General features: G+C 31.4%; 44 protein-coding genes and 2 rRNA genes. 18 read left to right on the top strand and 28 right to left on the bottom strand.

Features of this window, described 5'->3' with window-relative positions:
- The first annotated feature begins 720 nt into the window (after positions 1-720).
- Positions 721-4,542: a type ISP restriction/modification enzyme gene (locus VK164_RS01270; RefSeq protein ID WP_324207631.1), complete on the top strand. Its 3,822-nt coding sequence runs from the start codon at positions 721-723 to the stop codon at positions 4,540-4,542.
- Positions 4,543-4,616: 74 nt separating this feature from the next.
- On the opposite strand, the gene VK164_RS01265 is transcribed toward VK164_RS01270, so the two are convergent.
- Both VK164_RS01265 and VK164_RS01260 read right to left on the bottom strand, forming a co-directional pair.
- Positions 4,617-4,979, bottom strand: coding sequence for a response regulator (locus tag VK164_RS01265; RefSeq protein WP_324207630.1), 363 nt, complete (start codon positions 4,977-4,979; stop codon positions 4,617-4,619).
- Positions 4,980-4,994: 15 nt separating this feature from the next.
- Positions 4,995-8,528: a PAS domain S-box protein gene (locus VK164_RS01260; RefSeq protein ID WP_324207629.1), complete on the bottom strand. Its 3,534-nt coding sequence runs from the start codon at positions 8,526-8,528 to the stop codon at positions 4,995-4,997.
- 347 nt (positions 8,529-8,875) lie between these two features.
- Between VK164_RS01260 and VK164_RS01255 the strand changes: the two genes are divergently transcribed.
- Positions 8,876-10,492, top strand: coding sequence for a M1 family metallopeptidase (locus tag VK164_RS01255; RefSeq protein ID WP_324207628.1), 1,617 nt, complete (start codon positions 8,876-8,878; stop codon positions 10,490-10,492).
- Positions 10,493-10,567: 75 nt separating this feature from the next.
- Complete coding sequence (locus tag VK164_RS01250; protein WP_324207627.1) at positions 10,568-10,990, top strand: DoxX family protein; 423 nt, start codon at positions 10,568-10,570, stop codon at positions 10,988-10,990.
- Positions 10,991-10,997: 7 nt separating this feature from the next.
- Here VK164_RS01250 and VK164_RS01245 read toward each other — a convergent pair whose 3' ends face one another.
- Together VK164_RS01245 and VK164_RS01240 are read right to left on the bottom strand one after the other, a co-directional pair.
- The gene (locus VK164_RS01245; protein WP_324207626.1) at positions 10,998-12,050 is read right to left on the bottom strand and encodes an AMP-binding protein; all 1,053 of its coding nucleotides are present in this window, start codon (positions 12,048-12,050) and stop codon (positions 10,998-11,000) included.
- A 9-nt stretch (positions 12,051-12,059) separates the two neighbouring features.
- Positions 12,060-13,016, bottom strand: a complete 957-nt coding sequence (locus VK164_RS01240) for a CPBP family intramembrane glutamic endopeptidase (protein ID WP_324207625.1) — start codon at positions 13,014-13,016, stop codon at positions 12,060-12,062.
- 45 nt (positions 13,017-13,061) lie between these two features.
- On the opposite strand from VK164_RS01240, the gene arsC reads away from it, so the two are divergent.
- Together arsC and VK164_RS01230 are read left to right on the top strand one after the other, a co-directional pair.
- Positions 13,062-13,403 (top strand): arsenate reductase (glutaredoxin), encoded by a 342-nt coding sequence (gene arsC, locus VK164_RS01235; protein WP_324207624.1) that lies wholly within the window; start codon positions 13,062-13,064, stop codon positions 13,401-13,403.
- 74 nt (positions 13,404-13,477) lie between these two features.
- Complete coding sequence (locus VK164_RS01230) at positions 13,478-15,931, top strand: outer membrane beta-barrel family protein (RefSeq protein WP_324207623.1); 2,454 nt, start codon at positions 13,478-13,480, stop codon at positions 15,929-15,931.
- Between the two features lie 69 nt (positions 15,932-16,000).
- Here the strand turns inward: VK164_RS01230 and VK164_RS01225 are convergent, their stop codons facing one another.
- Positions 16,001-16,171, bottom strand: coding sequence for a hypothetical protein (locus VK164_RS01225; RefSeq protein WP_324207622.1), 171 nt, complete (start codon positions 16,169-16,171; stop codon positions 16,001-16,003).
- A 95-nt stretch (positions 16,172-16,266) separates the two neighbouring features.
- On the bottom strand, positions 16,267-17,337 hold the full coding sequence (corA, locus tag VK164_RS01220) for a magnesium/cobalt transporter CorA (protein ID WP_324207621.1): 1,071 nt from the start codon (positions 17,335-17,337) through the stop codon (positions 16,267-16,269).
- A gap of 71 nt (positions 17,338-17,408) precedes the next feature.
- Here corA and hutI point away from each other — a divergent pair, with 71 nt between their 5' ends.
- Entirely contained in the window at positions 17,409-18,644 is a 1,236-nt protein-coding gene (gene hutI / locus VK164_RS01215) for an imidazolonepropionase (RefSeq protein WP_324207620.1), read from the top strand.
- 1 nt (position 18,645) lies between these two features.
- Positions 18,646-19,023, top strand: a complete 378-nt coding sequence (crcB, locus tag VK164_RS01210; protein ID WP_324207619.1) for a fluoride efflux transporter CrcB — start codon at positions 18,646-18,648, stop codon at positions 19,021-19,023.
- A 65-nt stretch (positions 19,024-19,088) separates the two neighbouring features.
- Here the strand turns inward: crcB and VK164_RS01205 are convergent, their stop codons facing one another.
- On the bottom strand, positions 19,089-19,967 hold the full coding sequence (locus VK164_RS01205; protein ID WP_166237559.1) for a hypothetical protein: 879 nt from the start codon (positions 19,965-19,967) through the stop codon (positions 19,089-19,091).
- A 120-nt stretch (positions 19,968-20,087) separates the two neighbouring features.
- Between VK164_RS01205 and VK164_RS01200 the strand changes: the two genes are divergently transcribed.
- Both VK164_RS01200 and VK164_RS01195 read left to right on the top strand, forming a co-directional pair.
- A complete protein-coding gene (locus VK164_RS01200) occupies positions 20,088-21,119 on the top strand; it encodes a formimidoylglutamase (RefSeq protein WP_324207618.1) in 1,032 nt (343 codons plus the stop codon).
- A 79-nt stretch (positions 21,120-21,198) separates the two neighbouring features.
- Positions 21,199-22,452 (top strand): DEAD/DEAH box helicase, encoded by a 1,254-nt coding sequence (locus VK164_RS01195; protein WP_324207617.1) that lies wholly within the window; start codon positions 21,199-21,201, stop codon positions 22,450-22,452.
- 31 nt (positions 22,453-22,483) lie between these two features.
- Here VK164_RS01195 and VK164_RS01190 read toward each other — a convergent pair whose 3' ends face one another.
- Both VK164_RS01190 and gyrA read right to left on the bottom strand, forming a co-directional pair.
- A complete protein-coding gene (locus tag VK164_RS01190; RefSeq protein WP_324207616.1) occupies positions 22,484-23,788 on the bottom strand; it encodes a tetratricopeptide repeat protein in 1,305 nt (434 codons plus the stop codon).
- Positions 23,789-23,845: 57 nt separating this feature from the next.
- Entirely contained in the window at positions 23,846-26,395 is a 2,550-nt protein-coding gene (gyrA, locus tag VK164_RS01185) for a DNA gyrase subunit A (protein WP_324207615.1), read from the bottom strand.
- Between the two features lie 255 nt (positions 26,396-26,650).
- Here gyrA and VK164_RS01180 point away from each other — a divergent pair, with 255 nt between their 5' ends.
- The 6 genes from VK164_RS01180 to VK164_RS01155 all read left to right on the top strand — a co-directional run bounded on the left by VK164_RS01180 (position 26,651) and on the right by VK164_RS01155 (position 32,327).
- Positions 26,651-29,200: an ATP-dependent Clp protease ATP-binding subunit gene (locus VK164_RS01180; protein WP_324207614.1), complete on the top strand. Its 2,550-nt coding sequence runs from the start codon at positions 26,651-26,653 to the stop codon at positions 29,198-29,200.
- Positions 29,201-29,280: 80 nt separating this feature from the next.
- A complete protein-coding gene (rimK, locus tag VK164_RS01175; protein ID WP_324207613.1) occupies positions 29,281-30,648 on the top strand; it encodes a 30S ribosomal protein S6--L-glutamate ligase in 1,368 nt (455 codons plus the stop codon).
- 33 nt (positions 30,649-30,681) lie between these two features.
- A complete protein-coding gene (locus VK164_RS01170; RefSeq protein ID WP_324207612.1) occupies positions 30,682-30,864 on the top strand; it encodes a GldL-related protein in 183 nt (60 codons plus the stop codon).
- Positions 30,861-31,376 carry a DUF421 domain-containing protein gene (locus tag VK164_RS01165; protein ID WP_324207611.1) on the top strand — a complete coding sequence of 172 codons (516 nt, stop codon included), beginning with the start codon at positions 30,861-30,863 and terminating at the stop codon, positions 31,374-31,376. The genes VK164_RS01170 and VK164_RS01165 overlap by 4 nt, the downstream gene beginning before the upstream one ends.
- Before the next feature lie 4 nt (positions 31,377-31,380).
- Positions 31,381-31,962, top strand: a complete 582-nt coding sequence (locus VK164_RS01160) for a TMEM175 family protein (RefSeq protein ID WP_324207610.1) — start codon at positions 31,381-31,383, stop codon at positions 31,960-31,962.
- Positions 31,963-31,964: 2 nt separating this feature from the next.
- Positions 31,965-32,327 (top strand): DUF1304 domain-containing protein, encoded by a 363-nt coding sequence (locus VK164_RS01155; protein WP_324207609.1) that lies wholly within the window; start codon positions 31,965-31,967, stop codon positions 32,325-32,327.
- A 51-nt stretch (positions 32,328-32,378) separates the two neighbouring features.
- Here the strand turns inward: VK164_RS01155 and VK164_RS01150 are convergent, their stop codons facing one another.
- Positions 32,379-33,419, bottom strand: coding sequence for a cysteine synthase family protein (locus VK164_RS01150; protein WP_324207608.1), 1,041 nt, complete (start codon positions 33,417-33,419; stop codon positions 32,379-32,381).
- 73 nt (positions 33,420-33,492) lie between these two features.
- The gene (locus VK164_RS01145; protein WP_324207607.1) at positions 33,493-35,553 is read right to left on the bottom strand and encodes a S9 family peptidase; all 2,061 of its coding nucleotides are present in this window, start codon (positions 35,551-35,553) and stop codon (positions 33,493-33,495) included.
- A 139-nt stretch (positions 35,554-35,692) separates the two neighbouring features.
- Here VK164_RS01145 and VK164_RS01140 point away from each other — a divergent pair, with 139 nt between their 5' ends.
- Positions 35,693-36,016 (top strand): YbaB/EbfC family nucleoid-associated protein, encoded by a 324-nt coding sequence (locus tag VK164_RS01140; RefSeq protein WP_324207606.1) that lies wholly within the window; start codon positions 35,693-35,695, stop codon positions 36,014-36,016.
- On the opposite strand, the gene VK164_RS01135 is transcribed toward VK164_RS01140, so the two are convergent.
- A complete protein-coding gene (locus VK164_RS01135; RefSeq protein WP_324207605.1) occupies positions 36,009-36,782 on the bottom strand; it encodes a sulfite exporter TauE/SafE family protein in 774 nt (257 codons plus the stop codon). The two genes, VK164_RS01140 and VK164_RS01135, sit on opposite strands and share 8 nt — an antisense overlap.
- A 68-nt stretch (positions 36,783-36,850) precedes the next feature.
- Positions 36,851-37,876: a GntG family PLP-dependent aldolase gene (locus VK164_RS01130; protein ID WP_324207604.1), complete on the bottom strand. Its 1,026-nt coding sequence runs from the start codon at positions 37,874-37,876 to the stop codon at positions 36,851-36,853.
- Positions 37,877-37,923: 47 nt separating this feature from the next.
- Between VK164_RS01130 and prfB the strand changes: the two genes are divergently transcribed.
- A protein-coding gene (gene prfB / locus VK164_RS01125; RefSeq protein WP_324207603.1) for a peptide chain release factor 2 occupies positions 37,924-39,019 on the top strand; the annotation gives its coding sequence in 2 pieces (ribosomal slippage) (positions 37,924-37,986 and positions 37,988-39,019; 1,095 coding nt in all).
- Between the two features lie 28 nt (positions 39,020-39,047).
- Here the strand turns inward: prfB and arsB are convergent.
- The 13 genes from arsB to VK164_RS01060 all read right to left on the bottom strand — a co-directional run bounded on the left by arsB (position 39,048) and on the right by VK164_RS01060 (position 52,243).
- A complete protein-coding gene (arsB, locus tag VK164_RS01120) occupies positions 39,048-40,079 on the bottom strand; it encodes an ACR3 family arsenite efflux transporter (protein ID WP_324207602.1) in 1,032 nt (343 codons plus the stop codon).
- Between the two features lie 4 nt (positions 40,080-40,083).
- Positions 40,084-40,692 carry a protein-tyrosine-phosphatase gene (locus tag VK164_RS01115; protein WP_324207601.1) on the bottom strand — a complete coding sequence of 203 codons (609 nt, stop codon included), beginning with the start codon at positions 40,690-40,692 and terminating at the stop codon, positions 40,084-40,086.
- Between the two features lies 1 nt (position 40,693).
- Positions 40,694-41,311, bottom strand: coding sequence for a class I SAM-dependent methyltransferase (locus VK164_RS01110; RefSeq protein ID WP_324207600.1), 618 nt, complete (start codon positions 41,309-41,311; stop codon positions 40,694-40,696).
- 1 nt (position 41,312) lies between these two features.
- Positions 41,313-41,789 (bottom strand): DUF6428 family protein, encoded by a 477-nt coding sequence (locus VK164_RS01105; RefSeq protein ID WP_324207599.1) that lies wholly within the window; start codon positions 41,787-41,789, stop codon positions 41,313-41,315.
- Between the two features lie 36 nt (positions 41,790-41,825).
- Positions 41,826-42,149 (bottom strand): metalloregulator ArsR/SmtB family transcription factor, encoded by a 324-nt coding sequence (locus VK164_RS01100; protein ID WP_324207598.1) that lies wholly within the window; start codon positions 42,147-42,149, stop codon positions 41,826-41,828.
- Between the two features lie 103 nt (positions 42,150-42,252).
- Positions 42,253-44,019, bottom strand: coding sequence for a 30S ribosomal protein S1 (gene rpsA, locus VK164_RS01095; protein WP_324207597.1), 1,767 nt, complete (start codon positions 44,017-44,019; stop codon positions 42,253-42,255).
- Between the two features lie 221 nt (positions 44,020-44,240).
- Positions 44,241-44,924, bottom strand: a complete 684-nt coding sequence (gene cmk, locus VK164_RS01090; protein ID WP_324207596.1) for a (d)CMP kinase — start codon at positions 44,922-44,924, stop codon at positions 44,241-44,243.
- 21 nt (positions 44,925-44,945) lie between these two features.
- Positions 44,946-45,227, bottom strand: a complete 282-nt coding sequence (locus VK164_RS01085; RefSeq protein ID WP_324207595.1) for a hypothetical protein — start codon at positions 45,225-45,227, stop codon at positions 44,946-44,948.
- A gap of 33 nt (positions 45,228-45,260) precedes the next feature.
- Positions 45,261-46,280 (bottom strand): type IX secretion system protein PorQ, encoded by a 1,020-nt coding sequence (gene porQ, locus VK164_RS01080; protein ID WP_324207594.1) that lies wholly within the window; start codon positions 46,278-46,280, stop codon positions 45,261-45,263.
- Between the two features lie 122 nt (positions 46,281-46,402).
- On the bottom strand, positions 46,403-48,865 hold the full coding sequence (gene lon / locus VK164_RS01075; RefSeq protein WP_324207593.1) for an endopeptidase La: 2,463 nt from the start codon (positions 48,863-48,865) through the stop codon (positions 46,403-46,405).
- A 192-nt stretch (positions 48,866-49,057) separates the two neighbouring features.
- Positions 49,058-50,038 carry a DUF6252 family protein gene (locus VK164_RS01070; RefSeq protein ID WP_324207592.1) on the bottom strand — a complete coding sequence of 327 codons (981 nt, stop codon included), beginning with the start codon at positions 50,036-50,038 and terminating at the stop codon, positions 49,058-49,060.
- A 41-nt stretch (positions 50,039-50,079) separates the two neighbouring features.
- A complete protein-coding gene (locus tag VK164_RS01065; protein WP_324207591.1) occupies positions 50,080-51,369 on the bottom strand; it encodes an MFS transporter in 1,290 nt (429 codons plus the stop codon).
- 55 nt (positions 51,370-51,424) lie between these two features.
- Positions 51,425-52,243 carry a M48 family metallopeptidase gene (locus VK164_RS01060; RefSeq protein WP_324207590.1) on the bottom strand — a complete coding sequence of 273 codons (819 nt, stop codon included), beginning with the start codon at positions 52,241-52,243 and terminating at the stop codon, positions 51,425-51,427.
- A 166-nt stretch (positions 52,244-52,409) separates the two neighbouring features.
- On the opposite strand from VK164_RS01060, the gene VK164_RS01055 reads away from it, so the two are divergent.
- Positions 52,410-53,270 carry an alpha/beta hydrolase gene (locus VK164_RS01055; protein WP_324207589.1) on the top strand — a complete coding sequence of 287 codons (861 nt, stop codon included), beginning with the start codon at positions 52,410-52,412 and terminating at the stop codon, positions 53,268-53,270.
- A 94-nt stretch (positions 53,271-53,364) separates the two neighbouring features.
- Here VK164_RS01055 and rrf read toward each other — a convergent pair.
- Both rrf and VK164_RS01045 read right to left on the bottom strand, forming a co-directional pair.
- Positions 53,365-53,474, bottom strand: a 5S ribosomal RNA gene (gene rrf, locus VK164_RS01050).
- Positions 53,475-53,654: 180 nt separating this feature from the next.
- A 23S ribosomal RNA gene (locus VK164_RS01045) occupies positions 53,655-54,070 on the bottom strand; the annotation flags it as partial.

The following is a 54,070-nucleotide window of genomic DNA, read 5'->3' as shown; positions in this document are numbered from 1 at the left end:
AAAAGATTGCGTTCTTTATTGAATGACTTGTCATTCAGAAAAGCGAGCTAGAACCCCGATCTTTGAGCGTAATTATGTAGTAAGACCTCGAGTATTCCAGTGCTCGGGGTCTTTTTTTTGTTATAATTATAACAATTTCATACGGACGAACCGTTTGCTTTGTCCTGACAAAACATTTCCTTCGTCGGGATGTTCCTATTATTTCATCAGGACAAAATTTTCAACACTAATTTTGATTGCTTTTTTTGATTTCTTTCTAAAAAATAAAAAAAATGGTCAAAAAATATCTTTCAATCCATTCGCATCAAAAACTTTTTATCGAATTTTTTATTCTTTTCATCGAATTTTTTCTTCTCAAAAGGCATAAAAAAAGCTCAAAAAAACTGGCTAGAACCCCGATTTTTGAGCGTAATTTTGTAATAAGACCTCGAGTAGTTCCAGCTACTCTAACGAAATTATAGTGTAAATATAGTATTTATTTTGATTGTGCATGCACGATTTTATAAAATTTAACATTGAAAATAACAACTTTTTTGTTCCCTTTTTTCTCTTTTTTTTTACGTATGCTGTGAGGCTTTTTTAGTGCTTTTTGATGCATTGAGCCTATACTATTTTTCGCTTTTCCCAATTTAATTTTTACGCATTTATGCCAAAAAAAACCTTGTACACTTGCATATTTTTCATTATGTTTGGGGATATTAGAAATTAATTATTTGCCTAATGACACTTACACAATATATCGATAAGATAAACACACTTTATAAAACAGGAAACGCCAGAGAACATTCGTATCGTGGGGATTTACAAAATCTTTTAATGTATTTATTACCAGATATTTTGGTAACAAACGAGCCTGCTCGTGTAGATTGTGGTGCACCTGATTATGTACTAACTCGTAAAGATGTTCCGGTTGGATATATTGAGGCAAAAGATGTAACTCAAGACTTGAATGATAAAAAGCTAAAAGAACAATTTGATCGATACAAAGCGGGATTATCAAATTTGATTTTTACCGATTACATGGATTTCCATTTTTATAAAGATGGTGAATTCACTACTAAAATTGCTATTGCTTCTGTTGAAAATGGCAGTATTGTAGCTAAACCTGAAAACTTTGAACAATTTACAAACCTTATTCAAAACTTTGCTGTTACAGTAAGTCAAACCATTAAGTCGCCTACAAAATTGGCGCAAATGATGGCTGGCAAAGCCCGTTTGATGGCTGATGTAATTGAGAAATCATTAAACAATGACGACCTAGAAGGCAAGCGTTCTCAAATAAAATCGCAAATGTTGGCATTTCAACAAATGCTGATTCACGACATTGATAACAAATCATTTTCTGATATTTATGCGCAAACCATCGCTTATGGAATGTTTGCAGCTCGTTATCACGACCCTACATTGCCTACTTTTTCAAGAGAAGAAGCTGCAACTTTGATTCCAAAAAGTAATCCATTTTTGCGCAAGTTGTTTCAAGATATTGCAGGCTATGATTTAGATAACCGTTTGGCTTGGATTGTAGATGAATTGGTAAACATTTTCTTGGCTTCTGATGTCGCCTTAATTATGAAAAACTTTGGTAGAAGTACCAAACAAGAAGATCCGGTGGTACACTTTTATGAAACGTTTTTGGGTGAATACAATCCTTCTTTGCGAAAAGCACGAGGCGTTTGGTACACACCACAACCGGTTGTAAACTTTATTGTACGTGCTGTAGATGATATTTTAAAAACCGAGTTCAATTTACCACAGGGTTTAGCAGATACCAGTAAAATAAAAATTAAGAAAAAAGCGGTTACAAAAGCAACAGCAGATAAACGCTCAAAATTAACCGAAGTAGAAACTGAACAAGAAGTACACAAAGTACAAATCTTAGACCCTGCTACTGGAACAGGAACATTTTTAGCCGAAGTAGTAAAACACATTTACAAAAAGTTTGAAGGGCAACAAGGTATTTGGAGTAAGTATGTTACCAATGATTTAATCCCACGATTAAATGGCTTTGAGTTGTTAATGGCGAGTTATGCTATGGCGCATTTGAAAATGGACATGCTATTAACCGAAACAGGTTATAAACCAACCACCCCGCCCGATGGGCACCCCTCCAAAGGAGGGGAATCTCAGAGATTAAAAATATTTTTGACTAATAGTTTAGAAGAAGCCCACCCCGATACGCAAACACTATTTAGCAGTTGGTTAAGCGATGAAGCCGACCAAGCCAATGCCATAAAACGTGATGCGCCTGTTATGGTGGTGATGGGAAATCCGCCATATAGTGGAATTTCTTCAAATAATGGTGATTGGATTCAAAATTTGATAGAAGATTACAAATATATTGATGGAGAACACTTTAAAGAACGTAAACATTGGTTAAACGATGATTATGTAAAATTCATGCGTTTTGGACAACATTTTATTGATAAGAATGGTGAAGGTGTTTTAGCTTTTATCAATCCTCATGGATTTCTAGGAAACCCTACTTTTAGGGGTATGAGATGGAATTTACTGAAAACTTATGATAAAATTTACACTATTGACTTACACGGAAACAGTAATATTAAAGAGACTTCACCCGATGGGAGTTCTGATGTAAATGTGTTTGATATCCAACAAGGAGTTTCAATAAATATTTTCATCAAGAGTAACAAAAAAGATGATAACCAATTAGCCGAAGTATTACATTATGATTTATATGGTAAGAGAGAAATGAAGTATGATTTTTTAACCGATAATTATTTAAATACAATTGATTTTAAAAAATTATCTCCTGAAAAACCATATTATTTTTTTAAAAGTTCAAACAACGATTTATTTGAACTTTACAATAGTGGATTTAGTATAAGTAAATTATTTAGTGTAAATTCAGTTGGCTTTGTTTCTGCAAATGATGGATTGAATATATCTTTTTCAAAATCTGAACAATTAGAAAAAATAAATCAACTAATCACTATGGACGAAAATGGTTGGAGAATAATGAATAAACGTCCAAAAGATGCCCGTGATTGGACATATGTTACTGCTAAAAACGATGCAATTAATTTTGTAAACACAAATAACTATAGAAAGGTACAATATCGCCCTTTCGATGTAAGATGGACACTTTACACTGGTAACTCACGTGGATTATATTCAAGTCCACAACCTAAAATTATGAATCAATTTATCAGAGGTGAAAATTTAGGATTGATAACAGCTAGAAGTAATAAATCAGATACATGTGACCACTTTTATATTTCAAAAAACATAATGGAGACAAAATGTGGAGAAAGAACAACACAGTCAGCAATATTTCCACTTTATATATATCCTGAAATCACTGACCAAGCAACTATATTAGATGAAGTGATTCGCACACCTAATCTCAACATTGAAATTGTGAATCAAATGGCTGAGCAGTTGGGTATTCCGTTTGTACCTGAAAAAGACCTGACAGGTTTCGAAAACCTGTCAGGTCTGCCTAAAGATTTTGCACCCATTGACATTTTAGATTACATATATGCCATATTACACAGTCCTAATTACAGAGAAAAATATAAAGAGTTTTTAAAAATAGATTTTCCACGTGTGCCCTATCCAAAAGACAGAGCAACGTTTTGGCATCTAGTGGAACTGGGTAGTGAATTAAGACAAATTCATTTATTAGAAAGCGACGTTGTAGAAAAGTACATAACACAATATCCTGAAGATGGCGATAATGTAGTGATGAAACCACGCTTTGAAAATTCCCCTCCTTTGGAGGGGTGTCCGAAGGACGGGGTGGTTTTTTCTTCGTCAATAAAAGAACAACAACCCGATATTTTCATTAAAAAGCAACCCATTTATTTTAATACTATAACCGATTTGCCCTATAATCCAGAATTAAAACCAAGAGCAAAAGAATTGCGCTATGCCAATAATTTATCAGAAGTTCTTTTTTGGACACAAGTGCATAAAGGTCACTTTCATAAATTAGATTTTGATCGTCAACGCGTTATTGGAAATTATATTGTTGATTTTTATGTTAAAAAACTAGGTTTAGTCATTGAGATTGATGGTAAAAGCCATGATGAAAAAGAAATATATGATGCAAAACGACAAGCTTATTTAGAGTCTTTAGGTTTATTGGTTTGTAGAATTTCAGTTGAAGATGTATTACATAATATGACTAAGGCATTAAATGATGTGGAGCATTTTATCGTTAATAATTATGGTGTAAAAAAACCTCAGCCTACTACGGGCAATGCTCTTGCTGAGGAAAAACCACCCCACCCTACTGCGGGCAATACTCTTGCTGAGGAAAAACCACCCCACCCTACGGGCACCCCTCCAGAGGAGGGGAATTTAGGGCGTGTGTATATTAATGAGACGCAGTATTTTGCCAATGTTCCTGAAGTAGCTTGGAACTTTTACATTGGTGGTTACCAACCAGCACAAAAATGGCTTAAAGACCGCAAAGACCGTGAATTAAGTACAGATGATATTTTCCATTATCAAAAGATAATTGTAGCGTTAACAGAAACGGATAGGATTATGAAACTTATTGATACAATACAATTGTAAAGTATCTATATTTAGTGAGGCACAATTCCACAAGGTAATGATTAAAAAAAAGGTAGGTCGCGATGACCTACCTTCTATTTTGGTAAATGTTGTGCTATTTGTTCTTGCAAATCTTTAAAAGTAAATGGTTTCCTGATGTATGCTTTTACACCTAAACTTAAGCCATATTCTTCATCTTTTTGCTCAACTTTTGCAGTGAGAAGAATTACTGGAATGTGTGCATGAGATGAACTTTTATGTCGTTCCATAAATCCATAACCGTCTAATTCGGGCATCATTACATCACAAATAATGATATCAGGTTCAAATTCAATTACTTTTTGTAAACCTTGGATACCGTCTTGCGCTAAACAAATATGGTAACCTACATAAGATAGCATCTCTGCAATTGTTTCTCTTAAATTGACCTCATCGTCAATAATTAATACTTTTGTCATGATTTCTATTACTCTTTAATTACTCAAAGGAAACGTCAATGTAACTTTGGTTCCTTTTCCTAATTGGCTTTCTAATTTTACTTTTCCTGAATTTTTTTTGGTAAACATTTTAATGATATAAAGTCCTAATCCCGTACCTTGAATACCGTTTGAATTACTAGCACGAAAGAAGGTGTTGAATAATTTAGGCTGGTCTTCTTTTGGAATACCAATACCATTATCAATTACTTCAACAAACACTTTTTTATCTTGGGCAAATAAATTCAATTTTACATTACCACATCCTTCCGAGTATTTGAATGCGTTATTCAAAACATTGAATAAGGTATATTTAATAAGATTAATATCGGCAACTATAATGGCTTGTTTTGCATCAAAAGTTATATCAACCTTTCTATTATCTTTTTGATGATTAAAACTATTTTCAATAACATCTAAACAAATTTCTTTTAAGTCGCAACTTACAGGATTGAAACTAGTTTTGCCTGCATCATCTTTTGAAATTGTTAATACAGCATCCATCAATTCTACAATTCTGTCAATTTCTTGAGTGATGGTATCGACTCTTTTTTCTACCAATGGAGCATGTTGAAAATCATTGTTTTGCAAGTACATTGTAATTAACTCTGCACTAGTCCTGATAGTAGTCATTGGTGTTCTAAACTCATGCGAAATGGTTGACACTAAATTGGTTCGTAATTCGTTCAGTTGTCGTTCTTGAATTAGCGTATCTTCAATAATTTTCTCTGCTTTTTTACGTTGAGTAATATCCCTAGTACTAGATTGAAAACCAACTGGAACATTGTTTTCAAAAACTATTGCAGCATTGGTTTCAAACCAAGCATATTCACCCTTACTGTTTTTTAAACGCACTTGTTCTGAAAAACGACTTCTGCTATTGATGCTTCCTCCTATTCGCTTTTTAAATCGTTCTAAATCATCTGGATGCACATAATTTTCAGGCAGTTTCCCTATCAAATCCTCAGCTTCATATCCTAATAGAGCATGTATAGAAGGTGAAACATATTTAAAACTTGCATCTAAATTATGTAAACAAACTAAGTCAATAGTATTATCCGCTAATAAACGATACATGTTTTTAGCTTCATCCAGCTGTAGTGCTTTGTTTCTATTATTTTCTTCAATCAATATTCTGTTCTCCTCCTCCATTCGTTTACGTTGAGAAATATCGATAACTTGTGCAACGTAATGTTGAATTTCATCAGCTCTATTTTTAACAACAGACACAGATAAATGTACCCAAACCAGTGATTTATTTTTATGAATATACCTTTTTTCCATATTGAAATTAGGCATTTTTCTGGTCTCAATCTGGTTTTTATAATACAAATCTTCTTCTAAATCCCCCTCATAAGTTATGTCAAGAAAAGTCAATTCGCGAAACTCCTCTTTAGTATAGCCCAAAATTTCAGACATTTTATCGTTAACTTCAGACCAATAGCCTTCTAAATCAACAATAGCCATCCCGAAAGATGAATTGAAAAAAGCTCCTTTAAATCGTTCTTCACTTTGTAGCAATTCATCTTTAAGTTGTTTTTCTTGCGTAATGTCTTGCATAGCACCAATCATACGTACAGGATTACCTTCTGCGTCTCTAATAATGATAGCTTTATCACTAACATAAGCATAATTACCATTTGCTTTTAAATAGCGGTATACGTGTGACCATTTTTGATCACCTGCTGCTATAGCTATTTCAATAGATTCTTCATACTCAGCCTTATCTTCTGCATGTACTAAATTTTCACAAAATTCGCCAGGTATAATATTGTTTTCAAATTGATAACCAAACAATTGTGAATAACTTTCACCAACAAAAATTTCGTTTGTTATCATATTCCAATCCCACAACGCATCTGATGTTGCTTCACTGGCATAAGTAAAACGCTCATTACTAACCTTTAAAGCATCTTCAGCTTTTTTTCTTGCCGTAATATCGTTAAAAGTACATACCACATAGACCAATTCACCTAAGTCATCAAAAACAGGTATAGCGTCAACTAACAACCATGCCAAATCATTAGTAATTGGTCGGTGTACACCCATTACAATATTTTTGATTGGAACACGTTTTTCAATGGCTTGTGGCACAGGGTGTTCATGTGAACGGAATTCAGTTCCGTTTTTGTGTATTACTTTCCAATGAGGATCAAAAGAAGTTTTACCGAGCATTTGGTCTTCCGTTAAACCAAGCATCTCGCAAGCCGATTTATTGTATTCTAAAAATTCAGATTGTGGCCCTTGAACAATAATTCCAACGGCCGCATTTTGAATCACATTTGTAATTAATTGTCTACTTCTAAGAATTTCTTCGTTGATTTTTTTACTTTCTGTAATATCTATTCCATATCCAGTCATCATGTCAAACGAACCATCCTCATTATAGATAGGAATAAATCGTCTGGTGTGAAAAAATTGCTGTCCGTCTATTGAGGTAATTGTATCTTCCCACTCAGAAATTTGTTTAGTTTCTAAAGCTTTCAAAAATTTTTCTCGACGACTTGTCGCAAAACTATCATCTCTACCAGTGTATTTAGCATATTCAAAATCATCCTTACCAATAATATATTTTCGCAATTCTTCATTCTTAATCGCTGCTTGATTCAAATATAAATAACGATGTTTGTCATCCCAAACGCCTAAATCTATTGGAAGTCTATCTAATATTTTTCCGTAAAATTCTTTTTGATTTGTTACTTCTTCTTGTGCCTTAATAAAGGCTGTAACATCTCTACAATTTCCTATAAAAAAACACTCACCATCTTTAGCTATTAATTTAACATTTGAAGAATGCCATACATAATGCCCTTTCTTGTGTTTGATTCTATATGTAATTATCTCACTGCATTTTTCATTAGGCACTAACCTACTTAGAAAATTACCAACATATTCTTGGTCATCAGGATGCAAAAAATTTACCGTATTTTTTCCTACTCCTTCATCAATTTCATATCCCATTTCAGTAATCCAACTTTCAGATAGTGAAAGAAAATTTCCCTCAAGACTGAGTTCAAATAGTATTTCTTTTGAATTTTCGGTAAATAAATCAAATTTATCTTGTTGATTAACAATGCTTTTCTGTAAATTTATATTATTACAACAAGATTTTATTAAAAATTGAATTTGTTTTACGGCAAACTCAATTGTTTTGACTTGTGAAGTAGGTACTATTTTGGAATCTGTATCAAGAAAACTTAGTGTTCCTATTCTTTTTTTATCACCTCCATTAATAGGAAATCCTGCTAAAATTGTAAAGGATAATTCTTTAGAAACTGAAAAGGAAGTTTTTTTGTTAATTGAATCCTCTTGTATTGCCTTTTCAATTGAAGTATGAAATTGTGCTATGGTACTAAAATCTATATCTCCTTTAGAAATAGATATAATTGAATCATCAATAGTAATATGCAAATACGCATAAGGAATATCACATTGATCCATTATATAGGACAATACAACATCTATTGATTCTTCAAAACTTTTAATACTTTGGAAATCCCCAAGTAAATTGCTTCTCTGTATTCTATTCATAGGGCTTATGATGCATAATTAATAATTATGTAATACAATAGAAAAAGTAGCGGGGGGATGGGCGCAAGTTAATACATATTTTATCTAAAATAAAAAGCGCACTTCATTTTTAAATATAATTCAACAATTTATCAAAAAACTGATTATTTTTTAAGTTTTTTAAATTATGAGTAAAATATTTTTAATTATAAATCAAAAATAGAATAAAAAAATATTAATTCTTCAAAAAGACTTCATCAAACTTAAACGATAAAAAAATGATAAATGGAGTTTCTAAACATTTAATTAAGAAATGGTAACATTTATCTAATTTCTACTACTTATATTTACCATATAACTTTTATATTATGAAAAAACTACTTTTAATTGTTTTATTTAGTATTGGAATGCAAGAAATTAACGCGCAAGAAACAACTCGAAGAGACTCACTACAAGGTGGATTACGATTTGAAAGAACTTGTTTTGATGTATTGCGTTACAATTTAGACATTCAAGTACTGCCTAGAACTAAAAAAATTGAAGGACATAACGAAATCGTTTTTAAAGTAATTGAAAACACCTCCACTATTCAAATTGACTTGTTTGAAAACATGAAAATTAATTCGATAGAATGGAATGGTAAAAAGTTATCTTATAAAAGAGAGTTTGACGCAATATTTATAAAATTTCCTTCTGAATTGACAAAAGAAAGCACACAATCTATAAAGATATATTATGAAGGAAATCCAAGGATTGCAAAAAATGCCCCATGGGATGGCGGATTTGTATTTTCTTCTGATGCAAAAAAACAACCATGGATAGGTGTAGCTGTACAAGGTACAGGTTCAAGCTTATGGTATCCTGTAAAAGATACACAAACAGATGAACCAGATAATGGAGCATCGGTAAAAGTTGCTGTTCCTGATGGATTAATGAATGTTTCAAACGGACGCTTTTTAGGCTCTGAAAAATTAGCCAACAATTTTACACGTTGGGATTGGGAAGTTAAAAATCCAATCAACAATTATGACATTACTATTAATATTGGTGACTATGTGCACATTCATGATAATCATAATGGTCTAGATTTAGATTATTATGTATTGCGTGAAAATGAAGATAAAGCTCGTAAACACTTTGCAGATGATGTAAAACCTATGCTGGATTGTTTTCAATCTAAGTTTGGAAAATATCCTTTTTGGGAAGACGGCTATAAATTAGTAGAAACACCTTATTTAGGTATGGAACATCAAAGTGCCGTTGCTTATGGAAATAAATATAAAAAAGGCTACATGGGTTTTGATATGTCTGGAACTGGTGTAGGAATGAAATTTGATTATATTACTATTCACGAAACGGGTCATGAATGGTTTGGTAACAGTATAACAAGTAAAGACATTGCTGATATGTGGATTCATGAAGGATTTACTACTTATACTGAAACTGTTTTTATAGAGTGTACTCAAGGCTATGAGGCTGCCATGAAATATATTAATGGTCAATCTAAAAATGTTAGAAATGACAAGCCAATTATTGGTCAATTTGGCGTAAATCGTGAAGGTTCTGGCGATATGTATTACAAAGGTTCACTCCTATTAAATACACTTCGACATGTGATTGATAATGATGATAAATGGTGGGCCATCTTATTAAAATACTCAGAAACTTACAAAAAGCAAATTATTGATACACCAACGGTAATTGCATTTTTTAATAAAGAAACAGGTAAAGATTTGTCTCCAATTTTTAATCAATATTTGAATTACACAGCTATTCCTCATTTAGAAATTAAAGGATATAAAAATCGTTTTCAATACAGATGGAAAACAAATGTAACTGGATTTAATATGCCTGTAGACATTATTATTGGTGATAGAAAAATACGTCTTTTACCAACTAATGAATGGAAAAAAGCTGGTGAAGTGATTAATAGTGTAAATGACATTAAAGTGTTAACAGATAAGTTCTATATCAAATTTAATTAAATTTTAAGCCAAAAAAATATTTTAATTGTTTAATTATCACTAACTTAGCAGTGCGTAATCAAATATTTATTTATTATGGCTACAATTAGAGAGTTAAATAAATGGGCTAATACACACACTTATTATCCTATTGATATTTTGAGAATTGGGTATGGCGTCTTTTTGTTTTTGAAAGGTGTTGAGTTTATTACTGAACATAGATATTTGCATGATATTCTAAGTATCATGGGAAATTTTGCCAGTGAAATGTTATTAATTCATTATGTCGCATTAGCACATATGGTTGGAGGCATAATGATAATTATTGGATTTCTTACACGATGGTCTGTTGGTGTCCAAATGCCAATTATTTTATGTGCTTTTTTACTGAATTTTATACACCAATTTAATTATTCCGAATTTATACAATCTAGTATTGCCATCGTTTTGGGCATTACCTTTTTATTGTATGGAAGCGGAAAACATTCTGCAGATTATTATTTAAAAATGGAGCAATAAATTAATACTACAACCCTATTTTAGATAGGGTTTTTTTTATGTTTATTTTATTCGTTTCAGTCATATAAAAACTAGGTACAAAATAAATTTCTTTTGGTTTTTCGTATTTATCTAAAATTTCAAACAATGCTTTGTCTATGGCATATTCTTCACCTTCAATCACAAGTATTACTTTCTGACCTAATGTTTCATCAAAAACACCTGCAATAAAAAATCGTTGAGTTATATCCGATTCCAATTTAGCAGCTATTTGCTCTGGAAATAATTTAATCCCTGCACTATTAATAACATTGTCAAATCGACCTAACCATTTAAACTCATTTTTATTACTAATCTCTACAATGTCATTTGTAACTATTGGAGTTGAGGAAATCTCTGGAGCAGTAATTATCAAACAATTTCTATCATCTGTAGCAATGTTGATATTTGGCAAAACTTTGAATGTTGACTCATTAATTTTTCTTGCAGCAATATGGGTAATAGTTTCGGTCATCCCATACGTTTCATAAGCTTCACATTTTAAATTTTGCAACGCTTCAGAAAGCGATCTTGAAACTGGTGCTCCTCCAATAATTATTTTTTTAAATTGATTTAATTTTGAAATACTCTGTTGGGCTTGCATAGGAACTAGAGCTACAAAATCATACACATTTTGAGGCAATAAATTGTCTAAATGTGAACTTGAAGGCATAATATCTAATTCTAATCCAACAGTAAATGCTCTAACCAGCATCATTTTTCCAGCTATATAACGAGTAGGTAAACAAAGTAAAGCTTTATTTCCCGGATGCAAATCAAAAAAATCTGCAGTAGCAATGGCTGAAAGCACCATTGCTTGTTTTTCTAGAGTTATCAATTTAGGCTCACCTGTAGTACCAGATGTCATCAACTGAATCGTATCAGAATCATCTAACCAATCCAATAAAAACTCCCCGATTTCTTTTTCAAAAATTTCTCCTTCTTTAATAAAACTATATGCTAATTGAAATAAGGCTTCTTTATCTAAATGAAAGCCATTTATTTTAAATCGATTGTGAATATTTTTATAATTTGGTATCATTTTAAAAAATTATTGGTTAAATATTGAATTTTCATGAGACTGAAGAGCTTGTTTATTTCCTATTAATTTTTCTTTCCAATTACTCCATTTATAAATTTTTGAAAATAGAAATAATAATATTGGAAATAGCACTAAAACAGGAAAAAATACTTCAAAATTCATTGAAGGTTCTGACATATCTTTAAAAATAGAATGCGTTTGAAAAACAGTATAATCAGAAGTAATTAATAATGAAGCAACTATATTATTTGCTGCATGAAAGCCTAAAGCTAATTCGGTACCTTCATCCATTAAAGTTATTATACCTAAAAACAATCCTGTACCTATATAATAAACTAAAATAATATAACCCATTTTTTCGACCTCGGGATTCATGATGTGCATTGTACCAAAAATAACAGAAGTCATCAATAATGGAAACCATTTATTTCTGGCCAAATTAAAGAAACCTTGCATTAAATAACCTCTAAAAATAAGTTCCTCTGTGCTCGTTTGAATAGGCATCAATAACAATGTAATTCCAACTAGAATTAAAAAAGGCACCAGATTAAACTGCATAATAATTTCGCTTGGATCATAAAAATAGGCTGATAAAATTAATACTGTTGACACTAAAACCCATATTCCAAAAGATAGAAATACTCGCTTCCAATCAACCTGCTCTCTTGAAGTAATAATGGTGATAAATTTTTGACGATGTATTTTTTCGACTACAAAATACAATCCTATCATTGCAAAAACAAATGAAAGCAAAGCAAGAAATAAGAACAAATTTGAGTCAAATAATTTATAAATATCACTTTCAGAATCTGGTGTCTTTCCTGAAAATAAAATAGCTATTCCTAAAGGAATCTGTCCAATTAAAGAAGCAAGAAATACAATAATCGATCCTATCAAATATTTTAGAAAATCTAATAAAACTAGTGAAAAATCAGTTTCTTTTTTGAAAGCTTGGTTTATAAACATTTTATATCTGTTACTTTTGTACATTAATTGTAACAAAAATACGAAATGATAACCATTTACCATAATCCAAGATGCACCAAATCGAGAGAAGGTTTGTGTGAGTTAGAAATTTTAAATCTACCTTTTCAACTTCGCAAATATATGGACAACCCTTTTACTAAAGATGAACTTGAAGAAGTTATCAAAAAACTAAACATAAAGCCTATTGAATTAGTTAGAACCAAAGAATCTATTTGGATTGAAAACTATAAAAACAAAATACTATCTGATACTGAAATCGTAAATGCAATGTTGAAACACCCTAAACTAATTGAAAGACCAATTGTAGTTAAAGGAGATAAAGCTATAATTGCAAGACCTAAAGAAAAGATTAAAGACCTACTATAAGAGTTTTAACAAACATTTAGGAAATTAAGGCTAAACCAAAGAGTAAATTTGCAGTCTTATCGAAAAAAATATTTATGAATAAGAATTTTCTATTAGTAGTATTTACATTATTACTAAGTTTTACTGCCCTAGCGCAAAAACCAGCTGATAAAAAAATTAAAATCTCTGGTAAAATATTTGAAAAAGGAACTAATCTTCCTGTAGAATATGCACCTATTTCGTTTCAAAATGTAACAACCAAACAGCTTTTTGGAGCTATGACAGATGGTACCGGTTCATTTTCATTTGAAATTACACCAGGAGAATATACTGGAGCCATAGATGTTGAATTGATTTCTTATAAAAAAGTTACAATTCCTCAAAAAACCTACTTGACAGATACAGCTATAGGCCCATTTTATTTAGAAGCCGATATCGCGCAACTACAAGATGTTGTAGTTATTGCAGAAAAATCTACTGTTGAAATTAAACTGGATAAAAGAGTTTATAATGTAGGAAAAGATATGATGGTAAAAGGTGGAACTGTAAGCGATGTTTTAGATAATGTACCTTCTGTAACAGTTGATGCTGAGGGAACAGTTGCATTAAGAGGAAATGAAAATGTAAAAATTTTAATTGATGGAAAACCATCAGGATTAGCAGGAATTAATGTTGCGGATGCTTTAAAATTATTACCTGCTGATGCAGTTGAAAAAGTAGAAGTAATTACTAATCCATCTGCTCGATATGATGCTGAAGGTGGTGGAGGTATCATTAATATTGTGATTAGAAAAGGTAAATCTAATGGAGTTAATGGATCTATTATAGTATCTGCGGGTGATCCAGAATCATATGGAGTAAGTACTAGTTTAAACAAGAAAGGAACAGATTTTAACCTTTTTTCAAATATTGGTTACAATTATAGAAATAGTCCAGGAAACTCGTTAACCGATGCTGAGTACTTTAATTCTGATGGTACAACAAGTAGATTTATTAATGAAAGAAGAACCAATAAACGTTTTAGCGAAGGCTACAATGCAAATTTTGGTATCGATTTGAATTTGAGTAAATCTTTAACTTGGACCAATGCGATTACTTTTAGAGAAAATAATGGCAAAAATCCAGATAATGTTTTCTTCTATAATTTTGATGCTTTAAACAATCCTACATTTGTAAGAAACCGTTTGAACGATTCAAAAAGTGATGAATTTAGTATTGAATATTCTACCAATTTTACTAAAAAATTCAAAAAAGATGGACATCAATTAACCGTTGATGTAGCTGTTTCTCAAAACAGAGAAAACGAAAGCTCTACAATCTATGATGAAATTTTAGGAGATGCTACTTCCCTTTTTACAGAAACTACTGTAAATAATCAAAAGCAACAACGTAACTTATTTCAAACCGATTATGTTTTACCAATTGGAAAAGATGGTCGTTTTGAAGCTGGCTATAGAGGAAGCTTTCAAAAGAATTTAACTGAATTTGAAATTTTACCAACTTCATTGTATTCAAACACATTAGAATATAATGAAAATGTAAATGCTCTTTATGCACAGTATGGTTCAAAAATTAATAAATTTTCTTACTTCTTAGGAATGCGTTTTGAAGACAGTAATATTGATGTAAATTCAATTACTGCGAATGATTATAATAACAAAAAGTACAACAACTTTTTTCCATCAGCAACTATCAATTATGAAGTTTCTGATAAAAGTTCTGTAAGTTTAAGTTATAGCAAAAGGATAAATCGTCCAAGAGGTCGTTTCTTAAATCCTTTTTCTTCCTATTCAAGTAATATTAATATTTTTCAAGGTAATCCAGATATTAATCCTTCATTAACTGATGCAATTGACATTGGCTATTTAAACAAATGGGATAAACTGACTTTTAGTACGTCAGCTTATATCAACTTAACAAACGATACGTTCCAATTCATCAGAAAAGAATCTGGTTTATTTGTTGATGGTGTTCCAGTAATTATCAGTACTCCTATAAACTTAGCTAAAGAATATAGAGCTGGTTTTGAATTTAATCTTAATTATACACCTTATAAATGGTGGAGATTAAATGGAAACTTCAATTTATATAGAAATGAAACACAAGGTGATTATACTTATACTGATTACTTAGGTAATGAAATCAATCAAAATTTTGACAATATAGCCTTGAGTTGGACAACTAGAATAAGTTCTAAAGTAACTTTACCATATAAAATTGATTGGCAAACTAACGCAACATACAACGCACCACAAACAACTGCTCAAGGAAAAATTCTTGGAAATGCTTCAGTTAATTTAGCCTTTAGCAAAGATGTATTAAAAGATAAAGGAACCATTGCATTAAATGTGAGTGATTTATTTAATTCAAGAAAGCGTTTAATGGAAACTAACATTGAAAATGTAGTAAGTTCATATAGTGAAATGCAGATGAGAGAACGCCAAATCACATTATCGTTTACTTATCGTTTTAACAAACAGAAAAACGAAAGAGAAAAACAACAAAAACGCGAAGATAATGGCGAAGGAGATTTTGTGGGGCAACCATAAAATCCATTAACATACAATATAAAAAAAGTCCCGATAATTCGGGACTTTTATTTTAAAAACTAGAAAAAATTAATTTTCTGAGTCATCTTGTCTTTTAGCTCTTTTCTCTTTAATCAATTCTATGATAGCGCCGCCCAACCAATATTGTACGAAACCTACTAAGAATATCATCAACCAAAAACCGATAGTTAATATGGTTAAGAAAAGTAAAAAACCTAGGTACTGTTGAAATTCAAACATGATTTTTCCGGAATTAATGAATTCTTGTCAAAGATAATGGGAATATTTATTTTGAACAATAGAATATTGATTTATTTTATAGATTAATTTTTAAACTAAAACCATTTCTTAATCTTAAAGTAGGCAAACATAAAAATTACTATTAAAATCATTACACCCCAAATTATAAAATAGCCATTCTCCCACTCTAGTTCAGGAAAATTTTTAAAATTCATTCCATACACTCCAACAATAAATGTTAAGGGTAAGAAAAACATCGAAACCACCGTTAAGGATTTCATTACTTCATTCATTTTATGGTTTTGTGCCGAAAAGAAATAGTTTGAAGCACTATCCAATGTGCTTAAATCTGATTCTATTTGTTCTAACAATTCTAGACATTTTTGATGCAAACGTGAGAAAAACGAATAATTTTCTTGCTCAATAGAATTAAATACATTGTCGTCTTTGATTGTTTTAATTGAATACAACGAATCTCTAAGTGGAATAATTGAACGTTTTAAAAAGTTTAGATTATCTCTGTGTTTTTCTAAATGCTCTAAAGTTTCTGGCTTGGTATTTACTTTTATCGAATTAATTAAATCATCAACTTTATCTTCTTCACTTTCCAGGGTGATGTAAAAATTTTCAATAATTGCATCTAATAATAAATACAGTAAAAAATCGGCTTTTTTTGTTCGTACAATACCCGAATTTGTCCTAATCCGTTCTCTTATGTGAGTAAAAAAATCGCTTCGCTTTTCTTGGAATGATAATAAAACATTGTCTTTTAACAAAAAGCTAATCTGTTCTACACTAATATTATCTGATGCTGCTAATGGTAAAAGTGACTTCACATTAAAAAATAAAATATCACTATACTCTTCTAATTTAGTTCGTTTAATTGTATTTAAAATATCACCTATTATAAAATTATCAGCGCCAAAATCATTTCCGATTGTTTGAATTACTTCTGCTTTATTCAATCCATGAACATTTAACCAGTTGACTTTTTGAATGTCAATATTCTCTTTTATGTCATCAACTAATAATTGATGATATTCAGTTATATCTTCATTATTATATACAAACAATTGTATTTCTGTAGGCGTATCTTTATGACTACCAGTATACTCTAAAATTACTGGTTGAACTTTTCTACCTTTTTTATATTTTATTTTTCTCAAAACAAATAAATTTTGATATAAAGATAGGAGTTTTTAAAAATGAGAAGTATTTTTACTCAAATTTATTTTTAATGCAAACATTATTCATCAATATAAAAGAACTTTTACAAGTTAGAGAAGAGCACATTGACAAAGTAGCTGGTTCTGATATGTCCATTTTACCGAAAATTGATAATGCTTTTCTTTTAATCGAAAATAATTTAATAGCCGATTTTGGTTCCATGGAAAATTGTCCAATTCTACCAAATGCAAATATTATTGACGCAACGGGACGCGTTATTTTACCCACATGGGTTGATAGCCACACACATATTGTTTATGCAGGTAACAGAATACAAGAATTTGTAGATCGAATAAACGGATTAACATATGAAGAAATTGCCAATCGCGGTGGTGGAATTTTGAACTCGTCAAAAAAACTAAATGAAACTTCTGAAGAAGAAATTTATGAGCAATCTAAAGTTCGATTAGAAGAAATTATGCAACAAGGAACTGGAGCTTTAGAAATCAAATCGGGTTATGGTTTGACGGTTGAAGGTGAATTGAAAATGTTGCGTGTTATTAAACGATTAAAAGAGAATTATCCTATTGCTATCAAAGCTACTTTTCTTGGCGCACATGCTTTTCCATTGACTTACAAAGAAAATCATTCGGCATATATTGATTTAATCATCAACGAAATGCTTCCGAAAATTGCTTCCGAAAATTTAGCAGATTACATCGATGCGTTTCTAGAAACAGGTTATTTTTCTGTTGAAGAAACTATAAAAATTATGGAAGCAGGCAAAAAATATGGATTGGAACCAAAAATTCATGTAAATCAATTTACTGCTATTGATGGTATTAAAGCTTGTGTAGAAAATGGTGCATTATCTGTTGACCATTTAGAGATAGTAACGGATGAAGATATTGAGGTTTTAAAAAATAGCAAAACAATGCCAGTAGCCTTACCGAGTTGTTCTTACTTTATTAGTATTCCATACACACCTGCCAGAAGAATGCTTAATGCTGGCTTACCTTTAGCATTGGCTACCGATTATAATCCTGGCACAACTCCATCTGGAAACATGAATTTTGTAGTAGCAACAGCTTGTATAAAAATGAAAATGACTCCTGAAGAAGCAATCAATGCCGCTACCATAAACGGAGCATATGCTATGGGAATATCAAATACACATGGAAGCATTACAAAAGGAAAAAAAGCTAACATATTACTAACACAACCTTTAACTAGTTATTACCAATTGCCTTATTCTTTTGGTACTAATCTTATTGATAAAGTAATTATTGAAGGAAAATTTATTTAATATGATAAAAACAATTTTATTAGTTGGTATTGGTGGTGCTTTAGGTAGTATACTTCGCTATTTATCGAGTTGGTTAGCCGCCAAATTCTTTCAAAGTTCTTTTCCTTTGAGTACTTTATTAATTAATGTTTTTGGCAGTTTGTTAATTGGTGTATTTATTGGACTATTTGCGAAATATTATCCAGAAAATCATCCCTTGAAATATCTCCTTATTGTGGGATTTTGTGGCGGATTTACAACATTTTCTAGTTTTGCTTTAGAAAATTATAACTTGTTCCAAAGCAATCAGCAACTAACCGCTTATCTATATATTATTACTTCAATAATTCTTACCATAACTGCTGTTGGAATTGGCAATTATTTATCAAAATTTATATAAAAAATCCCGATAAGTTTATTTCTTATCGGGATTATATCATCTTAAAAGATAACTTTTGGGGATAATTATCTCAAACTAAAGCTTGTTTTAGAAACTAATTCAGCATTTTTATCAAACACATTCACAAAATAAGTTCCAGCAGCAAAATCTTTTCCTGAAACTTCTTCGTTAACCTGAACTGTTTTATTTTCATATTTTACAGTTGAAATAAAACTATAAGTTAATGTTTTATCACCTGTAGGAATTGTTTTCTTTTCTCCAAGAATATTGTTTTTACTATCAATAATTTGAACATAATATTCTCTACTACCAGTTTTTGCAATTTGATTTTCTGCAATTAAAAAGCTTACTTTTAATTTATCAGCTCTACCTGCTTTATCAGTTTCTATTTGTTTTCCTGAACTTCTTTCTTTAACCGCTAGAACTTTTAAGTTCAATACTGCTAATTTTGAACCTTTTTCAACCGTTTTAGTTAATCCCTCATTTTGAACTAGCAAAGTATCATTAAATTTTTTAGCTTCATCCAAAACAACTTTTGTACTATCTAAACTAGACGTAAGCGTAACGTTTTGCTCTTTTAACAATTTATTTTCAGCGACTAAATTGTCCATCTCACCTTTTAATTTAAGGTAAGCTCCTTTATATTTTGCCATAGCAGCAGCATCTCCTTTAGATTTTTCAACTTGCTCTAGCAATTCAACCATTTTTGCTTGTTCAGCTTGTAATTCATCTTTAAGCGCCGTGTTATCAGCAATCATCGTGTCATACTCAGCAATTTTTGCTTTAAGCTCTTCTGCTAATGTTTCTTTTTCTGTGGTTAATCCGGTAACAGTTTCTTTGTTATCTGAAGTAATCTTATAGATGTACCCGACACTTCCTAAAAGAAGTAACGCTAAAACAACAATTGCTGCCTTTAAACCTGAATTGTTTGACTTGTTTTCCATTTGTATTGTAGGTTAAATAAATTAGTTTTTCAAAATTACAACTAAAAAAAGAATTTTATAAAATTATAACGATTTTTATTTTAAAATAGTACATTTGGGATGCTTATTTTTTAACATTTTATGGAAAACATTACGATTCTAACTCCTTTTGAGTTAGCGAAAATTACAAGTCACAGAAGTGGTGAAATTAAATTTGGCGAAAAAATTATAACCGTTCCAAAAGACGTCGATGTTTTTGATTTTATGTCAACTTGTGAAGCTAAATTTGTACTTATTGGAATTCCTGAAGATATTGGAGTTAAAGCTAATTTAGGAAGGATTGGAACTGCATCTGCTTATGATAGTGCTTTAAAAAATTTGGTTAATATTCAGCATAATAAATTTTGTAAAGGAAGCAATCTGTTAGTCTTAGGACAATTAAATTTTGAAGTTGAAATTCAAGCTGCTAAAGATTTAGATTCCAAAAATAAAGAGCATCGTAAAGAACTTTTTAAGCTAGTTGAAAAAATTGATAAAGAAGTTTCTCATATTGTACATCAAATTGTTAAAGCTGGTAAAATTCCAATAATTATAGGTGGAGGTCATAATAATGCCTATGGAAACATTAAAGGATTAGCTTTAGCAAAAGGAAAAGCTGTAAATGCAATTAATTTTGATGCCCATACTGATTTTAGAATTCTTGAAGGACGTCATTCAGGAAATGGTTTTAGTTATGCTTATGAAGATGGTTTCTTAAAAAAATATTTTGTCTTTGGTCTTCATGAAAACTTTGTTTCAAAAAGTGTCTTTAATACTTTAAAAGAACTTACTTCAAGAGTAAAATTTGTTACTTATGAAGAAGTTGAAGTAAAACGTGAAAAACAATTTGAAGTAGAGTTAGAACATGCTTTAGAATTTATAAAAAATGAGCCTTTTGGAGTAGAACTTGATCTTGATGCTATTCCTGGCATTCCATCAAGTGCAATGACATTAAGTGGTTTTAGTGTTGATAAAGCCAGACACTATATCTATTATATGGGAAAACATCAAAATGCTTCCTATTTGCATATTTGTGAAGGAGCTCCAGAATTAGATGATTCATTGAACTGCCATTTAACTGGAAAATTAATAGCCTCAATGATTACTGATTTTATGAAGGCAAAATCGATTTAATAGTACAAAATCAATTTAATTAAAATAACACTACCTTTGTAACCTTATTGAACATCTTCAATAGGGAAAAAAATATTATATGACATTTAACGATTTAAAATTATACAACAATATACAGCAAGCCTTGGAAGAAGAAGGATATACAAATCCCACTCCTATACAAGAACAAGCAATACCCGAAATTTTATTAGGCCAAGATTTAGTTGCTTGTGCACAAACAGGAACTGGAAAAACGGGTGCATTTGCTATTCCAATCTTAAACTTAATTCATCGTATTGTAGGTTCTGCCAAAAAAACAAAACACATCAGAACACTAGTAGTTACCCCTACTAGAGAATTAGCCATTCAAATTGATGAAAGTTTTAAAACCTATGGAAAATATACTAATGTAAAATCACTAGTAATTTTTGGAGGTGTAAATCAAGTACCACAAGTAAACGAACTAAAAAGTGGAGTTGATGTATTAATTGCAACACCAGGTAGACTCTTAGACCTTCACAAACAAGGTTTTATTGATTTGAATCATATGCATCACTTGGTTTTAGATGAAGCTGATCAAATGCTAGATATGGGGTTCATTAACGATGTAAAAAAAATCATTAAGCTTACACCAGAAAATAGACAAACGTTGCTTTTTTCCGCAACTATGCCTTTAGCAATAAGAGAACTAGCTGATACTTTTTTAACAAAGCCAAAATATATTTCAGTCACACCAATATCGAGTACAGCAGAAAATGTTTCACAAAAAGTCTATTTTGTAAATAAAGAAGACAAACGATTACTGCTGAAACAATTGATTATTGAAGAGAGTTTAAGCAATGCTTTAGTATTTACAAGAACAAAACACGGTGCAGATAATATTGTAAAAGTATTAAAAAAAGCACATATAAAAGCAGAAGCTATTCATGGTGATAAATCACAGAATGCGCGTCAGCGTGTTCTTGATCAATTCAAAAATAAAGAGATTGACATCTTAGTAGCTACAGATATAGCTGCACGAGGAATTGATATTGAACAACTTCCATTTGTGATAAACTTTGATATTCCAAATATTTCTGAAACCTATGTTCATAGAATTGGTAGAACTGGTCGTGCTGGAAATTCAGGTTTAGCTATTTCATTTTGTGGCAAAGATGAAAAAGCATATTGGTTAGATATCGAAAAATTAATCCGAATAAAAGTTAAAGTGGTTGCAGATCACCAATACACATGGAGAGACGAAGAAGTAAACCCTAATGCAAAACCAGATTTAAGAAATAAAAATAAAATGAATCCAAACTCTAATTCAAGAAAGTCAGAAGCTTCGAAGAAAAACAAAAAGCGCTGGTATTAACCAGCGCTTTTTGTTTTAAAAAATGGTGCCATTATTTTTTTGCTTTCAAAGCTTTGTATTTATCTGTCATTTCTAAGAAACTATAAACTTCAAGAAGATTACTTTTAACAGACTCGTTAGTTGAATCTAATTCATAAGCCTTTTCTAACAATGGTAAAGCTGCATTAAATAATTTGACTCTCTCTGCTTTCAATGCATTATATTTTTTTATATCATTTGCTGATGTGCCTAATTTATTCATTTCATCAACAAGCTTTACATCAGGAGATAATTTAAGTGTTGACAGATTTAAATATGCATTCACATAATTTGGATTTAATTCTAAAACCTTTTTATAATATTTTTCTGCATCTTCAAGTTGGTTTGAATTTTGACTAACTACACCTAGATTAAAAACTAAATCAGCATCGTTAGGATTAATTGCTAAAACCTCATTAATTAATTTTTTATAAGTAATTAAATCATTTAATTTCAAATATAAATCGGCTTCAACTAAAATCAATGAAGTGTCTTTTGGACTTACTTTTCTAGCTTCAGTAATTGCTGTTTTTGCTTCTTCTGTCTTACCTTTTTCTACTAGAAGCATTGCATATGTTTTAAATATATCACCTCTTTTAGAAGGTATTTTTTCTTCTCTAGGCAAATTATGAGAACCTATTCTTACAAATGAATCTCTTGTTGCTTTATCAGAATATGCGTCTTCAGTTCCTGTTGCTTTATTTTTTGCATAATAAAGTGTTCCTTCTCCTGTATAATTGATGGCAATTAATTCTTTATGATACTCAATTGCTTTATCATAATTATTTGCATTGATAGCATAACTAGCCGCTAAATATAATTTTTCTTGATCTTTTTTATCCAATTGATAAATTGAATATAAAATTTCTGAAACCTCATTATATTTTTTTTGACCATCTAAAGCAACTACAAAATCCCAAAACATTGGCTTATAGGATTGAATAGTTTCATTAATATCATCTGTATATATTTTTTTTCCTGTCTTTTTCTCAAAATCTAAAGTTTGATTCAATCCATCTGCTAGAATGGATATGTTTTTAGCATTAATTAATTTTGCAATTTGAGCAGAATTAGATGCATCCCCTTGAGAGCTAAGCTCCAAGATTGGAAGCATTACTTTATAAAAGTTAGCGTATACTTTGTCAGATTCTTCAGTAGCAATATTTTCTAATGCTGTTAAAGTCGATCTATACGTTTGAATTTCTTCTGCTGAAGGTACATCTTTAGCATAAATTTTTTTCAATGTCTTCAGCTCATCTTTTTGAGCGAATGTTGCAACTGATAGTAGTAAAGTTGCACTTAAAATAAGTTTTTTCATTTTATGTAAACTTGGTTAAACAAAAGCCCAAAATAAATTTGGGCTCTTTACTCTAATTTATTCTTGTATATCTTCTGATGTTTCAACATCTGTGCCAGTTTCTTCACCTCCATCTAATTCTTCTGAAATTTCTTCAGCTTCATCTTCACGAAGTACTTTCGTAACAGCAGCAATTGAATCGTTTCCTTTGATATTAATTAGTCGAACTCCTTGTGTAGCTCTACCCATTACTCTTAAATCAGAAACCATCATTCGGATAGTTAATCCAGATTTATTAATAATCATTAAATCATCAGCATCAGTTACATTGTTAATAGCAATTAATGCACCTGTTTTCTCTGTAATATTTAATGTTTTTACTCCTTTTCCACCTCTATTAGTAATTCTGTACACATCTTCTCCGTCTTCATCAACTAATTTTGTTCGCTTTCCATAACCATTTTCAGTAACAACTAGAATTTGAGATTCAGCAACAGTATCCTTATCAATAGAAACCATTCCAATTACCTCATCTTTATCATCAGCTAAAGTGATTCCTCTAACTCCAGATGCCGTTCTTCCCATTGGACGTGTTTTTTCTTCTTCAAAACGAACTAATTTACCAGACTTAACCGCTAGTAAAACTTGACTATTTCCGGTAGTTAATTTTGCTTCTAATAATTCATCATCCTCTTTGATAGTTATGGCATTAATTCCATTTTGACGTGGACGAGAATATTGCTCTAAAGGTGTCTTCTTAACTTGACCTTGCTTAGTAGCCATAATCACATAATGACTATTGATATATTCTTCATCTTTTAAGTCTTGAGTACAAATAAATGCTTTTACTTTATCATCACTTTCAATATTGATTAAGTTTTGAATAGCACGTCCTTTGCTTGCTTTTGTGCCTTCTGGAATTTCGTACACACGCATCCAATAACATTTTCCTTTTTGGGTGAAATACATTAAATATTGGTGGTTAGTTGCAACAAATAAATGCTCTAAGAAATCTTGATCTCTAGTTCCTGCAGATTTCTGTCCAACTCCTCCTCTATTTTGTGTTTTGTATTCTGATAAAGATGTACGTTTAATGTAACCAGCATGAGAAATTGTAATTACAACACTTTCATCTGCAATTAAATCTTCAATACTTACATCTCCTCCTGAATATTCAATTTGAGAACGACGTTCATCTCCATATTTTTCTCTTACTTCAGCTAATTCATCTTTGATTACTTGCATTCTCATTTCTTTACTTGCTAATAATTCTTTCAAGTAAGTAATCAATTTCATTATTTCTTCATATTCTGCACGTAATTTATCTTGCTCAAGACCTGTTAATTGTCTCAAACGCATTTCTACGATTGCACGTGCTTGAATTTCTGATAATTTGAAACGTTCAATTAATTTCGTTCTAGCTTCATCACCATCTTTTGATGCTCTAATAATTTTGATTACTTCATCAATATTATCTGATGCTATAATTAATCCTTCTAAAATATGCGCTCTTTCTTCAGCTTTTCTTAAATCATATTGCGCTCTACGAACGACTACATCATGACGGTGTTCAACAAAATAATGAATCAAATCTTTAAGATTCAACATTTGTGGACGACCATTAACTAATGCAATATTATTTACACTAAATGATGATTGTAACTGTGTGTATTTATAAAGTGTATTTAAAACTACATTTGGAACCGCATCACGTTTTAATTCATATACAACACGCATACCATTTCTATCCGATTCATCTCGAATATTAGATATTCCTTCAATTTTTTTATCATTAACTAAATCGGCAGTATGTTTAATCATATTTGCCTTATTCACTTGATATGGAATTTCTGTAACAATAATTGCTTCTCTACCATTAACTTCTTCAAAACCAACTTTTGCACGCATAACAATACGTCCTCTACCTGTTTTGAATGCCTCTCTTACTCCTTCATATCCATAAATGATTCCTCCTGTAGGGAAATCAGGAGCTTTGATATGATTTATTAATTCATCAATCTCAATATCATTATTATCAATGTAAGCAAGAGTTCCATTAATAACTTCAGTTAAGTTATGTGGCGCCATATTAGTAGCCATACCTACTGCAATACCTGAAGCTCCGTTAATCAACAAAGTAGGGATTTTAGTTGGCATAACCGTAGGCTCTTGTAATGTATCATCAAAGTTCAATTGAAAATCAACTGTTTCTTTGTCAATATCTGCTAACATTTCTTCTGAAATCTTTTTCATTCTTGCTTCAGTATAACGCATTGCTGCTGGGCTATCCCCATCAACCGAACCAAAGTTACCTTGACCATCTACCATTAGATAACGTAAACTCCATTCTTGAGCCATACGCACCATTGCATCATATACTGAAGTATCACCATGTGGGTGATATTTACCTAAAACTTCTCCAACAATCCTTGCCGACTTTTTATGGGCTCTGTTCGAAAGAACTCCTAATTCATACATTCCGTATAAAACTCTACGGTGTACAGGTTTTAAACCATCTCTAACATCAGGAAGTGCTCTTGATACAATAACTGACATCGAATAATCGATGTAAGCTGATTTCATTTCTTCCTCAATGTTAATAGGAATTAACTTTTCTCCTTCTGACATAAGTATTTATATTAAAATTATGATTATTACTAAAACGTGCCAATATACGGCTTTTTGAACTTTTATAATACATTTTTAGTGACTAATTTAGATATTTTATTAACAATTTTGTTTACAAATTGGTTATAAATCAACCACTAAATTCTTTTATTTTCCATTTATTTTTTGTCATTTAGCAATATAGTATGTTTATTAGGTATAGTTTTTGCTTTTACCTATACAATTTTGTACTTTTACTAATATTATAAATGCAGTATGGACGATAATTTTTCACCAAGAGTTAAAGATGTAATTTCCTTTAGTAAAGAAGAAGCTTTACGTTTAGGTCACGATTTCATTGGCACTGAGCATTTAATGCTTGGTATTCTTCGTGATGGAAATGGAAAAGCGATAAATATTTTAAATAATTTAGCTGTAGACTTATCTCATCTTAGAAAAAAAGTAGAGATACTAAGTCCTGCAAATCCTAATGGAATTCAAAATATTGAAAAGAAAAATTTACATTTAACAAGACAAGCCGAACGAGCACTAAAAACAACTTTTTTAGAAGCTAAATTGTTTAATAATTCAGAAATTAGTACTGCTCATTTACTTTTATGTATCTTAAGAAATGAAAATGATCCCACTACAAAATTATTAAATAAGATTAAAATTGATTACGAAACCGTTAAAGAACAATATACAGCCATGATGACAAACGAAGACGATTACTTAGAAAACTTGCCAAAAGCTGAATCTTTTAATGACGATTCAGGACAAGATGACAGTTTAAAAGATAGCGGTTTTAACAACCCTCCCTCAGGAAATAAGACAAATAAAAAATCTAAAACTCCAGTATTAGATAACTTTGGTCGAGACTTAACAGAAATGGCTGAAGAAGGGAAATTAGATCCTGTTGTAGGTCGAGAAAAAGAGATTGAGCGTGTTTCTCAAATTTTAAGTAGAAGAAAGAAAAATAACCCACTTTTAATTGGCGAACCAGGTGTTGGAAAATCAGCTATTGCTGAAGGATTAGCATTGCGAATCATTAAGAAAAAAGTATCCCGTAATTTATTCAATAAACGTGTTGTTACACTTGATTTGGCAAGTTTAGTAGCTGGTACAAAATACCGCGGACAATTCGAAGAACGAATGAAAGCGGTTATGAATGAGTTAGAAAAAAACGATGATATCATTTTATTTATTGATGAAATCCATACAATTGTAGGTGCAGGTGGCGCAACAGGGTCACTTGATGCATCTAATATGTTTAAACCAGCTTTAGCAAGAGGGGAAATTCAATGTGTTGGAGCTACAACGTTAGATGAATATCGTCAGTATATTGAGAAAGACGGCGCTTTAGAAAGACGTTTTCAAAAAGTTATTGTAGAACCAACATCGGTTGAAGAAACAATAACTATTTTGAACAATATCAAACCTAAATATGAAGACCATCACAATGTCATTTACACCCCTGAAGCTATAGAAGCTTGTGTGAAATTAACAAATCGCTACATGACCGATCGATTCCTTCCAGACAAGGCTATTGACGCTTTGGATGAAGCTGGGTCTCGTGTACACATCATAAACATTGATGTTCCTAAACAAATTTTAGAATTAGAACGCCAACTAGAAGAAGTGCGCGAACTTAAAAATACAGTCGTTAAAAAACAAAAATATGAGGAAGCGGCTAAACTTCGTGATGATGAAAAACGCATTGAAAAAGACTTAGCTATTGCTCAAGAACAATGGGAAGAAGATTCAAAAAACAACAAAGTAACCGTTACTGAAGACAATGTTGCAGATGTAGTTTCAATGATGACTGGAATTCCTGTAAATCGCATTGCACAAACTGAAAGTAATAAATTAGCCCATCTACCAGAACTTATTAAAGGAAAGGTTATTGGGCAAGATGAAGCGGTTCAAAAAATAGCAAAATCAATACAAAGAAATCGTGCAGGATTAAAAGACCCAAACAAGCCAATTGGTTCATTCATTTTCTTAGGTCAAACTGGTGTTGGAAAAACGCAATTAGCAAAAGTAATTGCAAAAGAATTGTTTGATTCTGAAGATGCTTTGGTTAGAATTGACATGAGTGAATATATGGAAAAATTTGCTATTTCTCGTTTAGTCGGAGCACCTCCAGGATACGTTGGATACGAGGAAGGTGGCCAATTAACGGAAAAAGTTAGAAGAAAACCATACTGCGTAGTACTTTTAGATGAGATTGAAAAAGCCCATCCAGATGTATTTAACATGATGCTTCAAGTTTTAGATGATGGTCATTTGACAGACAGTTTAGGGCGTAAAATTGATTTTAGAAATACAATCATAATCATGACATCAAATGTTGGTGCTCGTCAATTGAAAGATTTTGGAACTGGGGTAGGATTTGGAACAGCTGCAAAAAATGCTCAAACCGAAGAACACTCTAAAGGAATCATCGAGAACGCATTAAAGAAAGCATTTGCTCCTGAATTCTTAAACAGAATTGATGATGTTATTGTGTTCAATGCTTTAGAAAAACATGATATCGATAAAATTATTGATATTGAAATGGATAAATTGTACGCAAGAGTTAAAGATTTAGGATATACTTTACAACTTTCTGAAAAAGCAAAAGACTATATCGCTGAAAAAGGATTTGATAAACAGTTTGGTGCTCGACCATTAAAAAGAGCCATTCAAAAATATGTTGAAGATGCTCTAGCTGAAGAAATTATAACATCTAAAATTCATGAAGGTGATCAAATTTTTATGGACTTGGATGAAACAAATCAAGAACTCATAATAGAAATTAAGAAACTCGAAGAACCAAGCTCATAGCTTGGTTTTTTTATTTGTTATAAATTAGTATTCATATTAAAAAAAATACTACTTTAGAATCTTAATTCATACGTTAAAAAATGTTAGACAAAGTTATTGTAGGTAGTGAAGAATGGTGTTCCTTCCCTACTCTAGGAATTCCAACAATTAAAGCAAGGGTAGATTCTGGGGCTAAAACTTCAGCATTACATGCAATTAATATCGTAACTTTTGAAAAAAATAGCGAAAGTTGGGTAAAATTTGACATCAACCCTATTCAAAACAATGCAAAAGCAGTCATTCATTGCGAAGCTCCACTTATTGATAAACGTGTTGTAAAGAGCTCTAGTGGATTTAGAGAACAACGTTATGTAATCAAAACCAAATTAGAAATTGGTGGAAAAACATGGGAAATCGAAGTTACACTTACAAACAGAGATTCTATGGGTTTCCGCATGCTTTTAGGCAGAGAAGCAATGTCTGGAAGGGTTTTAGTTGACCCTGAAAAACGCTATTTACTAGGTCAACCCACAACAGAGAAATTAAAAGAGTACTATTATTCATCAGAAGAGCCTAAAAAAGGATTAAGAATTGGACTTTTAGCCAGTAATCCTGAACTATACAGCAATAAACGAATCTTAGAGGCAGGAGAATTAAGAGGGCACGAAATGCACTTCTTAAACCTAAAGTATTGTTACATGAAATTAGACGCTACAAAACCTGAAATTCATTACCGCGGTGGAAAAGTATTGAATGATTTTGATGCAGTAATTCCAAGAATTCGACCTAGCATGACTTACTATGGCTGTGCATTAACCCGTCAGTTTGAAGCTTTAAAAGTATTTGCTTTAAACAATGCCGCTGCTATTAGTCAATCTAGAGATAAACTTTTTTCATTGCAGTTACTTTTAAATAATGGTGTAGACATTCCTACAACAGGTTTTGCAAATTCACCTTTAGATACTGATGATTTAATAAAAATGGTTGGAGGCTCTCCATTAATTGTAAAATTATTAGAAGGTACTCAAGGAAAAGGGGTAGTTCTAGCTGAAACCAAAAAAGCGGCAGAATCTGTGATTAACGCCTTTAAAAGCTTGAATGCTAATATTTTAGTTCAAGAGTTTATAAAAGAAGCTAACGGAAAAGATTTACGATTATTTGTTGTTGATGGAAAAGTAGTTGCTGCCATGCAACGCGAAGCTTTACCTGGAGAATTTAGAGCAAATATTCATTTAGGAGGAACTGCATCGGTAGTTAAAGTAACTCCTGAGGAGAAAAAAATTGCAATTAAAGCTGCAAAAGCAATGGATTTAAAAGTTGCTGGTGTAGACATCATTCGTTCATCAAAAGGACCTTTACTATTAGAAGTCAATTCATCACCAGGCTTAGAGGGTATTGAAGGAGCCACTCAGAAAGACATTGCGGGTGAAATGATTAAAGCAATTGAGAAAAACTTTAAATGGAAATAATGTCGACTTTAATTCTTTAAAATAAAACATCTTATGAAAAAACAATATGCAATACCCTTAGTATTATTCTTTTTAGGAATGGCAATTACAATTGTTGGGGCTTTATTTAAAATTATGCATTGGCCTGGTGCTAATATTATGTTAACGTTAGGAATGCTTACTGAAGCTGCTGCAATAATTGTATTAATAACCATTTTATTAAAGAAAATGAAATGAATCCGTATATTGACATAGTTTTACGGAGTATAGCTGTTTACTTTTTCATGATTTCAGCACTGCGAATATTTGGTAAAAAAGAACTTTCGCAATTAAATACTGCCGATGTAATTTTAATACTTTTAATAAGTAATTCTGTCCAGAATGCAATGGTTGGTAACAATTCCTCACTAACAGGTGGATTAATAGCAGCTTTGGTTTTATTTATACTTAATTATCTTCTAAAAAAAATAATGTTTACTTCTAAATTTTTTAGGCATCTAATTCAAAGTAAACCTGAAATACTAATTCATAATGGAAAAATAGAATTTTCTTCATTGTCAAGATTAGGAATTACTTCAGATGAAATGCAAGAAGCGATGCGTGAGCATGGAATTGAACATTATAAAGATGTAAAATTAGCCATGCTTGAAATTGATGGTAATATAAGTATTATTTCAGGAAGTGAAAATATAAAGCAAACACAACATAAAAGAAAAATTCATAAAAATTTAGGAACTATAAACACTTAATATTATGAATAAGAACAGACTTGAAGCATTTAGTGATGGTGTTTTAGCAATCATTATCACAATTATGGTCTTGGAATTTAAAGTTCCTAGTGATACTACTTTCGAGGCAGTTATTAAATTATCTCACAAGTTTTTAAGCTATATTTTGAGTTTTATTTACGTTGGAATCTATTGGAATAATCACCATCATTTAATTCATTCTGCAAAAAATGTAAATGGAAAAATACTTTGGGTAAATTTACATCTATTGTTTTGGTTATCATTAATTCCTTTTGCAACGGCCTGGATTGGAGAACATCATTTTGCCTCTTTTCCAATGATGTTATATGGAATAGTATTATTAATGAATGCTTTGGCATATTTTATTTTACAAAGATTAATTTTAAATGAACACGGAAAAGATTCTGCTCTTTCAAAAGCTATAGGAAAAGATTACAAAGGGAAAACATCTGTTGTCCTATATTTAATTGCAGTATTTATGACCAAATATAGTGTTGAGATTTCAGGAAGTATTTATATTCTGGTAGCATTAATTTGGCTAATTCCTGACAAAAGAATTGAACGTACTTTTAACGAAAACAAATAAATATGCCTTTAATCAGTAAAATTATTATTGTCATTATAGCGATATTACACCTATATTTTTTATGGTTAGAAATGTTCGCTTGGACCACAAAAGCAAAAAAAGTTTTCAGAAGCCTACCTGAAGATTTATTTGAAAAAACAAAAGTTTTAGCGGCAAATCAAGGCTTATATAATGGCTTTTTAGCTGCTGGTTTAATTTGGTCAATTATTATCAGAGATAATAATTGGAGTAAAAACGTTGCATTATTCTTTTTAAGTTGTGTAATTATAGCAGGAATTTATGGGTATTATTCAACAAAATCAAAAAAGATTTTTTATGTCCAATCAATTCCAGCTATTATTGCAATAATTCTTCTTTTTATATAAAAAAAAACACCACTATAAAAGCGGTGTTTTTTTTTATATTATATCTTATAATTATTTAATAATTTCAATTTTTAAAGCTTCTTCTCTGTTTATACTGTCAAAAAAACCTTGTTCATTCATCCAATCATCACTAAATACTTTGCTCATGTATCTTGAACCATGATCTGGGAAAATAATTACAACTTTACTATTCGCATCAAATTCACCTTCTTCAGCAAATTGTTTAACAGCTTGGAAGGCTGCTCCCGAAGTATATCCTACAAATAAACCTTCTTTCTTTACAATTTCTCTAGCAGTATGTGCACTATCTTCATCAGATACTTTGATAAATTTATCAATAATGTCAAAATCTGTAGCTGTAGGAATTAAATTTTTCCCCAAACCTTCAATTCTATAAGGATAAATTTCATCATTATCAAACTCTTTAGTTTCGTGGTATTTTTTCAGAACTGAACCAAAAGCATCTACTCCTAAAACTCTAATATTTGGATTTTTCTCTTTTAAGAAACGAGCTGTTCCAGAGATTGTTCCTCCTGTGCCACTACAAGCCACTAAATGAGTAATTTGACCAGCCGTTTGCTCCCAAATTTCAGGTCCTGTAGAATTATAATGAGCATCTACATTTAGATCATTAAAATATTGGTTAATGTAAACCGAACCTTTAGTTTCTTCATGTAATCGCTTAGCAACGTTATAATATGAGCGTTCATCATCTGCAGAAACGTGTGCAGGACAAACATATACCTTTGCTCCCATTGAGCGTAGCATATCAATTTTATCCTTTGATGATTTTGAACTCACAGCTAAAATACATTCATAACCTTTTATGATACTTACCATTGCTAAACTAAATCCAGTATTACCAGATGTAGTTTCAATAATAGTATCGCCTGGCTTCAAAATGCCTCTTTTTTCTGCTTCTTCAATAATGTATAATGCAATACGATCTTTTGTAGAATGTCCTGGATTAAAAGCTTCAACTTTGGCATAGAAACTTCCTGATAAAGATTCTGCTACCCTGCTTAATTTGATTAATGGTGTATTACCAATTAATTCCAAAACATTATTATAGGCTTTTATTTCTTCTTTCATAAAAAATAAATTATTTGAGGCAGGTAATTTTTAGTTACCTCAAAACCCTGCAAATTTAACAAAAAAAGTTTAATTACTTCTTAATTTTTTCTAAATCTAATAAAAAAGTAAATTCTTTAGCTAGTTCTTTCAGTGCTTCAAATCTTCCTGAAGCTCCTCCATGCCCAGCATCCATATTAGTATCTAAAAATAATTGTTTATCATTTGTTTTCATAACACGTAATTTTGCAACCCATTTTGCAGGTTCCCAATATTGTACTTGAGAGTCGTGCAAACCAGTTGAAACATACATATTTGGATATGCTTGTGCCTTCACTTGATCGTATGGTGAATATGACAACATATAATCATAGTATTTTTTTTCATTAGGATTTCCCCATTCGTCATACTCTCCTGTAGTTAATGGAATTGTATCATCTAACATTGTTGTTATTACATCTACAAAAGGAACTTGTGCAATAACTCCATTATATAACTCAGGATTCATATTAACAATTGCCCCCATCAACAGACCACCTGCTGAACCTCCTTCTGCATATAAATGTTCTGATGAAGTATAGTTTTCTGCTATCACAAATTTTGAACAGTCAATAAAATCGGTGAAAGTGTTAATTTTCTTTAAAAGTTTTCCGTTCTCATACCATTCTCTTCCTAAATCTTCACCTCCTCTAATATGTGCTATTGCGTAAATAAATCCTCTATCCAATAAGCTCAAGCGAGTTGATGAAAAATAAGGATCCATTGTAGCTCCATATGATCCATATGCATATAACAAAAATGGATTTTTTCCATCTTTTTTTAATCCTTTTCTATATACCATCGAAATTGGCACTTTAGTTCCATCTTTTGCAGTTGCCCATACCCTTTCTTCGATGTAATTATTTTTATCAAATTTTCCTCCTAAAACTTCTTGCTCTTTTAATACCATTTTTTCTTTTGTTCTCATATTGAAATCAATCACAGATGAAGGTGTTGCCATTGATTGGTATCCATAACGAAGAATTTCAGTGTCAAAATCTACATTAGTAGTAGTATAAGCTGTATAGGTTTCGCTAGAAAATGGCAAATAGTACTCACCTTTTCCATTCCAAGGGCGAATTTGAATTTTATTCAATCCATTTGAACGTTCTTCAACTACCAAATAATCTTTGAAAATTTCAATTCCTTCTAACAAAACATCTTTTCTATGTCCAATTAAATCTTTCCAGTTTTCAGCAGCTGTTGCAGTTTCTGGAGTTTTCATTAATTTAAAGTTTGTTGCTTTGTCTTTATTAGTGACAATGTAGAAACTATCGCCATAATGTGAAATTGAATACTCTAATCCTCTTGTTCTTTTTTGGAAAATCTTAAATTCACCATTTGGATTTTTTGCATCTAAAATTTGATATTCAGAAGTTAAAGTACTTGATGAGCCAATCACTAAATACTTTTTTGATTTCTCCTTGTAAACAAACGTACTAAAAGTATCATCCTTTTCATGAAAAACCATAACATCAGTTGAAGCCTCTAATCCTAAAGTATGTTTATAAATTTTATCAGAGCGTAAAGTTTGCGCATCTTTACGTGTATAAAAGAGCGTTTTATTATCTCCTGCCCAAGTTGAACTTCCAGTCGTATTTTCTAATTTAACTGGAAGTATTTCGCCTGTTTCAAGGTTTTTAATGTGAATTGTATATTGTCTTCTTGATACCAAATCAACACCGTATGCAACCCACTTATTATCTTCACTAATACTTATTCCAGATAAATTAAAATAGGATTGTCCTTTTGCCATTTCATTGCAATCAAACATGATTTCTTCCTTCGCATCAAGGCTTCCCTTTTTTCTTGAATAAATTGGATAATCTTTTCCTGTTTCATAACGAGTGATATAATAATAGCCATTATACAAATAAGGCACAGAACTATCATCTTCTTTGATTCGTGATTTCATCTCAAGAAACAAATCTTCTTGAAATTGCTTCGTATGAGCTGTAGATTTTTGATAATATTCGTTTTCTTTATTTAGATAATCAATAACTTCTGGATTTTCTCTTTCGTTTAACCAATAGTAGTTATCAATTCTTTTATCTCCGTGTTTTTCTAATGTTTTAGGAATAATTTTAGCTACTGGCGGATTGATTTTATCTGACATTTTATTTGTTTTATTTTGACTATAAACTGGAGTAAAAATAACACAACCCAAAAGGTAATACGTGATTTTTTTCATGAAGTTTTACAATAATTATTAACTGCTAATTTACTATTTTTGTCCGAATAAAAAAATTATAATCATGTTTGGAGACCTTATGGGAATGATGGGTAAATTAAAAGAAACCCAACTAAAAGTAGAAGAAACAAAAAAACGCTTAGATCACGTTTTGATTGATGAAAAAAGTTCAGATGGGTTACTTGAAGTAACAATTACTGCAAATAGAAAAATTAGAAACATTACCTTAAATGAGAATTTACTTTTAGATAAAGAAATGCTAGAAGATTATTTAGTTAATGTAATTAATAAAGCTATCGATAAAGCTACAAACGTTCACGAAACAGAATTAGCTGCTGTAGCAAAAGAGGGCATGCCAAATATTCCAGGAATGGATATGTTTAAATAATTCCCATACCTAAAGCAATTGCCACTAAAAGTAATAAAATAGCAACAAAAACTTGGAGAAATTTTAGGGTAACTTTCTTTAAAAGTTGGTTACCCAAATACGCTCCTGTAATAGCACAAAGCGTTGCAGAAATCAGCAATACTTTATTCTCATATAAAGCATATGTTGTAATTTTTGAAGCATAAACACTCAAACGAGTAAAATCGATAAACATGGAAACTACAATTCCAGTAGCAATAAAGCTTTCTTTTGACAAACCAGCTTTAATCAAAAACGCACTTCGCAAAGCGCCTTGATGTCCGGAAAGTCCACCGAAAAATCCGCTTAAAACTCCGCCTAAAGGCAGTTTATCTTTACCAAATTCCAATTTACTTAAAAACGGAATCAAGTCTAAAAGCGCAAAAATCACTAATAAAATTGCAATAATGAATTTTACAGGAAAAACATCTAATTGTTTTCCGAAAAGTGAATAACTAAACAAAGGTTGTAAATCCGAAATTTGCAACAACAACCACGAACCAATCATAGCCGCAAAAATGGCTGGGATTCCGAATTTTAGTAAAACTTCTTTGTTGGCGTGTTTCCCTACCAAGAAAAACTTAAATAAATTATTAGCAAAATGAACTAATCCACACAAACCAATTGCAATATCAACTGGAAAAAACAACATAAAAAAAGGAGTCAACAACGTACCTAAACCAAACCCTGAAAAAAAGGTCAAGATAGCTGTTAAAAACGCTACTATTGATATGATTATGATTTCCATAAAATTATTGTCAAGCTATAAGTTTGATTTATCTAGTCTTAAAATTTCTTAAATCTGTGTTCCAAAAATTAAAATTGTAACTTTGAAAAAACTTCCATCACATATTCATGCATTACTTCTTTATAATCTAGATGAGTAACAATTCTCAATTTTCCATGTCCCATAGAACTAATTGCAATACCTTTTTGCTTTAATTTTTCCATAAATACCATTTCATTTATAGATGGTTGTAATCCAAAAATTAAAATATTAGTTTCGACTGGCTCCACATTGACCACCCAAGGCATTTTTTCTAACAGCAACCCTAGCTCTTTTGCTCTTCTATGATCTATTTCTAAACGACTAATATTATTTTGCAAAGCGTATAGACCAGCTGCTGCCAAATATCCCGATTGACGCATCCCTCCACCAAAAATTTTACGAATCCGCAACGCTCTTTTGATGTCAGCTTTCGTTCCTAATAAAACAGAACCAATAGGTGCTCCCAATCCTTTAGACAAACAAACAGAAATTGTATCAAATAATTCTCCAAATTGTTTTGGATGCTGTTTTTTTGCTACTAAAGCATTCCACAAACGCGCTCCATCTAAATGATATTTTAAATGATGAGCTGTACAAACTTGTTTAATTTCTTGCAATGTTTGAATATCATAACAAGCTCCACCTCCTTTATTAGTTGTATTCTCAATACTTACTAAAGAAGTTAATGGGGAATGATAAAATTCTGGATCATTGATTGCGTTTTTTACTAATTCTGCAGTTATCATTCCTCGATTTCCATCAACTAAACAACAAGAAACACCACTATTAAAAGATGCACCTCCTCCTTCATAATGATAAATATGCGAATACTTATCACAAATTACTTGTTCACCCGGTTGTGTATGTAATTTAATAGCTGTTTGATTTGCCATAGTTCCCGAAGGAAAAAACAATGCTGCTTCCATTCCAAACAAATCAGCTAAAGTTTCTTCTAACTCATTAACTGTTGGGTCTTGTTTATATACATCATCACCTACTTTTGCATTAAACATTACGTTTAACATCTCAACTGAAGGTTTAGTTACTGTGTCGCTTACTAAATTTATTTCCATAGAATAAAAAAGAATACCTATTTTTGTTGTGTAAAACTACAATATTTATGATAAATACAGAACAAGTCAGAGATATTATTGATCGCCTTGGTGCGTTAAGGAGGTATCTTTGACATTGATGCCAAAACGATTGAGATAACTAACGAGGAAGAAAAAACCTTTGCTCCAGATTTTTGGAACAATGCTAGAGAAGCTGAAATTATAGTAAGAAACTTACGTTCAAAAAAGAAATGGGTAGAAGATTATAATAAAGGAATGGATCAGGTAGAAGAACTTCAAATTATGATGGATTTTTATAAAGAAGGAGCTATTTCTGAAGAAGAAGTAGAATCACTTTATAAGGAAACTATTAATCATATTGAAGATTTAGAATTTAGAAACATGCTTTCCGATGAAGGTGATAGCATGAGTGCTGTATTGCAAATTACCGCAGGCGCTGGTGGTACCGAAAGTTGTGACTGGGCCTCTATGTTAATGCGAATGTATTTAATGTGGGGCGAAAAACAAGGCTATAAAATCAAGGAATTAAATTTTCAAGAAGGTGATGTTGCTGGAATAAAAACGGTTACTTTGGAATTTGAAGGTGATTTTGCGTTTGGTTATTTGAAAGGTGAAAACGGCGTACATCGATTAGTGCGAATTTCTCCTTTTGATAGTAATGCAAAACGACATACTTCATTTGCTTCTGTATATGTATATCCACTAGTGGATGATACAATTGAAATTGAAATCAATCCTGCTGATATTGAAATTACTACAGCTCGATCAAGTGGTGCTGGAGGTCAAAATGTTAACAAAGTAGAAACTAAAGTTCAATTGGTTCATAAACCTACTGGAATTCAAATTCAATGTTCAGAAACGCGTTCACAACATGATAACAGACAACGTGCTTTGCAAATGTTGAAATCGCAGTTATATGAAATTGAACTCAAAAAACAACAAGCCCAAAGAAGTGACATTGAAGCTGGTAAAATGAAAATTGAATGGGGTTCACAAATTAGAAACTATGTCATGCAACCATATAAATTAGTTAAAGACGTAAGAACTGGAGTTGAGACTAGTGATGTTGATAGCGTAATGAATGGAGAAATTGATAAATTCTTGAAAGGATATCTAATGATGATGGGACAAAAAGAGGAATAAAAAAAGAGGATTACAATCCTCTTTTTTATTAATTAAAATATTTTTTTCGCAACCAAAATGCTACATTTACTAAAATTATCAAGGCAGGAACTTCTACTAATGGTCCAATGACGCCTGCAAAAGCTTGTCCGCTATTAATTCCGAAAACACCAATTGAAACTGCAATGGCAAGCTCAAAGTTATTTCCAGAAGCAGTGAAAGACAAGGCCACAGCATCTCTATAATCGGATCCGATTTTTTTAGAAACAAAAAACATCAAGAAAAACATAACTGTAAAGAATATCACTAATGGAATGGCAATTCTAACAACATCCATTGGTAAATCGACAATCATTTCACCTTTTAAGCTAAACATAATAACAATTGTAAATAGCAAAGCAATTAAAGTGATTGGAGAAATAAATGGGATGAACTTTTGATTGAAAAATTTATCTCCTAAATATTTTTTAATCATATAACGGCTAATCACAGCTAAAGCAAATGGAATTCCTAAGTAAATTCCAACTGTTGTAGCAATTTCAGCAATTGTAATATTTAATTCTAGGCTTTTAATTCCGAACAATGGCAGCATAATCTCTAAATAGAAATAAGCATATAAACTAAAAAAAAGTACTTGCAATAAACTATTAATTCCAATTAAACCAGCTGTTAATTCGCGGTTTCCTTCTGCAAGCTCATTCCATACAATTACCATTGCAATACAAGGCGCTAATCCAATAATAATTAAGCCTGTCATATATTCTGGATAATCTTTTAAGAAGATTGTAGCTAATAAAAACATTAAAAAAGGTCCAACAATCCAAGTGATGAAAAACGAAGCAGATAATAACTTTGGCTTCTCAAACATTTGAGGAACTTTAGAGAAATCAATTTTAGTCAACGGTGGATACATCATTAAAATCAACCCAATAGCTAGTGGAATATTTGTTGTTCCTGACGAAAATGAATTAATGTAATCGGCAGTATTTGGAATAAAATAACCAATAGCAACACCAATTAGCATTGCTATGAAAATCCAAAGTGTCAAAAATCGGTCTAAAAACCCTAATCGCTTTTTCATATGATTATTTTATTTGAGAAAACACAAAATACATTTCACTTGCAATTTGCAAACTACGTTCTGTGTATTTTTCGTTCATTAATTCGGTTCCATCAAAGACTTTTGGATCGTCGTATTTGATTGGAAATCTAGCTTCTGCACCAAAAACCATTGGACAACCTTCGTCGGCATTATTACACGTCATGATGGCTCCAAAATTAGTTTTCGGATTAAAATCATCGAAATAGGCTTTTGAAAAACAAATGATTGGGTGTTGATTGTAATCGAATTTCACTGCATAAACTGGATTTTGTTCGTTACTAATTTTTTGAATTTGAAATCCTTGATTAACTAATGTTTCACCTACTTTTGAAAACATAGCAGTAGCTTCAGTTCCACCAGAATAGCAAAAAACATTATTAATTCCAAAATGAAACGCCATCGTTTGTGCCCAAATTTGTGATAAATGACTTCTTCTAGAATTGTGTGTACAAATGAAATTCAATCGAATTTCTTCATTAGCATTGGTTTTAGATTGGATATAATTCACTAATGGTATCAAAACTTCTTTTCGTTCATTTGAAACAGAAATTTCGGAAAACAATGCTATAGTTTTTGATAAATTTTCTAACATATTATTTCTTTATATAATGGCAAAAAATGAAATTCTGAACCGTATCAAAAGGCGTTTCGTGGTCTTCTGTAAAGCAATTTTCTAATTCGAAATCTTCGCCAAAAACAGCTTCCATTTTATCAACCGAATATTGTGTTATTGGTAAACCACTACATTTTAAAGGACCATCTTCTGAAAAAGTTCCCAAAATTAAATGTGCATTTTGATTGGTATTTGCAATTACATTAGCTTTATATTGTTCAATATTGCAAGCTTCAGTAAAAAAATGAAATGATGCTCTATCGTGCCAAACATCAAATTTTTCATCCGATTGAAAATGCAAACTATCAGAAACTATAAAAGTCACATCCTTAGCTTTATCACCTAATCGCTTTTTTGCACGTTCAATAGCAGCAGCTGAAATATCTAACAAAAATAAATTCGTGTAACCCAATTCTAATAAACTATCAATCAAATAGCTATCACCACCACCAATGTCAATTATTTTGGCATCTTTAGCTATCTTACAAGCTTGAATTAATTGAATTGAAGTTTTTGGGTTGTTTTGAAACCAACTTACCTCATTTTCTGCTTTTGTTGTAAAAACAGTTTCCCAATGTTGTTTTTTAGTATTTTCCATATTAACAACAACCTGAATCTGGTGCACAACAAGACGTTTCTTTTGGTTTCCACTCACCTATTTTAGTTTTTAATTTTTCTGGTGGAATTCCGCAATTGTCTTTTGCTAAACAATCCGTTAATTTTGATTTCAATTGGAAGTTAATACCATCAAAATCTAAACTAAATTTTCCAATAGTTTCTTTCATTTGATACTCTACTTCAATTTCTGAATCTGGCAAACCAAGAGTACTTTCTGAAAGTTCAATAATACGTATTAATTTTTCAGGATGTAATCTATGATCATAATCATTAGCTTCCCAAAGTTGGAAGTTGACTACTTCTTCTGTACGAACAACTCCACCACAATCGATGAAATGTTTAGTAATTTTACCTACTTCGGTTACATGAAAATGATTAGGTACTAAATCACCATTTGGTAATTGGAAAGCTATTTGAGAAAGATTTTTTAATTGATTTTTTATTTCAGATAATTTCATTTTATATATAATTAATGATTAATAAAAAGTAATTAACTAACAGCATTTGTTTTTTAACATACGACGAATCGCACCAAAATGATTTTCGATTGTATCAATTGTATCTGGATTTATGCAATAACAAATTGCTGTACCCTCGATTGTTCCTTTTATGATATTAGCGTTTTTTAATTCTTTTAAATGCTGAGAAATTGTGGGTTGAGCTAAAGGCAATTCATTTACAATATCACCACAAATACATGAATCAACCGACAATAAATAATCAACAATTGCTATACGAGCTGGATGAGACAAGGCTTTGAATAAGTTTGCCATTTCGTTTTGTTCTACTGAAAAGGATTCTGTTTTAGATGCTCCCATAATTTTACATTATTATATTGCAATATTACGATAAACAAATATAAAATACAATAAAAAATCCCGAAATTTCTTTCGGGATTTAAAATATTTAGGATTATAGAGATTATTTACCTCCTTTTTCCATTTTAGCTTTTAATTCAGCAAGAATATCGTTATTATCACCTAAAGTAGATGTTTGAGCAGCATTAGTTGAAGTAGTTTCAACAACAGCTTTAACGTTTTTCTCTTCTTCTTCTCTGAAGATAGCTGTATGAGATGCCACTACTCTTTTGAACTCTTTGTTGAATTCAATAACTTTAAAGTCAGCAGTATCACCTTTTTTCAATTTTTTACCGTCTTCTTTTTCTAAGTGACGTGTAGGAATGAAAGCAACAATATCGTCACCAAATTCTACAGTAGCACCTTTGTCAACGATTTCAGAAATTGTACCATTGTGGATTGTTCCAACAGCAAAAGCGTCTTCATATTTATCCCAAGGATTAGCAGTAGTTTGTTTGTGACCTAAAGATAATTTACGTCCTTCAACATCTAATTCTAATACAACAACGTCTAATTTTTCACCAACGTTTACAAATTCAGATGGGTGTTTGATTTTCTTAGTCCAAGATAAATCAGAGATATATACTAAACCGTCGATACCTTCTTCTAACTCTACGAAAATTCCGAAGTTAGTAAAGTTTCTAACTATTCCAGTGTGTTTAGAACCAACTGGGTATTTAGCAGTAATATCAGTCCATGGATCTTGCGTCATTTGTTTGATACCTAAAGACATTTTTCTTTCGTCTCTGTCTAAAGTTAAAACAACTGCTTCAACTACATCACCAATTTTCATAAAATCTTGAGCACTTCTTAAGTGAGTTGACCAAGACATTTCAGAAACGTGGATTAAACCTTCTACACCTTCAGCAACTTCGATGAAAGCACCGTAATCAGCTAAAACAACAACTTTTCCTTTAACTTTATCACCAACTTTTAATTCAGTTCCTAAAGCATCCCAAGGATGAGCATTTAATTGTTTTAAACCTAATTGGATTCTTGTTTTCTCATCATCGAAATCAAGGATTACAACGTTTAATTTTTGATCTAATTCAAGAACTTCGCTTGGGTGATTGATTCTTGACCAAGATAAGTCAGTAATGTGGATTAATCCATCAACACCACCTAAATCAATAAACACACCATAAGAAGTAATGTTTTTAACAACACCTTCTAATACTTGTCCTTTTTCTAATTGACCAATGATTTCTTTTTTCTGTACTTCAATATCAGCTTCAATAAGCGCTTTGTGAGATACTACTACGTTTTTGAATTCGTGGTTGATTTTCACAACTTTAAATTCCATAGTTTTATTCACATATTGATCGTAATCACGGATAGGTTTCACATCAATTTGAGACCCTGGTAAGAATGCTTCAATTCCGAAAACATCTACAATCATACCACCTTTAGTTCTACATTTAACGAAACCATTAACGATTTCTCCTGTTTCGTTAGCAGCAATAACTCTATCCCATGCTTTGATAGTTCTAGCTTTTCTGTGAGATAATACTAACTGACCTGTTTTGTCTTCACGAACATCAATTAATACTTCTACTTTATCACCAACTTTTAAGTTAGGATTGTAACGGAATTCGTTTAAAGAAATAACACCTTCAGATTTAGCGTTGATATCAACGATTGCATCTCTATCAGTAATTCTTACAACAACACCTTCTACTACTTCTTCTTCTCCTGTAGAGATGAAAGTTTTAGTTACTAGATCTTCAAATTCTTGTAAGTTTTTTTCATCAACTGGATCAATTCCTTCTTGGAAGTTATGCCAGTTAAAATTCGCTAAAAACTCTTCTTGTGTTTTGTTAATTTCAGACATGCTGATTAAAAATTTGTATGCCGTGCTTCTTGAGTTTCTTAATGCGATAGAAAACAGCAGCAGTGTTTTACATAAATGATTGATACCTAAAGGAAACTCTACTCTGCCAAAAGGTGTGCAAAGATACTACTTTTTGTTTATTTACAAAACTTAATTAAAATATTTAAAAGCTTGAAAAGAAAGAAATTAGAATAATTAAATTAATAGCAATGAAAAATGAATTATAATCGTTCTTTAACTAAATTTAAAACCAATTCAAATTGTTCTTTTTTACTTAAGGTAGAATTGTCAATTTCGATAGCATCATCCGCTTTTACTAATGGTGAATCTTCTCTGTGGGTGTCAATATAATCGCGTTCTTCAACATTATGTAATACTTCTTCAAAAGTAACATGTTGCCCTTTTTCAACTAATTCGTCAAATCTACGTTGCGCTCTAGTTTTTGAACTTGCGGTCATGAATAATTTCAACTCAGCATCAGGAAAAACAACTGTACAAATATCTCTTCCATCCATTACTATACCTTTGTTTTTACCCATTTGTTGCTGTTGTTCTACTAATTTTGCACGCACTTCTGAAATTTCGGCAACTTTACTAACCATTCGAGAAACTTCAATAGTTCGGATTTGAGTTTCAATGTTTTCGTTGTTTAAATACATTTCCGCAAATCCTAGAGTAGGATTGAATTGAAAACGCAAATTAATAGTTGGCAATTGAGAAATTAATCCTGTTTTATCTAAATATGTTTCAGAAACTAAATTATGCTGCATAGCATAATAAGCCACTGCACGATACATTGCGCCTGTATCAACATAAACGTAACCTAATGCTGCAGCCAATTGCTTAGCTAGTGTACTTTTTCCTGTTGACGAAAAACCGTCTATTGCTATGGTAATTTTTTTCATATGTTTACAAGAAGACAAGAATTATTTTTTAATATAAGTTGCCAAATTTTGTGTTTTTAAATTTTTAATAGTGATAAATTCATCCATAAAATATCTGTTTTTATATTCTATAATTTCATAAATCGGCTCCAGGTTTAAAAAAATTGTGTCATTTTTTACAACTATATCATCAAAAGAAATAACATCTCCAAAATCATGTGAATTCTTTTTGTAAATTTTCCAAATTGTATTATGTAAATCACTTTCATTGACATCACAAGAAACTAAAAATAAACTAATAATTACTATAATAACTTTTATCATTTCTTGCTTCTTTACTCTTTGCTCTTTCTTCTCTTACTCCAAATCAATTATCAAACCAAATAAACTAGTATTTGCTGCAACGGTATATCTTGAATACGAATAATCAAATTTAACTTTTCCAAATCGGATTCCAAAACCCGCAGAAATTCCCGAAAAACTTCTTTGTTCAAGAATTCTCAACTCTTCGCTTCTTCTAAAATTGTAGCCCAATCGAATATTGAATCCTTTTTCAGGAAATAATTCAGCACCAACAATTACATGTCGTAGTGCGTTATTAAAAAACGAAACTTTCTCTTCTGTTGATCCACCGTCTAAATTTCCTTCTGCTCTGTTTGGATTAGAAAAAGCTATATTCCATTGCTGTAAATTTTCAAATGTCATGTGCCAGCGAATGGGAACATTTTCCATCAACTGCGAAATTCCAGCATCAATTGAAAGTGGTAATTTTTCTCGCGTATCAGCATACGGTTTGATTTGAAAACCAACATTTCTTACGGTTAAACCATAATTAATATCGTTATCATAATCAACATACAAAAATCCTAAATCTACAGCAGCTCCCCAAGAATTATAACTTTCTAATGTTGAAGAAATTAATTTTGCATTTGCACCAATATACATATCGGTCCAAGGCAAATTATATGCATAACCTAAAGATAAAGCAGCTTCACTTCCTGTAAAATCTGAAGTTAAATTTCCTACTTCATCACGACCTTCAAAAGTACCGTAATTGATATAACTTATCCCTGCATGAAATGTTTGCAAATGACGATCATAAGTATAAGCATAAGCAGCTGTTCCATAAGAAACTTCTCCATAATAACTCCCATAATTTGCCGACAAACGATTGTGCATTTTTTGATTAATTGTAGCAGGATTGTAAAAAGCTTGATTTACATCATAATCTACAACGGTTACTGTTTTACCACCTAACGCGGCTTGACGAGGAGATTGTGCTAGATTTAAAAACTGATATACATACTTACCTCCTATTTGACTAAAAACGTTAGTCGAAAGAAGAATTAAAAAAAATAATATCGTTTTTTGTAGCATTTTGTGGTGTTAACTTAATCATAACGCAACTGCGAAGATAAAATTATATACGGTAGAAAACAAAAAAGAAATTCCAATAAGAAAGTTATTGGGATTTCTTTTTATAAAGTTTAATTCAATAGTTATTTTTTAAATTCTAACGATTTTGCATTTTTAACTTTTTGATTTGTAATAGCAACATCAAGAACATCGCTCATTTTATCAACATAATGAAAAGTTAATCCTTCAATATAATCAGGTTTAATTTCTTCAATGTCACGTTTATTTTCTTTACAAAGAATTATTTCTTTAATATTTGCTCTTTTGGCAGCAAGAATTTTCTCTTTGATTCCACCAACTGGCAACACTTTTCCACGAAGTGTTATTTCTCCAGTCATGGCTATATTTTTCTTAATTCTTTTTTGTGTAAAAGAGGAAACCATTGAGGTTAACATTGCAATCCCAGCACTTGGCCCGTCTTTTGGGGTAGCCCCTTCTGGCACGTGAATGTGTATATTGTAATTGTTTAAAACTTCTGGATTAATACCTAAATCTTCTGCGTTTGCACGAATATATTCTAATGCAATTGTAACCGATTCTTTCATGACAGTTCCTAAATTTCCCGTCATAGTCATAGATCCTTTACCTTTTGATATCAGAGATTCTATAAACAAAATATCACCACCAACGGAAGTCCAAGCCAAACCAGTAACTACACCAGCAACATCATTATTTTCATATTTATCACGCTCCATACGAGGTGATTTTAATACTTCTAAAATATCAGCATCCGAAACTTTTACGTTATAGGTTTCGTCCATTGCAATTGATTTTGCAGCATGACGTACTACTTGAGCAATTTTTTTCTCTAATCCACGAACACCCGATTCACGCGTATAACCCACAACAATTTTTTCTAATTGTTTTTTACCAATTTGCAAATCTTTTGTGGTTAATCCATGCTCTTTTAATTGTTTAGGCAATAAATGTGTTTTAGCAATTTCGATTTTTTCTTCAATGGTATATCCTGTCATTTCGATGATTTCCATGCGATCACGAAGGGCAGGCTGAATAGTTGACAAGCTATTAGAAGTAGCTATAAACATTACTTTTGATAAATCGTAACCTAATTCCAAGAAATTATCATGAAACTCTTTGTTTTGTTCTGGGTCTAAAACTTCTAACAAGGCAGAAGATGGATCGCCATTATGACTCGAAGATAATTTATCTATTTCATCTAAAACAAACACTGGATTTGATGTTTTTGCTTTCTTAATATTTTGAAGAATTCTTCCTGGCATCGCACCAATATATGTTTTTCGATGACCACGAATCTCAGCTTCATCACGTAAACCTCCCAACGACATTCTGATATATTCTCTACCTAAAGCTTCTGCAATTGATTTCCCAATTGAAGTCTTACCTACACCTGGAGGTCCGTATAAACATAGAATTGGCGATTTCATGTCGTTTCGCAATTTTAAAACCGCTAAATGCTCAATGATACGTTTTTTAACTTCTTCTAAACCGTAATGATCTCTATCTAGAATTTTTTGAGCACGTTTTAAGTCGAAATTATCTTTAGTGAATTCGTTCCAAGGCAATTCTAAAAATAACTCAATATAATTGCGTTGTATACCAAAATCAGGCGAATTTGGATTGGTTCGTTGCAATTTTGACAATTCTTTTTCGAAATGTTTTGCTGTTTTTTCGTCCCATTTTTTCTTTAACCCCTTGGCACGCATTTCCTCAATTTCAGCTTCATACGAAACGCCACCTAATTCTTCTTGAATGGTTTTCATTTGTTGCTGTAAGAAATATTCGCGCTGTTGTTGGTCTAAATCAAAGCGCACTTTAGACTGAATATCGTTGCGAACTTCTAATTTTTGAAGTTCTAAATTCATAAAGCGCAACGTTTCTAACGCCCTGTCTTTTAAATTTTTTATCGATAACAATTGTTGCTTCTCTTCCACTGAAAGATTCATATTGGAAGAAACAAAATTGATTAAAAATGGATTACTTTCGATGTTTTTGATAGCAAAAGTTGCTTCAGTAGGAATATTTGGGCTTTCTTTGATAATTTGAATTGCTAATTCTTTAATTGACTCAATAATAGCTTTAAACTCAACATTTTTTGCATCAGGGCGTTCTTCTGAAACTTCTTTAATAGTTGCTCTGAGATAAGGTTCTTCCTGAGTAAATGCCTCAATTTCAAAACGTTTTTTACCTTGCAGAATTACGGTTGTATTTCCATCAGGCATTTTCAAAACACGCATGATTCTGGCTACTGTTCCAATATGATGTACATCATTTGGTGATGGATCTTCTTCGTTTTCATCAATTTGAGCCACAACCCCAATTATTTTCCCTTTGGCATTGGCATCATTGATTAATTTAATAGATTTATCTCTTCCAGCGGTAATAGGAATTACTACACCCGGAAATAAAACAGTGTTTCGCAATGGCAGAATTGCAATGTCTTTTGGCAATTCTTCATTGTTCATTTCTTCTTCATCTTCGGGGGTCATTAATGGAATCAATTCTGAATCTGGATCCATTTCCTGAAGTGACAAATTGTCAAGGGCTAAAATTTTGTGATGTGGCATATGTACAAATATGGTCTTTTTGTCAGTAAATTAATTTTTAAAAACTATTCAAAGTTACGAATAACCAACTTATTTAACTGATAATCAATTTATAAAATAAATTTATATAGTTAATTCAAACCTATTAATTCAAGATGTATGCCATAAAAAATCCCGAAGTGTTAGTTCGGGATTTTGATATAAAATTTTATTTTATTGATAAGTAATATCAAATGAACCATTTGTAATGGAATGTGTTGATGAATCAAAAAAGCTAGTACCCGTAAACTGAAAAGTTCCTACTATTCGTTTTGAAGCGATGTTATGAGTTGTTATAGTTACAGTACCTGGATTTGATGAGTATACATTACCAGACATATCAGGAACATACATTCCAACATTATTAGTTCCTGTAGGCATATTATCTAAATTATATGTTCCTACTGCAATATTATCTAGCAAACTCAAACTTATATTCTCAACTGATCCTCTTCTGCCTATAAGCGATATCATACCTGAATTTTTAATACCATCAACATTTGTTGTTACAAAATTATTTCCATCTAACTTACAAGTAAAAGTATTATTTGATGGAGAAGTATTATTTGATGTATATGTTACTGAAAATTGTCCACTTGTAAAAACTTTAGTTTCCGTCTGAGTCAGAGTGCTATCATAGCGAACACCAGTAAATTTAAATGTTCCAGTTATTTTATGTGTAGATGTATTTATCTCGGATATTACTAACTCAGCAGTATCTGTATAACCAGTAAATCCTTGATTAGTAGCATCAGTATTACTTAAACTTACATATGGAACTTGTCCACTACCAGATGAATAAATTAACCCTAACGATGTAATAGAAGTTGCACCAGCCCAATTATATGTTCCTACTACCCCATTTGGTACTGTAATTTGAAAAAAACTACCATTTGAATGCATTCCATTTATTGATATATAATCAGAATTTACAATTGCTTGTGTTGTACTAGCATTCCAAGTTTGTCCATCAAAATTTGCTCTAAAAAAGCTACTTCCTGATCCACCACCGTTATTTCCCCCACCATTATTTCCTCCGCCGCCATTTCCTTCTTCACCTGATAAAACTGGATCTACAGGTTCATTATCACATGACGTTGTTGTAAAAGCTAAAGTTAGAACTAGAAGTGTTAGAATTGATTTTATAGTTTTCATAAGTTAATTCAAATTAAATTTTTCAAATATAATAAGTAATTTTAATTTTTCGGTACTCGCACTAATAAAAATAATCCTACAATAAAAAATAAAATTAAAAATAAGATTGCATTTTGAATTTTACCCGTTACATCTGCAATATAACCATATGTAAACATTCCTATTACAATACCAATTTTTTCAGCAACATCATAAAAACTAAAAAATGAAGTAGTATCTGACGTTTTTGATGGTATAAATTTTGAATATGTTGATCGTGATAAAGATTGAATTCCACCCATTACCAATCCAACAAAAAATGCTGCAATGTAAAAATCATTCGGAGTAATTATAAAATATGCATAAGTGCAAATTAATATCCATAAGAAATTTAAAAGCATCAAAACCTTAATGTTTCCATATTTTTCAACCAACATAGAAGTAATCCAAGCTCCAAACACTGCAACCAATTGAATCACTAAAATACTAATAATTAAGCCTGTTGTTCTTTTGCTATCACTTCCCCACTCAACTTCTTTTTCACCAAAATAAGCAGCTATAATCATTATAGTTTGCACGGCCATACTGTATACGAAAAAAGCAGCTAAATATCGCTTTAAAGGAAGGATACTCTTGATTTGTTGCCATACTTTTAATAATTCTTTAAATCCATTAAAAACAACATTTCTATGTAATTTATTATCATTTTTATTATTTGGAAGATAATAGTAAGTATATTGACTAAATCCTATCCACCAAATTCCTACTAATAAGAATGAATATCTCATCATTTGAATAGCATGTTTTTCGTCAACTAACATTACCATTGCTAAACAAATTAACAATAAAATAACACTTCCTATATAACCTAAGCTAAAACCTTTTGCACTAATTTTATCTTGCTGATCTTTATGAGCTATATCCGGTAAATAGGAATTATAAAACACTAAACTTCCCCAAAAACCAATTAATGCAAATAAATAAGTTGTTAAACTAAAAATAATATTCTCTAAAGAAAAAAAGTATAGACTCATACAAGAAATCGAACCTGCATAGCAAAACAATTTTAGAAAAAACTTTTTATTTCCTAAATAATCAGCAATTCCAGAAAGTAAAGGAGAAATAAAAGCAATCATCAAAAATCCTAATGCAGTAACATAACTTATTAATGATTCGCTTCGTATCATAAAACCAAACAACTCAACTTCCTCAATTCCTTTAACTCTAAATAGAGCTCCGTAATAAATTGGAAAAATAGTTGAAGAGATAACCAATGTGTAAACGGAATTTGCCCAATCGTAAAACGCCCAAGCATTAAGTAACTTTGAATTTCCTTTTTCTAAATTTGTCATAAATTAAAAAATCCCGACAAATTAAGTCGGGATTCAAATATAGTATTTTATTTACTTATTTAAAAGTAACTCCAAATTTTGCCGCCTCTGCTTTTGCTTGAGGAATCAATGCTGTTAGTTCTTTAATTCTCGTCTCGTTACTAGGATGAGTACTCAAAATTTCAGGTGGGGCTTGACCATTTGAAATTGCAGACATTCTTTCCCAAACTTTAACTGCATTAATAGGATCGTAACCTGCAATAGCCATTAATGTTAAACCTATCATATCAGCCTCACTTTCATGCTTTCTACTAAAAGGTAGCATTCCTCCAACTTGTGAACCAACACCATATGCTTGCATAACCAATGCTTGAGTTTCAGCATCTTGATTTCCTACAGCAACTTGCGTACCAACAGCTCCCAATTGTTGTAACAACCCAGCACTCATTCTTTGTTGTCCGTGATTTGCTAAAGCATGAGCAACTTCATGACCCATAACTGCCGCAATTCCAGCATCATCTTTACAAACTGGCAAAATTCCTGTATAAAAAACAATTTTACCTCCTGGCATGCACCAAGCATTCAATTCTTTACTATCTACTAATTTATATTCCCATTCATAACCATCTAAATAATTTGCATTTCCGTTTGCATTTAAAAAACGTTCAGCAGCTGTCTTAATTTTCATACCAATAGTTTCAATTCTTTTGGCATCTGAAGTACCTTTAATTACTTTATTTTCAGATAAAAACTGATTATATTGCTGAAAAGCTGATGGAAATATTTGACTGTTTGGGACAAAAGCCATAGTGCTTTTTCCTGTAAATGGATTTTTTGCACAAGACATTACTAATACAAAAAGTAATACGGCTAAAATTTTAACTTTAATATTCATAGGGAAAATCTTTTTTAATAACAAGCAAATTTACAACATTTAAACTACTCAAAGAAAACTACAAACAAATTTTATTCTTTGATTAAAATTTGTTTTAGAAATAATTTTAAATCTAATAATGAAATTAAAAACAGAATAATTGTAATTTGCAGAAAATTTAGTTGAAATGTCAAAAAAAAAAAAAAAAACTACACATAGCCAAGAAATTCCCAAAGCAATCTTAATTACTGCAAAAATTCTACAAGTATTATCTTCCAATTTAACAACAAAATTTGCTGCTAAACTTTTTACAACTCCAATTAAACACAAAATTCCCAAACGAGAATTTATTATGGATAAAGAAAGTAAACAGAAGAAGATTTTAATTAACTCAATTAATAAAGAAATAATAGTATACGAATATGGAGAAAGTTCAAAAAAAGTACTACTAGTTCATGGTTGGTCAGGTAGAGGCACTCAATTAGTGAAAATCGCTGATGAACTTTTAAAAAATGGATACATGACTATCAGTTTTGATGCTCCAGCACATGGAAAATCAAAAGGTAATTTCTCCATAATGACAGAGTTTATTGCTTCAATTTTAGAAATAGAAAAGCAATATGGACCATTTGAATATGCTATAGGTCATTCACTTGGTGGTATGTCCGTTTTAAATGCTATTAAACAACATTTACAAGTTAAAAAAGCAATAATAATTGGTAGTGGAGATATTATTCAAGATATTATTGATGATTTCATTAAGAAATTGAAACTAAAGTCTGATTTTGGAATTAAATTAAGAAATCATTTTGAACACAAATTTGGTAACAAAATGGATGATTATTCTGCATATAAAGCTGCTAATCTAATTGAGATTCCTGTTTTAGTGATACACGATAAGGATGATGATGATGTTTCTGTAAAATCAGCATACAATATTCAAAAACATCTAAAAAATTCAGAGTTATTAATTACGGAAGGATTAGGACATCGTAAAATTTTAGGTGATGATAACGTAATCAATAAGATAATTAATTTTATTAGTTAATTACACTATTTTATATATAAAAAACACTAAATATCTCCTTATCCAAAACACAAAAACAAAAAAGCCTGTCTAGTTATAGACAGGCTTTTCAAAAGAAAGGCGGCGACATACTCTCCCACATAACTGCAGTACCATCTGCGCAGTCGGGCTTAACTTCTCTGTTCGGAATGGGAAGAGGTGAGCCCCGACGCAATAACCACCTTAAGTTTTTAGTGATTAGCTCTTAGTGATAAGTAATTAGCTTTTCACTAATCACTTTTTACTTATTACTATTCACTGCAACTTCGTTGCAAATATCTTAACATACTGAGATAAATCGTTTAAAAAGTTACCTAAGATTACTCTAAGGTAAGAAAGTTTCGCTGCGCCCGAAGGCGCAGACTTATACATAAGCTTACGGGTTATTAGTACTACTCGACTATGACATTACTGCCTTTACATCTATAGCCTATCAACGTGGTCATCTTCCACGACCCTTAAAAGAAATCTCATCTTGTGGTGGGTTTCGCGCTTATATGCTTTCAGCGCTTATCCCTTCCCGACGTAGCTACTCTGCAGTGCTCCTGGCGGAACAACAGATACACCAGCGGTCAGTCCAATTCGGTCCTCTCGTACTAGAATCAGATCCACTCAAATTTCTAACGCCCACAGTAGATAGAGACCGAACTGTCTCACGACGTTCTGAACCCAGCTCGCGTGCCACTTTAATGGGCGAACAGCCCAACCCTTGGGACCTTCTCCAGCCCCAGGATGTGACGAGCCGACATCGAGGTGCCAAACCCCCCCGTCGATATGAGCTC

Source organism: Flavobacterium sp. (assembly GCF_035299005.1).
GTDB lineage: Bacteria > Bacteroidota > Bacteroidia > Flavobacteriales > Flavobacteriaceae > Flavobacterium.
Note: the sequence above shows the minus strand (reverse complement) of the source record. Positions and strands in the feature narration are given on the sequence as shown.

Bases quoted from the DNA above. Each gene is read 5' to 3' on its own strand.
- VK164_RS01270 (WP_324207631.1), top strand. From the start codon at position 721: ATGACACTTACACAATATATCGATAAGATAAACACACTTTATAAAACA.
- VK164_RS01265 (WP_324207630.1), bottom strand. From the start codon at position 4,979: ATGACAAAAGTATTAATTATTGACGATGAGGTCAATTTAAGAGAAACA.
- VK164_RS01260 (WP_324207629.1), bottom strand. From the start codon at position 8,528: ATGAATAGAATACAGAGAAGCAATTTACTTGGGGATTTCCAAAGTATT.
- VK164_RS01255 (WP_324207628.1), top strand. From the start codon at position 8,876: ATGAAAAAACTACTTTTAATTGTTTTATTTAGTATTGGAATGCAAGAA.
- VK164_RS01250 (WP_324207627.1), top strand. From the start codon at position 10,568: ATGGCTACAATTAGAGAGTTAAATAAATGGGCTAATACACACACTTAT.
- VK164_RS01245 (WP_324207626.1), bottom strand. From the start codon at position 12,050: ATGATACCAAATTATAAAAATATTCACAATCGATTTAAAATAAATGGC.
- VK164_RS01240 (WP_324207625.1), bottom strand. From the start codon at position 13,016: ATGTTTATAAACCAAGCTTTCAAAAAAGAAACTGATTTTTCACTAGTT.
- arsC (WP_324207624.1), top strand. From the start codon at position 13,062: ATGATAACCATTTACCATAATCCAAGATGCACCAAATCGAGAGAAGGT.
- VK164_RS01230 (WP_324207623.1), top strand. From the start codon at position 13,478: ATGAATAAGAATTTTCTATTAGTAGTATTTACATTATTACTAAGTTTT.
- VK164_RS01225 (WP_324207622.1), bottom strand. From the start codon at position 16,171: ATGTTTGAATTTCAACAGTACCTAGGTTTTTTACTTTTCTTAACCATA.
- hutI (WP_324207620.1), top strand. From the start codon at position 17,409: ATGCAAACATTATTCATCAATATAAAAGAACTTTTACAAGTTAGAGAA.
- crcB (WP_324207619.1), top strand. From the start codon at position 18,646: ATGATAAAAACAATTTTATTAGTTGGTATTGGTGGTGCTTTAGGTAGT.
- VK164_RS01205 (WP_166237559.1), bottom strand. From the start codon at position 19,967: ATGGAAAACAAGTCAAACAATTCAGGTTTAAAGGCAGCAATTGTTGTT.
- VK164_RS01200 (WP_324207618.1), top strand. From the start codon at position 20,088: ATGGAAAACATTACGATTCTAACTCCTTTTGAGTTAGCGAAAATTACA.
- VK164_RS01195 (WP_324207617.1), top strand. From the start codon at position 21,199: ATGACATTTAACGATTTAAAATTATACAACAATATACAGCAAGCCTTG.
- VK164_RS01190 (WP_324207616.1), bottom strand. From the start codon at position 23,788: ATGAAAAAACTTATTTTAAGTGCAACTTTACTACTATCAGTTGCAACA.
- gyrA (WP_324207615.1), bottom strand. From the start codon at position 26,395: ATGTCAGAAGGAGAAAAGTTAATTCCTATTAACATTGAGGAAGAAATG.
- VK164_RS01180 (WP_324207614.1), top strand. From the start codon at position 26,651: ATGGACGATAATTTTTCACCAAGAGTTAAAGATGTAATTTCCTTTAGT.
- rimK (WP_324207613.1), top strand. From the start codon at position 29,281: ATGTTAGACAAAGTTATTGTAGGTAGTGAAGAATGGTGTTCCTTCCCT.
- VK164_RS01170 (WP_324207612.1), top strand. From the start codon at position 30,682: ATGAAAAAACAATATGCAATACCCTTAGTATTATTCTTTTTAGGAATG.
- VK164_RS01165 (WP_324207611.1), top strand. From the start codon at position 30,861: ATGAATCCGTATATTGACATAGTTTTACGGAGTATAGCTGTTTACTTT.
- VK164_RS01160 (WP_324207610.1), top strand. From the start codon at position 31,381: ATGAATAAGAACAGACTTGAAGCATTTAGTGATGGTGTTTTAGCAATC.
- VK164_RS01155 (WP_324207609.1), top strand. From the start codon at position 31,965: ATGCCTTTAATCAGTAAAATTATTATTGTCATTATAGCGATATTACAC.
- VK164_RS01150 (WP_324207608.1), bottom strand. From the start codon at position 33,419: ATGAAAGAAGAAATAAAAGCCTATAATAATGTTTTGGAATTAATTGGT.
- VK164_RS01145 (WP_324207607.1), bottom strand. From the start codon at position 35,553: ATGTCAGATAAAATCAATCCGCCAGTAGCTAAAATTATTCCTAAAACA.
- VK164_RS01140 (WP_324207606.1), top strand. From the start codon at position 35,693: ATGTTTGGAGACCTTATGGGAATGATGGGTAAATTAAAAGAAACCCAA.
- VK164_RS01135 (WP_324207605.1), bottom strand. From the start codon at position 36,782: ATGGAAATCATAATCATATCAATAGTAGCGTTTTTAACAGCTATCTTG.
- VK164_RS01130 (WP_324207604.1), bottom strand. From the start codon at position 37,876: ATGGAAATAAATTTAGTAAGCGACACAGTAACTAAACCTTCAGTTGAG.
- arsB (WP_324207602.1), bottom strand. From the start codon at position 40,079: ATGAAAAAGCGATTAGGGTTTTTAGACCGATTTTTGACACTTTGGATT.
- VK164_RS01115 (WP_324207601.1), bottom strand. From the start codon at position 40,692: ATGTTAGAAAATTTATCAAAAACTATAGCATTGTTTTCCGAAATTTCT.
- VK164_RS01110 (WP_324207600.1), bottom strand. From the start codon at position 41,311: ATGGAAAATACTAAAAAACAACATTGGGAAACTGTTTTTACAACAAAA.
- VK164_RS01105 (WP_324207599.1), bottom strand. From the start codon at position 41,789: ATGAAATTATCTGAAATAAAAAATCAATTAAAAAATCTTTCTCAAATA.
- VK164_RS01100 (WP_324207598.1), bottom strand. From the start codon at position 42,149: ATGGGAGCATCTAAAACAGAATCCTTTTCAGTAGAACAAAACGAAATG.
- rpsA (WP_324207597.1), bottom strand. From the start codon at position 44,019: ATGTCTGAAATTAACAAAACACAAGAAGAGTTTTTAGCGAATTTTAAC.
- cmk (WP_324207596.1), bottom strand. From the start codon at position 44,924: ATGAAAAAAATTACCATAGCAATAGACGGTTTTTCGTCAACAGGAAAA.
- VK164_RS01085 (WP_324207595.1), bottom strand. From the start codon at position 45,227: ATGATAAAAGTTATTATAGTAATTATTAGTTTATTTTTAGTTTCTTGT.
- porQ (WP_324207594.1), bottom strand. From the start codon at position 46,280: ATGCTACAAAAAACGATATTATTTTTTTTAATTCTTCTTTCGACTAAC.
- lon (WP_324207593.1), bottom strand. From the start codon at position 48,865: ATGCCACATCACAAAATTTTAGCCCTTGACAATTTGTCACTTCAGGAA.
- VK164_RS01070 (WP_324207592.1), bottom strand. From the start codon at position 50,038: ATGAAAACTATAAAATCAATTCTAACACTTCTAGTTCTAACTTTAGCT.
- VK164_RS01065 (WP_324207591.1), bottom strand. From the start codon at position 51,369: ATGACAAATTTAGAAAAAGGAAATTCAAAGTTACTTAATGCTTGGGCG.
- VK164_RS01060 (WP_324207590.1), bottom strand. From the start codon at position 52,243: ATGAATATTAAAGTTAAAATTTTAGCCGTATTACTTTTTGTATTAGTA.
- VK164_RS01055 (WP_324207589.1), top strand. From the start codon at position 52,410: ATGTCAAAAAAAAAAAAAAAAACTACACATAGCCAAGAAATTCCCAAA.